The organism is Dyadobacter sp. OTU695, assembly GCF_038440355.1.
Taxonomy (GTDB): Bacteria; Bacteroidota; Bacteroidia; order Cytophagales; family Spirosomataceae; genus Dyadobacter.
Window position 1 is genome coordinate 115,344 of the sequence record NZ_JASATN010000008.1, and the last position, 57,671, is coordinate 173,014.

51 protein-coding genes and 1 tRNA gene (2 of these 52 cut by a window edge) are annotated in these 57,671 nt (G+C 48.9%); 29 read left to right on the plus strand and 23 right to left on the minus strand.

Features of this window, described 5'->3' with window-relative positions; translation table 11 throughout:
• From AAHB90_RS16510 to AAHB90_RS16520, 3 genes are all read right to left on the minus strand, one after another.
• Positions 1-195, minus strand: the start of a protein-coding gene (locus AAHB90_RS16510; RefSeq protein ID WP_342086312.1) for a helix-turn-helix transcriptional regulator. 780 nt of this gene lie to the left of the window's left edge; 195 of the gene's 975 nt are visible here — the first part of the coding sequence; it begins with the start codon at positions 193-195; the stop codon falls past the left edge of the window.
• A gap of 9 nt (positions 196-204) precedes the next feature.
• Complete coding sequence (locus tag AAHB90_RS16515; RefSeq protein WP_342086313.1) at positions 205-1,218, minus strand: LLM class flavin-dependent oxidoreductase; 1,014 nt, start codon at positions 1,216-1,218, stop codon at positions 205-207.
• Between the two features lie 112 nt (positions 1,219-1,330).
• Positions 1,331-1,702: a DUF2147 domain-containing protein gene (locus AAHB90_RS16520; protein ID WP_342086314.1), complete on the minus strand. Its 372-nt coding sequence runs from the start codon at positions 1,700-1,702 to the stop codon at positions 1,331-1,333.
• Between the two features lie 571 nt (positions 1,703-2,273).
• Between AAHB90_RS16520 and AAHB90_RS16525 the strand changes: the two genes are divergently transcribed.
• Complete coding sequence (locus AAHB90_RS16525) at positions 2,274-3,503, plus strand: sensor histidine kinase (RefSeq protein ID WP_342086315.1); 1,230 nt, start codon at positions 2,274-2,276, stop codon at positions 3,501-3,503.
• A 1-nt stretch (position 3,504) separates the two neighbouring features.
• On the opposite strand, the gene AAHB90_RS16530 is transcribed toward AAHB90_RS16525, so the two are convergent.
• A complete protein-coding gene (locus tag AAHB90_RS16530; protein WP_342086316.1) occupies positions 3,505-3,969 on the minus strand; it encodes an SRPBCC family protein in 465 nt (154 codons plus the stop codon).
• Positions 3,970-4,085: 116 nt separating this feature from the next.
• Here AAHB90_RS16530 and AAHB90_RS16535 point away from each other — a divergent pair, with 116 nt between their 5' ends.
• On the plus strand, positions 4,086-5,312 hold the full coding sequence (locus AAHB90_RS16535) for an RsmB/NOP family class I SAM-dependent RNA methyltransferase (protein WP_446717911.1): 1,227 nt from the start codon (positions 4,086-4,088) through the stop codon (positions 5,310-5,312).
• A 2-nt stretch (positions 5,313-5,314) separates the two neighbouring features.
• Here the strand turns inward: AAHB90_RS16535 and AAHB90_RS16540 are convergent, their stop codons facing one another.
• Positions 5,315-5,773: a DoxX family protein gene (locus tag AAHB90_RS16540; protein ID WP_342086318.1), complete on the minus strand. Its 459-nt coding sequence runs from the start codon at positions 5,771-5,773 to the stop codon at positions 5,315-5,317.
• 109 nt (positions 5,774-5,882) lie between these two features.
• Here AAHB90_RS16540 and AAHB90_RS16545 point away from each other — a divergent pair, with 109 nt between their 5' ends.
• Positions 5,883-6,119 carry a hypothetical protein gene (locus tag AAHB90_RS16545; protein ID WP_342086319.1) on the plus strand — a complete coding sequence of 79 codons (237 nt, stop codon included), beginning with the start codon at positions 5,883-5,885 and terminating at the stop codon, positions 6,117-6,119.
• A gap of 56 nt (positions 6,120-6,175) precedes the next feature.
• Here the strand turns inward: AAHB90_RS16545 and AAHB90_RS16550 are convergent, their stop codons facing one another.
• From AAHB90_RS16550 to AAHB90_RS16560, 3 genes are all read right to left on the minus strand, one after another.
• Positions 6,176-6,625: an SRPBCC domain-containing protein gene (locus AAHB90_RS16550; protein WP_342086320.1), complete on the minus strand. Its 450-nt coding sequence runs from the start codon at positions 6,623-6,625 to the stop codon at positions 6,176-6,178.
• Positions 6,626-6,884: 259 nt separating this feature from the next.
• The gene (locus AAHB90_RS16555) at positions 6,885-7,790 is read right to left on the minus strand and encodes a helix-turn-helix transcriptional regulator (protein ID WP_342086321.1); all 906 of its coding nucleotides are present in this window, start codon (positions 7,788-7,790) and stop codon (positions 6,885-6,887) included.
• A 6-nt stretch (positions 7,791-7,796) separates the two neighbouring features.
• Positions 7,797-8,639 (minus strand): ThuA domain-containing protein, encoded by an 843-nt coding sequence (locus AAHB90_RS16560; protein ID WP_342086322.1) that lies wholly within the window; start codon positions 8,637-8,639, stop codon positions 7,797-7,799.
• Between the two features lie 140 nt (positions 8,640-8,779).
• Between AAHB90_RS16560 and AAHB90_RS16565 the strand changes: the two genes are divergently transcribed.
• On the plus strand, positions 8,780-10,897 hold the full coding sequence (locus AAHB90_RS16565) for a Tex family protein (protein WP_342086323.1): 2,118 nt from the start codon (positions 8,780-8,782) through the stop codon (positions 10,895-10,897).
• 53 nt (positions 10,898-10,950) lie between these two features.
• Here AAHB90_RS16565 and AAHB90_RS16570 read toward each other — a convergent pair whose 3' ends face one another.
• Positions 10,951-11,397 carry an SRPBCC domain-containing protein gene (locus tag AAHB90_RS16570; RefSeq protein WP_342086324.1) on the minus strand — a complete coding sequence of 149 codons (447 nt, stop codon included), beginning with the start codon at positions 11,395-11,397 and terminating at the stop codon, positions 10,951-10,953.
• 131 nt (positions 11,398-11,528) lie between these two features.
• Here AAHB90_RS16570 and AAHB90_RS16575 point away from each other — a divergent pair, with 131 nt between their 5' ends.
• The gene (locus tag AAHB90_RS16575; RefSeq protein WP_342086325.1) at positions 11,529-11,984 is read left to right on the plus strand and encodes an SRPBCC family protein; all 456 of its coding nucleotides are present in this window, start codon (positions 11,529-11,531) and stop codon (positions 11,982-11,984) included.
• Here AAHB90_RS16575 and AAHB90_RS16580 read toward each other — a convergent pair.
• The 5 genes from AAHB90_RS16580 to AAHB90_RS16600 all read right to left on the minus strand — a co-directional run bounded on the left by AAHB90_RS16580 (position 11,981) and on the right by AAHB90_RS16600 (position 18,266).
• Positions 11,981-13,186, minus strand: coding sequence for a porin (locus AAHB90_RS16580; protein ID WP_342086326.1), 1,206 nt, complete (start codon positions 13,184-13,186; stop codon positions 11,981-11,983). The two genes, AAHB90_RS16575 and AAHB90_RS16580, sit on opposite strands and share 4 nt — an antisense overlap.
• Before the next feature lie 147 nt (positions 13,187-13,333).
• Entirely contained in the window at positions 13,334-13,987 is a 654-nt protein-coding gene (locus tag AAHB90_RS16585; RefSeq protein ID WP_342086327.1) for an SRPBCC domain-containing protein, read from the minus strand.
• Positions 13,988-14,518: 531 nt separating this feature from the next.
• Complete coding sequence (locus tag AAHB90_RS16590) at positions 14,519-15,172, minus strand: NAD(P)-dependent oxidoreductase (protein ID WP_342086328.1); 654 nt, start codon at positions 15,170-15,172, stop codon at positions 14,519-14,521.
• Between the two features lie 68 nt (positions 15,173-15,240).
• Entirely contained in the window at positions 15,241-15,651 is a 411-nt protein-coding gene (locus AAHB90_RS16595; protein WP_342086329.1) for an Rrf2 family transcriptional regulator, read from the minus strand.
• Positions 15,652-16,058: 407 nt separating this feature from the next.
• Positions 16,059-18,266, minus strand: a complete 2,208-nt coding sequence (locus AAHB90_RS16600) for a T9SS type B sorting domain-containing protein (protein ID WP_342086330.1) — start codon at positions 18,264-18,266, stop codon at positions 16,059-16,061.
• Between the two features lie 64 nt (positions 18,267-18,330).
• On the opposite strand from AAHB90_RS16600, the gene rlmD reads away from it, so the two are divergent.
• Positions 18,331-19,731, plus strand: a complete 1,401-nt coding sequence (rlmD, locus tag AAHB90_RS16605) for a 23S rRNA (uracil(1939)-C(5))-methyltransferase RlmD (RefSeq protein ID WP_342086331.1) — start codon at positions 18,331-18,333, stop codon at positions 19,729-19,731.
• An 83-nt stretch (positions 19,732-19,814) separates the two neighbouring features.
• Here the strand turns inward: rlmD and dnaB are convergent, their stop codons facing one another.
• On the minus strand, positions 19,815-21,434 hold the full coding sequence (gene dnaB, locus AAHB90_RS16610; protein WP_342086332.1) for a replicative DNA helicase: 1,620 nt from the start codon (positions 21,432-21,434) through the stop codon (positions 19,815-19,817).
• Between the two features lie 247 nt (positions 21,435-21,681).
• On the opposite strand from dnaB, the gene AAHB90_RS16615 reads away from it, so the two are divergent.
• From AAHB90_RS16615 to AAHB90_RS16625, 3 genes are read left to right on the plus strand one after another with little or no spacing between them, the layout of a single operon-like run.
• The gene (locus AAHB90_RS16615; RefSeq protein ID WP_342086333.1) at positions 21,682-22,629 is read left to right on the plus strand and encodes a PhoH family protein; all 948 of its coding nucleotides are present in this window, start codon (positions 21,682-21,684) and stop codon (positions 22,627-22,629) included.
• Positions 22,610-23,887, plus strand: a complete 1,278-nt coding sequence (locus AAHB90_RS16620) for a T9SS type A sorting domain-containing protein (RefSeq protein ID WP_342086334.1) — start codon at positions 22,610-22,612, stop codon at positions 23,885-23,887. Before AAHB90_RS16615 ends, AAHB90_RS16620 begins: the two co-directional genes overlap by 20 nt.
• Before the next feature lie 6 nt (positions 23,888-23,893).
• Positions 23,894-25,690, plus strand: coding sequence for a ComEC/Rec2 family competence protein (locus AAHB90_RS16625; protein ID WP_342086335.1), 1,797 nt, complete (start codon positions 23,894-23,896; stop codon positions 25,688-25,690).
• Between the two features lie 39 nt (positions 25,691-25,729).
• Here the strand turns inward: AAHB90_RS16625 and AAHB90_RS16630 are convergent, their stop codons facing one another.
• The gene (locus AAHB90_RS16630; RefSeq protein WP_342086336.1) at positions 25,730-26,815 is read right to left on the minus strand and encodes a DUF922 domain-containing protein; all 1,086 of its coding nucleotides are present in this window, start codon (positions 26,813-26,815) and stop codon (positions 25,730-25,732) included.
• Positions 26,816-26,887: 72 nt separating this feature from the next.
• On the opposite strand from AAHB90_RS16630, the gene AAHB90_RS16635 reads away from it, so the two are divergent.
• Positions 26,888-27,370, plus strand: a complete 483-nt coding sequence (locus AAHB90_RS16635) for a deoxycytidylate deaminase (RefSeq protein ID WP_342086337.1) — start codon at positions 26,888-26,890, stop codon at positions 27,368-27,370.
• A gap of 78 nt (positions 27,371-27,448) precedes the next feature.
• On the opposite strand, the gene AAHB90_RS16640 is transcribed toward AAHB90_RS16635, so the two are convergent.
• Positions 27,449-27,964, minus strand: a complete 516-nt coding sequence (locus AAHB90_RS16640; protein ID WP_342086338.1) for an FKBP-type peptidyl-prolyl cis-trans isomerase — start codon at positions 27,962-27,964, stop codon at positions 27,449-27,451.
• A gap of 97 nt (positions 27,965-28,061) precedes the next feature.
• Here AAHB90_RS16640 and AAHB90_RS16645 point away from each other — a divergent pair, with 97 nt between their 5' ends.
• The 3 genes from AAHB90_RS16645 to AAHB90_RS16655 all read left to right on the plus strand — a co-directional run bounded on the left by AAHB90_RS16645 (position 28,062) and on the right by AAHB90_RS16655 (position 30,756).
• Positions 28,062-28,664: an acyl carrier protein phosphodiesterase gene (locus AAHB90_RS16645; RefSeq protein ID WP_342086339.1), complete on the plus strand. Its 603-nt coding sequence runs from the start codon at positions 28,062-28,064 to the stop codon at positions 28,662-28,664.
• A 60-nt stretch (positions 28,665-28,724) separates the two neighbouring features.
• On the plus strand, positions 28,725-29,744 hold the full coding sequence (gene holA / locus AAHB90_RS16650; RefSeq protein WP_342086340.1) for a DNA polymerase III subunit delta: 1,020 nt from the start codon (positions 28,725-28,727) through the stop codon (positions 29,742-29,744).
• Between the two features lie 103 nt (positions 29,745-29,847).
• Positions 29,848-30,756, plus strand: coding sequence for a DNA-3-methyladenine glycosylase family protein (locus AAHB90_RS16655; protein WP_342086341.1), 909 nt, complete (start codon positions 29,848-29,850; stop codon positions 30,754-30,756).
• On the opposite strand, the gene AAHB90_RS16660 is transcribed toward AAHB90_RS16655, so the two are convergent.
• The 4 genes from AAHB90_RS16660 to AAHB90_RS16675 form a co-directional block, all read right to left on the minus strand.
• A complete protein-coding gene (locus AAHB90_RS16660) occupies positions 30,748-31,005 on the minus strand; it encodes an Ada metal-binding domain-containing protein (RefSeq protein ID WP_342086342.1) in 258 nt (85 codons plus the stop codon). The genes AAHB90_RS16655 and AAHB90_RS16660 overlap by 9 nt on opposite strands.
• 38 nt (positions 31,006-31,043) lie before the next feature.
• Positions 31,044-31,745, minus strand: coding sequence for a 2OG-Fe(II) oxygenase (locus AAHB90_RS16665; protein WP_342086343.1), 702 nt, complete (start codon positions 31,743-31,745; stop codon positions 31,044-31,046).
• A 188-nt stretch (positions 31,746-31,933) separates the two neighbouring features.
• Positions 31,934-33,712 carry an ABC transporter ATP-binding protein gene (locus AAHB90_RS16670; RefSeq protein ID WP_342086344.1) on the minus strand — a complete coding sequence of 593 codons (1,779 nt, stop codon included), beginning with the start codon at positions 33,710-33,712 and terminating at the stop codon, positions 31,934-31,936.
• Positions 33,713-33,840: 128 nt separating this feature from the next.
• Positions 33,841-33,914, minus strand: a tRNA-Met gene (locus AAHB90_RS16675).
• A gap of 199 nt (positions 33,915-34,113) precedes the next feature.
• Here AAHB90_RS16675 and AAHB90_RS16680 point away from each other — a divergent pair.
• The 6 genes from AAHB90_RS16680 to menD all read left to right on the plus strand — a co-directional run bounded on the left by AAHB90_RS16680 (position 34,114) and on the right by menD (position 41,349).
• Positions 34,114-34,506, plus strand: a complete 393-nt coding sequence (locus AAHB90_RS16680; protein WP_188929886.1) for an START-like domain-containing protein — start codon at positions 34,114-34,116, stop codon at positions 34,504-34,506.
• Positions 34,506-36,002: an LptF/LptG family permease gene (locus AAHB90_RS16685; RefSeq protein ID WP_342086345.1), complete on the plus strand. Its 1,497-nt coding sequence runs from the start codon at positions 34,506-34,508 to the stop codon at positions 36,000-36,002. Before AAHB90_RS16680 ends, AAHB90_RS16685 begins: the two co-directional genes overlap by 1 nt.
• Before the next feature lie 101 nt (positions 36,003-36,103).
• Positions 36,104-36,379: a 30S ribosomal protein S15 gene (gene rpsO, locus AAHB90_RS16690; RefSeq protein WP_342086346.1), complete on the plus strand. Its 276-nt coding sequence runs from the start codon at positions 36,104-36,106 to the stop codon at positions 36,377-36,379.
• A gap of 112 nt (positions 36,380-36,491) precedes the next feature.
• Positions 36,492-38,627 carry a polyribonucleotide nucleotidyltransferase gene (pnp, locus tag AAHB90_RS16695; RefSeq protein WP_342086347.1) on the plus strand — a complete coding sequence of 712 codons (2,136 nt, stop codon included), beginning with the start codon at positions 36,492-36,494 and terminating at the stop codon, positions 38,625-38,627.
• Between the two features lie 65 nt (positions 38,628-38,692).
• Positions 38,693-39,556, plus strand: a complete 864-nt coding sequence (locus tag AAHB90_RS16700; protein ID WP_015810559.1) for a sigma-70 family RNA polymerase sigma factor — start codon at positions 38,693-38,695, stop codon at positions 39,554-39,556.
• 83 nt (positions 39,557-39,639) lie between these two features.
• A complete protein-coding gene (gene menD, locus AAHB90_RS16705; RefSeq protein ID WP_342086348.1) occupies positions 39,640-41,349 on the plus strand; it encodes a 2-succinyl-5-enolpyruvyl-6-hydroxy-3-cyclohexene-1-carboxylic-acid synthase in 1,710 nt (569 codons plus the stop codon).
• Between the two features lie 50 nt (positions 41,350-41,399).
• Here menD and AAHB90_RS16710 read toward each other — a convergent pair whose 3' ends face one another.
• Entirely contained in the window at positions 41,400-42,434 is a 1,035-nt protein-coding gene (locus AAHB90_RS16710; protein ID WP_342086349.1) for a tetratricopeptide repeat protein, read from the minus strand.
• A 27-nt stretch (positions 42,435-42,461) separates the two neighbouring features.
• Between AAHB90_RS16710 and AAHB90_RS16715 the strand changes: the two genes are divergently transcribed.
• From AAHB90_RS16715 to trmB, 7 genes are all read left to right on the plus strand, one after another.
• On the plus strand, positions 42,462-42,713 hold the full coding sequence (locus AAHB90_RS16715) for a hypothetical protein (protein ID WP_342086350.1): 252 nt from the start codon (positions 42,462-42,464) through the stop codon (positions 42,711-42,713).
• Between the two features lie 160 nt (positions 42,714-42,873).
• A complete protein-coding gene (locus AAHB90_RS16720; protein ID WP_342086351.1) occupies positions 42,874-45,885 on the plus strand; it encodes a tetratricopeptide repeat protein in 3,012 nt (1,003 codons plus the stop codon).
• 42 nt (positions 45,886-45,927) lie between these two features.
• On the plus strand, positions 45,928-47,598 hold the full coding sequence (locus tag AAHB90_RS16725) for a TonB-dependent receptor (protein WP_342086352.1): 1,671 nt from the start codon (positions 45,928-45,930) through the stop codon (positions 47,596-47,598).
• A gap of 30 nt (positions 47,599-47,628) precedes the next feature.
• Positions 47,629-48,696 carry an HU domain-containing protein gene (locus AAHB90_RS16730; RefSeq protein ID WP_342086353.1) on the plus strand — a complete coding sequence of 356 codons (1,068 nt, stop codon included), beginning with the start codon at positions 47,629-47,631 and terminating at the stop codon, positions 48,694-48,696.
• Between the two features lie 106 nt (positions 48,697-48,802).
• A complete protein-coding gene (locus AAHB90_RS16735; RefSeq protein WP_342086354.1) occupies positions 48,803-49,729 on the plus strand; it encodes a hypothetical protein in 927 nt (308 codons plus the stop codon).
• A gap of 7 nt (positions 49,730-49,736) precedes the next feature.
• A complete protein-coding gene (locus AAHB90_RS16740) occupies positions 49,737-51,038 on the plus strand; it encodes a bifunctional folylpolyglutamate synthase/dihydrofolate synthase (protein ID WP_342086355.1) in 1,302 nt (433 codons plus the stop codon).
• Positions 51,039-51,052: 14 nt separating this feature from the next.
• Positions 51,053-51,712 carry a tRNA (guanosine(46)-N7)-methyltransferase TrmB gene (gene trmB, locus AAHB90_RS16745; RefSeq protein WP_342086356.1) on the plus strand — a complete coding sequence of 220 codons (660 nt, stop codon included), beginning with the start codon at positions 51,053-51,055 and terminating at the stop codon, positions 51,710-51,712.
• A 67-nt stretch (positions 51,713-51,779) separates the two neighbouring features.
• On the opposite strand, the gene gap is transcribed toward trmB, so the two are convergent.
• Entirely contained in the window at positions 51,780-52,793 is a 1,014-nt protein-coding gene (gene gap, locus AAHB90_RS16750; protein ID WP_342086357.1) for a type I glyceraldehyde-3-phosphate dehydrogenase, read from the minus strand.
• Between the two features lie 368 nt (positions 52,794-53,161).
• On the opposite strand from gap, the gene AAHB90_RS16755 reads away from it, so the two are divergent.
• The 3 genes from AAHB90_RS16755 to AAHB90_RS16765 all read left to right on the plus strand — a co-directional run.
• Positions 53,162-53,977 carry a 2,3,4,5-tetrahydropyridine-2,6-dicarboxylate N-succinyltransferase gene (locus AAHB90_RS16755; protein ID WP_342086358.1) on the plus strand — a complete coding sequence of 272 codons (816 nt, stop codon included), beginning with the start codon at positions 53,162-53,164 and terminating at the stop codon, positions 53,975-53,977.
• Positions 53,978-54,215: 238 nt separating this feature from the next.
• Complete coding sequence (locus AAHB90_RS16760; protein WP_342086359.1) at positions 54,216-54,605, plus strand: helix-turn-helix domain-containing protein; 390 nt, start codon at positions 54,216-54,218, stop codon at positions 54,603-54,605.
• 514 nt (positions 54,606-55,119) lie between these two features.
• Positions 55,120-57,671, plus strand: partial view of a SusC/RagA family TonB-linked outer membrane protein gene (locus AAHB90_RS16765; protein ID WP_446717909.1) — the 5' portion only. Its footprint extends 682 nt past the window's final position; 2,552 of the gene's 3,234 nt are visible here — the first part of the coding sequence; its start codon is at positions 55,120-55,122; its stop codon lies off the right edge, out of view.

Below are 57,671 nucleotides of genomic sequence, written 5' to 3' on the forward strand. Positions count from 1 at the left end.
GACGCCTGCCTCGCCTATAATGGGTACGCCCGCTTCCGCAAGCGAATTAATGTCGCGGTACACCGTCCTCAGACTGATTTCGAAGCGCTCGGCCAGGTCCTGGGCTTTGACAATTTTGCGGGATTGAAGCTGGATCAGGATGGCGGTAATGCGGTCGAAACGGTTCATGAGTGTCGGTGAAGAAATGTCCGGCACAAATTAAGGTTAAAGAACCGGTTCTCTCAAGTTAAATGCTTCCGAAATCAATTGAAAGGACCTGATGCGGTTTTCAGCAGTGTCGGCCATGGTCGAAACCATGATTTCGTCTGCCTCAAAGTCGGTAGCCAGTCTGGTGAGCTGTTCCTTCACGGATTCGGCCGTACCCGACACAATCCGGCCGCTGTTATAGCGGATCCGTTCCAGCTCCCCGAAATTGAACTCATATTTGCGCACGGTCTCGGGATCAGGGAACGGCCCGAATTTGCCCCGTTCGAATTCCACTAGCACATAATCCATCATCTTGCGCATGGCTGCCGCCTGTTCCTCGGTTTCGCCGCACAAGGTGAATACGGAAAGGATCACTTTCGGCTTCTCCAACTGATCCGAGGGGCGGAAATTCCGCTTGTATTCCTCCACGACATCCGGCTTTACAAAGCCATTAATGAATTTCGCAACGGCCAGGCCCATGCCAAAACGCGCTGCGATATTGCTGCTACCGCCGCTGGAACTGAGTATCCATTGCTCGGGAATCGTGGCCGATTGCGGCGTGGCGTAGATGAAGCCGCGGTCTGTACCGGCCGTATCTCTGAAAAAATGTTGTAAATGTTCGAGCTGGCGCAGGTAGCTGCTCTCACTGAAATCGTTGGACGGGTTGAGCAGAGAGGAAGTAATGCGGTCGGTACCCGGCGCGCGGCCCATGCCGAGGTCGATCCGTCCGGGGTACAGCGTTTCGAGCATGCGGAAATTCTCCGCTACCTTTAATGCGCTGTGATTGGGCAGCATAATACCGCCTGATCCGACGCGGATATGGCTCGTCACGTCCGCCAGTTTGACCATCAGGACCTCCGGCGCCGAGCCCGCAATAAATGTGGAATTATGGTGTTCAGAAACCCAGAAACGGCTATAACCCAATTCTTCGGCCAATTTTGCCGTCGCGATGGTTTCCTGGATGGCTTCGCTGACGCTGGATCCGTGCCTTACAACGGATTGGTCGAGAATGCCGAGTTTGAAATGCTTCATACAATCGGTTCGTGATTTGGAGCATAACACGGCCTCGACTGTTTATATTCATTTCAGCCGGAAAAACGTCCTTTCTGCTGGGATAGTAACGTTCACGGCGGGGTGGGGGAGTTCAGGGCACACGGTCCCAGTAGGTACTTCTGCCCAGGAGCGGAATGCCTACATAGCTGCGTATCTCCAATTTTTCCTTGCGTAGTTTAATCAGACAATTGTAGGTCTTTCCACTTTTCGGATCGTACATTTTGCCATTGTCCCAAACGTCTTCGCTAAAGACGAAGTTGTTTAGCAGGTTTACATGGAGCAGGTTCCTCCCACGAAGCTTTTCATTGGAGTTGCGAACATCCTTCCGGGAGGTTTTCCCATCGGCCTCAAAGAGATCTTCGGCCCATAGCAGGCGGCCGAAATATTCCTCACCATTTTTGTATATCTCAATCCGGGTATCCTTTTCTTCATTGATCCATTCGCCAACAATCTTGTCTGCCACGATAATCTGTGATCCGGCAGGATAGAAACTCGCGAAAAAAAATATAGTAAAAAGTATTTTATACATTCTTGTAATCTCCGTCGGATTGGTTTCCTGTTGTTAGCGGCTCTTAAAAATATGCAAGTTTAAAATATCGAAAACTTAACTCTGTTAACTGTTGTAAAAGTCAAAAGTTTAAAATTCTGCCTATTTAAACGTATTTTTTCAATGTTAATTTATTTAACAATGATAGATATTGATATTAACACTGTTAAATAGTTCTGATGTCTCTTGTTGACCTGACAAAATCCAATTCTAAATGATAGTTGGCTTGACAATATACGACAGTTCGGTAAATTTCGAAACAGAATTATTCCAAGATCACAAAGTGCGGTACCGGGTGATGAGCTGGCGTCGGCGCATGAGGAGACATCAAACCATTGCAAAAGCTATTCCCTCCATTAATATGTATCCACGTGTGACTTTTTGAGAAGCCAGGTGCGGATGCTAGCTCTCAGGTATTGTTTTTTATGGAATTACTTCTCTTTTTACATTTATTGTTTGTAGAATTGGTTATAAACCACCTTTTATCATGAGTATTTCCAATGCGCCTGTTCCTGCCAATGAAATGGAACGTCTGCTGGGGCTTTCAGAATTGGATATCGACTATTCGGATCACCAGATTACTTTCCAGGACCTGGCAAAACTGGCAGCCAAGGTTACAGGAACCCGGATTTCACTCGTAAATCTCATTGATTCGCTGACGCAATGGACGATTTCAAATTATGGCCTGGATATCGAACAAATGCTTCGCGAGGATTCCGTTTGCCAGTACACGATCATGGAATCAGACCATTTCGAAGTGGGGGATCTCACCGCAGACACCCGTTTTAAAGACAAATTCTATGTGACAGGCGCGCCCAATGTGACATATTATTATGGCGTACCACTTAGAACAAGCGACGGACTGCAAATAGGAGCATTATGCGTTCTGGATCAGGAGCGTAAAACGCTTGACCCGGAGAAAATCGAGCTTCTGAAAATCATTGCCGACGAGATCGTTGCCCGCCTGAAAACCCATAAGGTGCTGGAAAACCTGAAATCCAGGCTTCTGGAAGCCCGGCAAACCCAGAAAAAGGTTGCTCACGACATACGCGGGCCATTGGGCGGGATAGTGGGGCTGGCACAGATCATCCGCGATCAGGGTGAGCAAAACCGGATGGACGAGGTGCTGGAATTCATTAATCTCATCCATAAGAGTGGCAATTCTATTCTCGATCTGGCAGAGGAGATACTTGATTCGCATAAAGAGAAAGACGCGACGACCAACTCGCCGCACGCTTCTAATAGCCAGGGCTTTACGCTCACGATATTTAAGGACAAGCTCGAAAAGCTTTATGGCCCGCAAGCCAAGCATAAAAACATTCGTTTTCAGGTGAATACCAGTCCTTTAACGGAAAATATTCATTTCTCGAAAAACAAGTTACTGCAAATCACAGGCAACCTGATTTCAAATTCCATGAAATTCACGCCACCGCATGGCGAGGTAACGGTCGATTTGCACTTGCTGATCGACCCGGCCAGGCCGACACTGCATATTTCAGTGAAGGATTCCGGAGTGGGTATCACCGAGGAAAACATTCAGGCAATTATCTCGGGTAATGCGTCGTCGACCGATGGGACCGGGGGCGAACAAGGCTTCGGGTTCGGTCTGGCGCTGGTAAAACACCTTGTCGACAGCCTTGGAGGAACGATTTCCATCACCTCTGAGCTTGGCGCCGGTACTTATTTCGAGATTAACCTGCCCCAGAATATTTATTGAATCAGTCGGCGGGACGGGACATCCGTTCCTCCAACTGGTCCAGCACATCCGGCCATGCATCCTCGTGCCTCTTTTGCGCATTTTCGTTTGGGAATCCGGCGTGTGTCAGCCGGACAAGAGTGCCCTCTTCATGCGGCGTGAGCTCCAAGGTGAGCAGCGTTTCCGCCCCCTCAGTGCCCCCTTCGCCGGTAACCCAGGTCAATTCGACGAGTTCGGGCTCTTTCACATGTAAGAAACGGCCGTAATGCGGGTGGCGAATGCCCTGGTGGGTCGTTTCAAAATAGAAAGGGGTGTTAGGTTCGGGTTTGCCGAGTATTGAGCCGGGCGCGGCGAGCCATAGATCGAGCTCGGTAGTCCATGCTCTGAAGAGCTTGCGGGGAAGCAGTTTAATGAGCTTCTGAACGGTAACCCCCAGCGGACGCGATGTGATGTCCGGCGGGCAAATAATAGTGGTTTGCGCTTCCATAGCAGTTGTATTGGTTCACTTAATGGACGTAAAAACTGTGCCCTTGCAAATGCTTTTTGTTTTGTAGCCGATCCATCGCCAATTTTGTCGTCTTGTTTCACCTGGAAATTGAAATTTTGAAACTCTACAAAGGACTTGTTGCAGCCACCGTCGAGGCATTGCAGGATATATTTGTCAAAAACAGACAAGCGGACCGCGTCGTCGAGCAAATGCTGAAATCCAATAAAAAATGGGGAGCCCGCGACCGCGCGTTTATCGCGGGGAATGTATACGAAATCGTGCGCTGGTGGCGACTCGTGAAATACGCTGCGCACGTTGAAAAGGCCGTGGAAAGCGAAGACTTCTGGCGGTTGGCAGGTGTATGGCAGCTGATCAAAGCATTGCACCTCGAAGGGAACGAAGCGTCCGGGAGCTTGCCCGAATGGCCTGAATTTGAAGAGATTGACCGGGAAGTGGTTGTTGGCAGGTATGCGGAAGCGCTGGCTATCCGGAAAATTGCACAATCTATACCCGACTGGATCGACCAACTCGGCGAGACTGAGCTGGGCGAATCTTGGCCGGCCGAGCTGGCAGCACTGAATAGGACAGCGCCTTTGGTTTTGCGCATTAATACGCTGAAAACGGATATCGAAACCGTCCGGGAGCAATTGGGCTCTGAAATAACCGAAACCATCCCGGGCGTTCCAGAGGCGTTGGTATTGAAAATACGTATCAATGTATCAGGACACGAAAGCTTCAAGGGCGGTTTTTTTGAAGTTCAGGACGCGGGTTCGCAGCTGATAGCGCCTTATCTGGATGTGCGCCCGGGCATGTCCGTGATCGACGCATGTGCGGGCGCAGGGGGGAAAAGCCTGCATCTGGCCGCATTGCTCGGCAATACGGGCTCGATCCTTTCCATGGACATCGAACACCACAAATTGCAGGAGCTGGAACGCCGCGCCGCGCGAAACGGTGTTACCAATCTGACGACCATGCTCATCGATTCAAGTAAGACCATCGAAAGCCTTTCGGAAACCACGGACCGGTTGCTGCTCGACGTCCCTTGCTCGGGATTGGGTGTGCTAAGGAGGAACCCGGACAGCAAATGGAAGCTCAAACCGGAGTTTCTGGACAAGATCCGCAAGGTGCAGGCGCAGATCCTCGAAGATTACTCAAAGATGGTTAAGAAGGGCGGGAAAATGGTGTACGCCACATGCAGTATCCTGCCATCGGAATCGGAAGAGCAGGTAAGGGCGTTCGTAAAGCGCCATAAAGCAGACTGGAAATTTGTTTCGGAACACCGCACTTCGCCCGCGCGCGACGGTTTCGACGGTTTTTACATGGCGTTACTCGAACGGAAATAGCATTACGCAGCCGGCTGAACGGAGAAATACCATACCCAGCCGATCAGAAAGATCTGCATTGGGATGCGGAACCACAAATAGGCAGGTCCTTTGCCGTCATAGGTGCCATTCTGGTAGTCGAGGTGATGGTTGGCAGCGTAAATGTTGGCTGGAAGCAATGCAATGAAAAAAAGGATTAGAAAGATACCCGTTGCATAACGTGCGGCCGGGAAAAGCAGCGCGATCCCTGCCGCGATTTCCATCAGGCCGGTGAGCAGTACCATCGTTTTTTTGAAAGGAACAAACGGCGGGATCATCAGTTTCATGCCTTCCGGAAATTTGAAATGGCCCAGCGCCGTGAATTGCAGCATCGCGCACATGGCGATGTTTCCGCTTAAAATATACGCCGGTTCTCCTGAACCTGCCCAGGTAATGCCCAGGCTTGCCAAAAAAGTGACGATCAGAACGACTAGTACTGCCATAGTTGATGAAATGCTTTTCGATTGAAAGTCGGAAATGCCCTCAACTAGTTCCTCAAATGCCGGAAGGCATGGTTTTTTCTATGATTTCGAACAATCAACGAACAAAACCATGGATTTTCAAAACCAATATGCATTTGCGTTTCCCGAGGCAGAAATGCCTGACGACCAGCCACCTGCACCAAGTTATCCGGAAAAACCGGGAGAAACAGGCCCGCTGAACCCGACTCCGGACGTGCCGGGTACCGATGCGCCGGAAGTCAATACCGGATCCAGGATCGATGAAGATGAACCGGCAGAACCGGCGGACGAGGATGAAGTGGGGGAGATTGAATCACAAAATCCCTGAGCAACAAAGGGTTACTGACGCCGGTAACCCTTTATTGTTAGATTCCACTGAGGCTTTTACTGCGCCTCTACCAGTTTTTTAATCTCGACAAGGATGGGGTTCCAGCCTTCGCCATTGTTATAGGAATCCTGATACCTTCGTTCGCCCTCGGCCACAGTGCTGTAATCGCCCTGTGTGACCTTCAAAAGTGTATTTTCTCCCTGCGGAATAAGGTCATAAGTGACTTCCAGGTAGTTTTCCGAGATATCGTCGATGTTGGAATGCGGGTCGATGGTGGTATACCGCAAAAATTTCCCGGGCTCAATGTCGAGGATTTCGCCTTTAACCCAGATAATTTCCTTTCCTTCATGTTCGCCTTTCCAAAGCAGCGGGCTACCGACGTTCCAGTCGGAAAGAGCCTCACAGCCAAACATATACTGTTTTGTTTGTTCAGGATTCACAAGCGCGTCCCACACACGTTGTGCCGGCGCATGAATGGTGATTTCGTTTTGGATGATGAGTGGCATGGTTAATGATTGAGTGATTGAATGAATGATTGAATGATTGAATGATTGAATGATTTAATGATTGAATGATCCGCCTTGGAACGGGAATGAGTTAATGATTTAATGTCAGGAGGTTAGTTGGTCAGGTATTGTTGGGGCCTGATTATATGACTATTCCTGACAATTTCTGACTACGCCTGACTTTACCTGACCATTCCGAACCACACGTGACGATTGACAACGGCAATATTACATCCCGCCGAGCCGTACCGATTGCGTTTTACGGATTATTTCTAACCGAAAAAGGAGTGACGCCGAATTTCTTTTTGAAGGCGTTGTTGAAGTGCTGGGGCGTGGCGTAGCCCAGTTGCGTCGATATTTCTGCTGCTGTCTGTTGGGTATCAACCAGATATTGTTTGGCGAGTTGCAGGCGCTGGTCGGTCAGGTAGCCGAAAATGGTGTTATTGAATGTTTCTTTGAAACCTTTTTTCAGCTTGTATTCATTCAAACCTACATGGTGCGCGATTTCAGAAAGGTTGGGTGGGCAATGCACGCGCTCGTTGATCAGGTCGCGTACGGCGATGATCTTCTCTTTGTCGGTTTTAGTTTTGATAAATGTCTCCGTTTTACGTTCCGAAGTCTCGCAGGCGTCCGCGCATAGCACGAGGAGTTCGATGCTTTTAGAGAGGAGAAATAGCTTTTTAAGGCTTTCAGAATATTTACAATGAATAATTTGCTGTATTACCTGCTGAATCGGAGAGTCGATTGTTCCCCAGTTTTCGGTTAAGATGGCGCTTTTGCCCAAAATGATAGCTTCGGAAAAACGTTTCAGCGTATCGCTGGCATTTTGAGTAAACTGAATAAAAACGTCTTTGGGAAACTGAATGCCGAATGTCTCGATTTCAAGGGTCTTGGCCTGAACGGTCATTTCAAACTCCCTCGAATACATGATGTTGTGATGCCCGCCGACCAGATCGAACGTCTTGCCCAGTTGATTATAGGTGAACATATAATCGCCTTTCAGCCCGAAATGCATACGCACCACATCCATATTGGCACTTTTCGAATGGAAGCCCGACAGTTCGGTAAAACGGGAGACCGCGTGCCCGAGCAGAATGCCGTCGCACTGCCAGGTAATGCCTGTCATTTTGCCTTTTTCGAAGCTGCGGGTCTGTTTTGTTTCCATAACCGGTTATTTTTTGCGGTTTGCGAGCCAAAGGATCGAGTTGACCAGAAACTGGTTCTGTGCGTCATTATCAAAGGTAAACGATAATTCCTTGTTGGTCTTATTCTCGTAATCGATGTCGTTGTGCCCCATATTCATATAAAGCATTTTGTACTTTTTGTTGGTCCAGGCAACAGGGTAATAGCCGCTGTGCCAGATCTCGTGCTGCTTCGGGCCGGTACCGAGCGGAAAACTTGCCGGGTCGATTGATAGCAGGATTTGAATATCGGGGTTCTGCGTCAGGTCCTTTTCCCAGCGGTACCATTCGTTTGGGGAGGCTTTAAATGTCGCTCCCAGGCCTTTTACAGCAGGGTTTTTAAGGTCTTCCACCTTCAAAATCGCGGAAGTCGGGCGCCAGGTGTTGCTCTTGTACTGCCCGGAGCCTAGGAATTGGTCGTGGTACCAGTCCCAGTTTTGGGGATAAGCCGACGGGCTTAATGCAAATGCCGCGAAATGAAAGCCGATCCAACCACCCCCATTTTCCATGTATTTCTGAAATGCGGCACGTTGCTCGGGCTTTTCCGGGCGCGTGTCCAGGAACAGGACCACCTGGTATTGCGCCAGGAACTCCGCATTGAGGTTATTCCAATTCGAAGTCGAATCATACGAGAAACCATTTCTCCTGCCTAGTTCGGGCATGCGGCGGTTTGCTTCGTGCACAAAACTAATGTGGGCACGGTCGTTTTCGCCGGTAAAAAATGCGATGACTTTGATCTCTGGCTTTTGCTGGGCATACACGGCGTCGATCCGGCCAATGATGCCCAGAATTACGGCAAGGATAGCCAGTAGCTTTCCGAACTGGTACTTCATTTTGTTGAAGGTTTAGGTATGAGGATTAAATCACACATCAAATATAAACGGTAAAACGCGGACGTGACTCCGCCGCTAATTTTAGTTTTGAAAACGATGAATATCCGCTTTATTTGCCATATCCAATTTCATTAGTAAACATGAACTACACCCTTATTGCACAACAGGCCGGCGTCAGCGACAAGCAGGCGAGAAATACCATCGCACTGTTCGAGGAAGGCGCTACGGTGCCGTTTATCGCACGTTACCGTAAGGAGGCAACGGGCGGGCTGGATGAAGTCCAGATCGGTAACGTCAAGGAGGCATGGCAGAAACAGCAGGAAGTCGAGAAGCGGCGCGAGGCGATTTTGAAAAGTATCGAGGAGCAGGGCAAGCTTACGCCCGAGTTGAGAAAGAAGATCGAAAGTGTTTTTTCGATGACCGAATTGGAAGACCTCTACCTTCCCTATAAACAAAAAAGGAAAACGCGTGCGACGATCGCCATCGAAAAAGGTCTGGAACCCCTTGCCAAACTGATTTTCGAAGGCAAGGAACGGGACCCTGAAGGCAAGGCGGCCGCTTTCCTGAACGACCAGGTGGCGAATGCAGGCGAGGCCTTGCAGGGGGCCAGGGACATTGTCGCCGAATGGATCAACGAAAACCAGGAAGCGCGTGCGAAGGTGAGGTTTACATTCCAGCGCGGGGCGATCATCACCTCGAAAGTCAAGAAAAAGAAAGAGGAAGAGGGGGCCAAATACCGCGATTATTTCGAGTTTTCAGAGCCTTTGGCAAAGATTCCCTCGCACAGGCTACTGGCATTGCGCCGGGGCGAAGAAGAGGGGATTCTAAGCGTGGACATTTCGCCCGACGAGGATGCTGCGCTCGAAGCATTGGACAAATTGTTCATGTTTGGGACGGAAGCCTGTAAAGACCAGTTGGAAATCGCGATCGCCGACAGCTACAAGCGCTTGTTGAAGCCATCCATTGAAACGGAATTTGCGAATCTATCCAAAGAAAAGGCCGATGTGGCGGCAATCCAGGTCTTTACTGAAAATCTCCGGCAGCTTCTGCTGGCATCGCCGCTGGGCCAGAAGACCGTACTTGCGATCGATCCCGGTTACCGTACTGGCTGCAAGGTGGTGGTACTCGATAGCCAGGGGAATCTCATTGCCGATCATGTCATCTATCCCTTCGACAAGCCAGCCGACGCAGGTGCGCGATTGAGCGAGTTGATCCGCAAGTTTAAAGTCGAGGCGATCGCCGTGGGGAATGGTACTGCGGGACGTGAGACGGAGGATTTTGTGAAGAAGCTGCTCAATGCTTCCGGACAGTCGACGGAGATCGGATTGTTTATGGTAAGCGAGCAGGGCGCGTCTATTTACTCGGCTTCGGAAGTAGCCAGGGAAGAGTTTCCGGATAAGGATGTGACGGTCCGTGGCTCGGTATCGATTGGCCGCAGGCTGATGGATCCGTTGGCCGAGCTCGTGAAAATTGATCCCAAATCAATCGGCGTGGGCCAATACCAGCACGATGTAGACCAGAATTCATTGCGAAATGCTTTGGACGTAGTCGTGGAAAGCTGTGTAAATTCCGTAGGCGTAAATCTCAACACGTCGAGCAAGCATTTGCTGCGCTATGTTTCGGGACTTGGACCCGCTTTGGCGCAAAATATCGTGGATTTTCGGGCTAAAAACGGAAATTTCAAATCGAGGCAGCAATTATTGAAAGTTCCGCGCCTGGGAGCGAAAGCATTTGAGCAGGCGGCAGGCTTCTTGCGTATCGAAAATGGGGCTAATCCATTGGATAACAGTGCAGTACATCCGGAGCGCTATGAACTTGTTGAGCAAATGGCGAAAGATGCGGGTGCCACAGTGAAGGATTTAATGCAAAAAGCTGAACTGCGACGCCAGGTCCGGATCGAAAAATATGTTTCCACCTCCGTAGGGTTGCCGACTTTAAAGGACATTCTCGCCGAGCTCGAAAAACCCTCGCGTGATCCGCGCGCGGAGATGAAGAAGTTCGAGTTCGATAGTTCAGTCAGGAAGCCGGAAGATTTGAAGGTCGGTATGATCCTTCCGGGAATCGTGACGAACATCACCGCGTTCGGTGCGTTCGTCGACGTGGGCGTGAAGCAGGACGGGTTGGTCCACGTCTCGCAAATGGCCGATAAGTTTATCAAGGATCCGAACGAAGTTGTGAAATTGCAGCAGCATGTAACGGTGAAAGTAACGGAAGTCGACCTTTCCCGAAAGCGGATCGCACTTTCAATGAAACTTTGAAAAATACAAAACCCGCCGAAGACGAATCCGGCGGGTTTTATTTTAATAAGTTATCAAAGTACGTGCAGCCGCTCTTCTTCCACAACCCTTTTCAGATCGTGCAGCACGTTCAACCAGTTGCCTTCCGCTTTCACGACGGCCTCGTCATCTTCCAGGTTATCCTGGGTAACAACCAGTGTCGTATGATCGTGGTAGTCCGACAGGTGAAAGGTCACATGCGTATAATTGTCCTCAAAATCCTCGGTGCCCGATAGCGGACTCCAGAAAGAATAGCTGAGTTCACGCTCGGGAGCGATCCTGAGGATCTCACCCTTATCGACGTAATGCTGGCCCTGCCACTCACCTTCGAATGTAATAGGGCTTCCGATTTCAAAATCCGAACGCATTTCAGTGCCATGAAAATACTTTTTGACGAGTTCGGGTTCTACCAATGCCTTCCAAACCGCAGAGGGGCTTGCATGGATAGAAATGGTTGTGGTTGCAAGCTGTTTTCTGTTCATGTTATTCGGAGTTAGTACTGTGATTAAATACTGAGAAAACTATGCCAGGGCTGCGCGGGCCGGAATGCCTCAGGCCCGGATTTTTGATCGCAGACCGCATATTTAACGTATATTAGGTCAAATGAGTTGACATGCGCGAGCTATATTTCAAACAATGGATGCCGATCAGCCTCGATGAAGCCTGGGCATTCTTTTCCGACCCATCCAATTTGAAAGAAATCACACCGGCACATATGGGTTTTGTAGTGACATCGTCGTACCACGGCGATAAGATGTACCCCGGACAAATCATCCGTTACATCGTCAGACCGCTATTCGGGATACCACTGAGATGGTGTACCGAAATTACACATGTGGCCGACAGGCAATATTTTGTAGATGAACAGCGCTTTGGACCGTACGCATTCTGGCACCACCAGCACCGGTTTACCGAGCAAAACGGCGGCGTACTGATGGAGGACATTCTGCATTATAAGGTACCCTTTGGTATTCTGGGAAGTCTTGTGGACCGGCTGATCGTGAACCGGGAGGTAAATACGATTTTTGCGTACCGCCGGAAAATCCTGGCTGAACGTTTCGGGACTTAGAAGTTGTACTGAACACGGGCAGTGAAAACATCGTCCGAAATGTCGCTTTCATAACCAGCCAGCGCGGACTTTTCATTGCGTACGAATTCATAGTAAAACACGAATTTCAGCGACTCGTTGGCCATATACACGTAGCCCATGCCCAGCGTGTTGTAACGAAGATCGGCTTTGCCGAAACCATTGTCCGCCGAGATTTGCTTACCGGAAACCTTCTTGTTGGGGTCATACCAATCGTATTTCATTACGAACTGGTGATCGAGGCTGCCCAGGTGTTGCAGGAAATAGAAGTATGCGCCATCGAAGTTGCGGGTGTACAGCGGATCCTTGATGCCGTTAGTAACCGGGTAAGTACCGGGTGTTTCGCTGGTACCGAAAGTTGCGGTTTGCCGGCCTTTGATATATTCGGCACGAAACTCCGTCTCACCCTTACGATTTGGAAACGATAGCTGGAAATCTGCCCCCGCGTAATTGCGTGGCCTTGTTTTGTGCAGGTTTGAGGCCGAAGAGTCGCGTACGGCTTGATATTCACCGCCACGACGCTCAGTTTTGTAAAGGACATTGTCCTGGCTCACGATACCACCCGCGTAACCCGACATGGCCGCAGATAGGGTAGCGTTACCCAACGCCCGGATTTTCGTGGGTTTCAGGCTGAGGCGGCTGATCACATCTTTGTGGCTGTCATAATCCATCGGTCCCGACATCCCCTGGCCGTTGAACACCCCGACGTCAAATTTCAGTTTCTGGTGCCATTCCTGGGTTTTACGGCTGGAAACCGTCAGCATTACACCAATGTCGCGTTCGGTTTTCATCAGAATCTGCGACATGCGCCCGCGTTCGGGTGTTTCGCGGTTGGCAGAGGAAAGGTTAACCTCATGCCCGAAAGGGCGCGCGAACATCCCGGTGGTCAGCGCGAAAATCTTGAACTTGTTCTCGTAGAATCTGCCCCAAAAATCGCGGATGGCGACTCCACGCTCGGTACCGTCGAACTGGAATACGAAATAGGACGTCGGGTCATCGTTTTTGTTGAGGTGCGCGTAGTCTACACGCAGGCGCCCGCGCCGGAGCATGAAGCGGTTGTTGGCCAGGCCGGAGAAATTCCCGCCGGCGTAGGTCTCAGCGCCCTCTTTGGAGATCACCTGGAACTGTGGCTGAATATAGCCGCTGATTCTCACCCGGTTATATCGCTCATAAATAGAGAGCATACCTTTTCCCATCTGATTTGTGGTATCCACAAGGTCCATAAGGAACCGCTGGGCAAAAAGGTTAGAATGGCTTAAAAGTATAAAAAGTAATAATAGGCCGGCAACACGGAACTTCATTTTTATATAATTGGTGGCTGTAAAATCGGGCTACAAAGAACCTGATTTTCCCTTAATTATTTCAGCCAGATCCGATAGTTTTTCTTCCCAGTGCTTTTTCATTGCCTCACGGTCGGCGGACCTGGGGAGCTTTTCATGATGAAAACTGATTACGCTTTTGCCGGCGTGTTTGCTTTTGCTGCCCGTCACGCGTACCTGAAGGGTCGAGTCGTGACGCCAGTTGTCCGGCTTCCATGCCAACCGGAAATGTGAGCCCGGTTCGAGCACGGTAATGGTCCCGCTGATGCCTTCTTTTGTTTTAAATGATTTGGCTGGACCAATGCTGCCATCTTCGAGATCGCCAAGCCAGGCGGACAAGCCTTGCTCGGATGCCATTAGTTCCCAGGCTTTGTTTCCGGGGATTGGAAAGGTTCTCGAAACGCCGATCTCGTAGCCGGACGAAAGCTCCCCTGGTAGTTTCTGCCCGGTTGCCTCGCGGTATCCCAGCGCGATTTTCTGGCGGTACCAGATGCTCTCGACATGTTCGGAGAGCAATGTAACGATCTGCCGGTGGGTTTTTCCGGCGGAGTTCATACTGTCCAGCCATTCAATCCATTCGTCCCAGTCGCGGCCGGTTTTTTCTTTTACTGCTTTTGAAGACAGCTTGACAAGCTGGTTTGCTGATGTGGTATCACTTCTGGCCATGATTTTGAAAGGTTTTATGACCGTAAAATTAGTCAAAAATCGGTGCCGAATCCGGCGCTCCGGGCCAGGCGCGCTGTGCAGTTGGAAAAATGAGTGGGAGTAGAAGCAATGACTTTAACCGGCTGGAATGAATTATCTGTCGGTTTAACGATCTGTTAATCAGCGTCATTTCCTTCATTACATTTTATACTTACAATACTTTTAATATTTTAACAATGTATTTAAAGTATCAAATGAATAATATATTTCTATACTGAAAAAGTATAGAAAGTATCTAACGTGAGGTACTTTTTGTTTGATTTAATAAGTACTGAAAGTGGTGGTCAGTAACTGCTTTTGAGATATATAATAATTATAAAAAGGTTAATACATTTCATAATAAGTAAAATGTATTAACCTTTTTATAAAAATTGTTCTTCTTGAAATATTAAAAGAATTGAACTTTCAAGACATAAGATATGGATAGTTAGGAAAGTTCTTTCTTTATATTAAATACAAACCATATGTTGTGACCATATGATATGTACTATCCTAATAAGCTGCTGTAAATCTCTTCTTGATGAAGTTTCCCTGCTCGATTTCATCGACGATAGCGACGGCCGTATCTCCGACAGATAATCTGCTGTGGTGATGCTCATCGAACACCGGCGTGTCTAGGGCGGTACGGTATTTACCTGTACGCTCGCCTGGATGTGCAGGGGACATTTCGATCGCAGGACTTAGAAAAGTCCAATCCAATTCCGTTTCAGTTTTCAGGATATTGAGGTAGTCGCGGGCTGCTGTGGCGCCGGGTTTGTAGGCCTCAGGGAAGTTGGGAGTATCGACCAGTTGCACGCCCGGTTGGATTTCCAGACTACCTGCGCCGCCGACAGTCAGGAAGCGTTTCACACCAGCCTGCTTTACACCAGCCTGGATAGCCTTTGCACCAGCGATGAAATCGTTGTAGATATTTGGGTTGGTCCAGCCCGCGTTGAAGGTGCTGATCACCGCGTCATGTCCGGCTACGGCCGCAGCAACCGCATTGGAATCTGTAACATCCGCGGCTTTGGCAGTTACGAGTTCGCTGCTCGCCTCGATTTTATCGGTACTACGAGCAATAGCAGTGACCTGGTGGCCACGTGAAACGAGCTCTTTTAAAACATGGGCGCCTACAAATCCGGTAGCGCCGATCAATGCAATTTTCATGAGTATTTGATTTAAAGATGGATATTCTTTTCTGAAATAATAAATGTTACAGTTTTAGACAAAAAAGATTAGTCAAATTTGCGACAGAATTCCGCCAGCGACATCTTGCCCAGGCTTGCCAACAATGTTTGTTCCGCGTCGTCGTACAGGCTGTCGAGGTGGTCGTTGATCTTCCGGCCTACGGGACAGTCGGGGTTGGGGGAGTTGATGCCCTTTCCAAGCAGGTCTTTTTGTTTCACTGCTTGATACACTTCCGACATGAATATTTTATCCGCCGGCTTTGCCAGACGGCTCCCGCCGGATTTCCCTTCCTTACTCAGCACCAGGCCACGTTCACGAAGGTTGCTGAGCTCTTTTCGTACCAGTACCGGGTTAATGTTAATACTACCCGCCAGATACTCGGACGGCGTCCATTCTTCCTCCGAGAAGGTCAGCAACGTAAGAATATGCACCGAAATAGCAAAGCGACCGCTGTTCATACTGTAACTTTTATTATTACAGTACAAAGGTGGGGAACGTTTGGGAGAAATGCAAGCGTTTTTTTGATTTTGAGAGGAGAGAGGGGAAAGGAGGAATGGGAGGAATGGGAGGAATGGGGAATTTCCATCTTCCCTTATCTCGGGAATCTAGTACCCGGTCGATTTGGCTGTTATCAGATCAGGATTTAGTATAGAAAGTATGCAGAGATTGGTACATATTATATTTTTTAAAAGAATTAAAAGTATTAACTATAATATGATACTTTAAGTATTTATAATATGTATTAAAAGTAAAATACATATAGTTTAAACTATATTTATTAAATGTTACATTAATATAATTCATTTAATACAAATATACCGGAACATTAATATTAAATGCTGCGGTATATTCCATTGATTAATAGCTATTTAAGAACGGTAAGTCCACCTTTGTAGGAGCGCTTGGTATACTGTACGAGGAAGTAGTAGTAGCCTCCGGAGATCTTGTCGGGGCACCAATCGTTGGGTCTTACTTTGGAATAATACACTTGTTTACCCCATCGGTTGAAAACGGTGATGTCTTTGAAATAGTCGTCACAGTTGTCGGCCGGAAGCCCTTCGAACACCAGGCAGTCGTTTTTACCGTCCCCGTTCGGAGTGATGACGTTCGGAAATTCGGGGAAAGGCGCTGAACCATTGTCTTTGATTGTAACCCTCACCGTGGTGGTGTCCGTAGCGGCCGCGCAGCTTTTGTCCTGGGTTACAAAATCGACCATAAAGGTCTGTTCCGGCTGGCCGTTGAGCACGGCGCATTCGGGATTCCAGGCGTATGGAGAGGTGACGTTTTTTACGCCCGTTTTAGCTTCGAAAATCATTCCCGCGTCCTTCATATCAAATCCGCGGCCTGCGGCTGTGAGAACGATCATATTCGTATCGGGATCACTTGCCAGCACATCAAAGGTAATGCCCGACGAGCTGCCGATCTGATAGGTGATTTCCTGCACGGGGAGAGACGTCTTTACGGAGGGAGGACGGTTCGGAGACTCGTCGACGATAAAATATACCGGTTTCGAGACGGGCATCGGGTTGCCCTCGCAGCGCATATCCTCCACTTTGAAATCCACGGCAAGCGTATCGCCCTTTTTGGCATTGCATGGAGGTACCCACGTGAATTTCTGCTGCACGTTGGCCTGCCCGCTAACGGGTTTGAAATCCATCCCCAGGTCGTTCATGTTGAAATCCTGGCCACGACCCGATAGCGCAAGATTGTCCTTGTCAGGGTCTTTGCCGTAGACATCGAAGGTCACGGGTACACCTGCGCTCACGTGTACGTAGTCGCCCGGGAGCGAGGTCGATACGGTTGGGGCATTGTTGCCGCTGTTTTCACGGCGTATATAGATGTTGAGCGTGTCGGTGAGGGGGAAAGGGCAGCTGCCGTCTTGCGCAATCAGCTGGATCTTTATCGGGCGGTTATCGTAGGTTACAAAGCATTCTTCGAGGCAGACCTGGAATTTGAGGGTGTCGTTCGGTACCCTGGTGGTGAATTGCGCCGGAAGTACGGTGAAATAGTTTTTCGAATTGTTCACGGCCTTGCCATCGACAGCCACAATCTGATTAACGGTCGGGTCAGTTACCATCACTTCGAAGCAGTTCGGATCGCCTTTTTTGACCGTTATAATTTCATTTTCGGTATAATAGGTATTCTTCCCCTTTGGCTTGAACAATAGCTTGGGAGGGTCCATTTTGGGGCAGTCGACCACTTTGAGCTGAAAATCACGCGTAAGCGACCCGATTTTCACGCCCTTTCGATATTCGTCCACCTGCACGGCGAACACATACAGCCCCACCGAGCCGGCCGTGACGGAAAGCATGCCGGTCGATTTGTTGACCTTCAACGGATCGGGGCCGGGGATCATATTGCTGACGGAAATACCGTCGATCCACGTCAGGCGGGGATAGGCGGACGACCCGCGGGCCGGTGCGCTCGGGTTAGCCTTGTCGGCATAGCCCTGCATAGGTGTTATCAGCGAATACACGAGACTGTCGCCGTCGGCATCGGTACCTCCAAAATCGAACAGAAACGGTGAATTGACGCAGGCATAATCGCCCTTGATCTCGGGAAAAACCGGCGAAGAGTTCTTGAAATTGGCATTGTTTTTAAAAAGCGGGGGAAATTCAAGGTAAAAAAGGCTACCCGCATCACCCGGCGCCTGAATGTTGGTGATTGTCCCGTTTCGGCAGCACCTGTCCCACACCATATAGTAGCCCTCAGCGTCGGCAAAATCCGTTGGAAGGAGGCGCACTGCGGAGCCGTAAGTGATCTGCCAGGTCTGCAGTGTTGAGATTCCACAGAGCGGGTTTGCGTAGTTGACCGATTTTCGTTCTATTTTTGGGGCTTCAAGGGAGCCTATGAGTACATTGTCGCGCTTTCTGAATACATAAATCGTGACAAACGGATCTTCTGCGCCAGGATTGCCATTGAGGGCATCGAAGTACATCGTAAGACCCATGTTATAGTTGTAGTAACTGTCCTGGTTTTGCGTGATGAAGAGCTGCCCGCCGACAATATGCGTCGCATTCGCTTCGCAAATGGCAAACAGCATCAGAACAAATAAGATGAACCGTTTTTTCATGGAATAATGCGGCAGTAGAATTGATCCGATAGGATATTGGGATTAGTAATTAAAACAAGAAATAATGTCTAAGAGTAACAAGTACGAGTACGTTGAAATTACCGATTTTGCGGCAGAAGGCAAATGTATATTTAAATCGGAAGACGGCGTAATCTTTGTAGAAGGTAATGTGGCTCCCGGTGACATTGTCGATCTTCAGGTCGTCCGTACCAAGAAGAAATTGAAGGAGGCAGTAGTTACCAAAATCCACTCGCAATCGGCTTTACGTACAGAACCCTATTGCGAGCATTTCACCGTTTGTGGCGGCTGCAAGTGGCAGCACATTGGCTACGAGCATCAGCTTCGGTTCAAAAGGCAGCAGGTCGTGGATCATTTTGAAAGGATAGGAAAGATCAGGAATGTTGAGATAAACGAAATCATCGCAGCCCCTAAGACCGAATATTACCGCAATAAGTTGGAATTTACTTTTTCAAACTGGCGCTGGCTGACCAGGGAGCAGCTCGATTCGGGACAGCCTTTCACAAAAACCGCATTAGGCTTCCACGTGCCGAAGCGGTTCGATAAAATATTCACGGTAGACCATTGCCACCTCCAACCGGATCCGTCGAATGCGATCCGCAACGCATTGCACCGTTTTTCGGAGGAAAAAGGATACCCTTACTATGACGTACGTTTCAATGTAGGGGTCATGCGTAACGTGATCATCCGTACGGCCAATTCTGGCGACGTGATGGTGATCGTGCAATTCGGGGCGCAAAACGACGAGATTATTGCGGAAGTGATGGAATTTCTGCACCGAAATCACCCGGAGATCACTTCGCTAAACTATATCGTGAACTTGAAGGGAAACGATTCGTACCAGGACCAGGAAGTGATCCATTACGCCGGCGAAAAGGTCATCCGCGAAACGATGGAAGATCTTACCTTCCTCGTTGGGCCAAAATCATTTTATCAGACCAATTCCGAGCAAGCCTACAAACTGTTCAGCGTAGCACGCGACTATGCCCAGCTTACGGGCATAGAATCGGTTTACGACCTATATACCGGCACGGGCACCATTGCCAATTTCGTGGCACGAAGCGCGAAGAAGGTGGTAGGCGTGGAGTATGTGGAAGCAGCCGTCCAGGACGCCCGCATTAACTCGCAGCTGAACGGCATTACCAACACCTCGTTCTTCGCGGGCGACATGCGTGCGATCATGAACGAAAGCTTCCTGCACACGCACGGGCGCCCGGACGTGATCATTACCGACCCTCCGCGCGCCGGAATGGACGTCCCCGTAATCGAAACGATTTTGAAAGCCGCACCCGACCGCGTCGTGTACGTAAGCTGCAATACAGCCACGCAGGCGCGCGACCTGGCATTAATGTCGGAAGATTACGAAGTAACGCGCGTACAGCCTGTAGACATGTTCCCGAACACGCACCATGTGGAGAATGTGGCGTTGTTGGTGAAAAGGCGATAGGCAATAGGCTGTAAGCTATAAGCTGGTGTAAATCAAGCCAGCCTATTGCTTACAGCTTACAGCATACGGCTCATAGCTCCAACTTAAAACGGCGGTTCGGAATCGGGGCCTTTGTAGTCGAAATTGCTTAGGTCGTTGGCGCGGCTGCGGAGCGTTCCGCCCATTGGTGGTGCCGTTGGTTTGGCCTGACTTTCGAACGAAGAAATCGGGTTGGAAGTCTGGATCGGGCGGTCGATCGAGAATGGGGCCGGGGTAAAGCCGGAATCGAGATCGGCGAATTTGGTGTATTTACCAATAAAACGAAGTTGAATGGTATCCAGCGAACCTGCACGGTTTTTAGCCAGAATTACTTCACCCACACCGGCCACCGAATTACCTGCCTCGTCTTCCGTAATGCCGTAGTATTCAGGTCGATACAGGAATATTACCATATCGGCATCCTGCTCAATTGACCCGGATTCCCTCAAATCGGAGAGCTGCGGACGTTTTTCACCGCCACGCGTTTCCACGGCACGGCTCAGCTGAGAAAGGGCGATTACCGGCACGTCAAGTTCCTTCGCAAGGTTCTTCAACGACCGCGAGATCATCGCAATTTCCTGTTCACGGTTACCTGGGCTTTTACCGCCTGTGTCTCCGGTCATCAGCTGCAAGTAGTCGATTACGATCATCTGAATATCGTGCTGCGCTTTCAGACGGCGGCATTTGGCACGCAGTTCGAGCACCGAAAGGGCAGGGGTGTCGTCGATGTAGATCGGGGCATTGGTGAGCCGGTGAATGCGGTGGTGCAGCTGCTCCCATTCATGCGGTGCCAGGCTTCCTTTACGGATTTTCTCACTATCAATCTCAGCCTCGGCGGAAATCAAACGATTAACCAGCTGTACCGAGGACATCTCCAGAGAGAATATGGCCACCGGAATATTGAAATCTACCGCCGCATTTCGCAGGGAGGAAACGACAAACGCCGTTTTCCCCATACCGGGACGGGCCGCGAGGATCATCAATTCCGTTTTCTGCCAGCCGGAAGTCAGCCTGTCGAGCGCGCTGAAACCGGATGGCACGCCGGTAAGACCGTCCTTGTTATTCTTTTTCTGGTCGAGTTCGGCCAGCGCCTGGCGCATGAGTGCGCCCATGTCGGCGTAGTTTTTCTTGATATTGGATTCGGAAATGGCGAAAAGCGACTGTTCCGTTTTGTCGAGAAGCCGGAATACATCGGTTGTATCTTCATAAGCTTCCCGCTGGATCTCCGAGGATACTTTGATCAGCTCCCGTTTGATGTAGGCCTGCGAGATAATGCGGGCGTGGTATTCGATGTTGGCAGCGGAGTTGACCTTGCTGGTCAGCTCCATAATGTACGATGCCCCGCCGACCAGTTCAAGTTCTCCCGTGCTGCGCAGCTTGGCGGTGACGGTGAGCATGTCGATCGGTTCCGAGTCGGCGAACAGGGTTACGATCGCGCTGTAAATGCGGATGTGCGACTCCTTGTAAAAACTATCCGGACGGAGGATATCCGCCACCGCCGTGAGGGCATCCTTTTCGATCATCAGGGCGCCCAAAACCGCCTCTTCCAGGTCGATGGCCTGTGGGGGTAATTTGCTGAAATTCTGATCGTTGGATGGCGTTCTCGGAGCGAATGCCCGCTTGGTACCGTTGCCGGTTTTGGAGCCGCTCCTGGGGTAGTTGTTTGGTGCCTTTTCGTTTTCCATGTTAAGACAAAGTTAATCATTGAAGGCCTTCGAGGAAAGCGGCGGCAGGGAGTTTAACGCAATAATTTTTTTTCTGCCACACTACTTTTTTGTGCCTGTCTGATAATGAAAGACTTGGTCGGGAAAGACTTATTTTTTGATTTGGGATTTGGCAAATTAAATGTTTTTTCGACGATTATGTTTTACAAATGTTGGTTATTATTACTAAATTTTACAACGAATAGACAAACATTAAACACTGATTCATTTGCTGGAAAAAATCATCACACTCGAAGACGTATCCATGGTCGATTTTCTCGGGATCCACAACTCGAATATCAAGGAAGTCGCCGCAGCTTTCCCCGAAAGTAAAATTATTTCACGCGGAAACGAGATCCGCATCCAGGGGACTGCCCCCGAAATTATCCGAATCACTGATGTAATCGACTCGCTTCTGGCTCATTATCAGAAGTATGGCAAAATAACGAACGACAACGTCAAGGGTTACCTGAACGGCATCACAAAAATGCCTGTGGCCACAGGGGAGGACGACGATGACGTGATCCTCTATGGAAATAAGGGCCTTGTTGTGAAAGCCAAAACAACGAACCAAAAGCTCCTCGTGGAGCAGGCCGGCAAATACGACCTCGTGTTCGCGATCGGTCCGGCCGGTACGGGAAAGACCTACACGGCCGTGGCCATTGCCGTGAGGGCATTGAAAAACAAGGAAGTACGGAAAATCATCATCACACGTCCCGCCGTAGAGGCAGGCGAGAACCTGGGCTTTCTGCCGGGTGACCTTAAAGAAAAGATCGATCCTTACCTGCGCCCTATTTACGATGCGCTGGACGATATGATCGCGCCGGAAAAACTGAAATTGTACCTGGAAAGCCGGGTAATTGAAATAGCGCCGCTTGCATATATGCGGGGGCGAACGCTGAACAACGCATTCATCCTGCTCGACGAGGCGCAAAATACGACGCCGATGCAAATGAAGATGTTCCTGACCCGGATGGGCCCGAGCTCCAAAGCGATCATTACCGGCGATAAATCGCAGATCGACCTTCCCAAAAACCTGAAATCAGGTCTGATCGACTCGCTGACGGTTTTGAAGGGCATTAAGGGTATCAGTTTCGTGGAACTGGATGGTTCGGACGTTGTAAGGCACCGTTTGGTGAAGGACATTCTTGCTGCCTATGAAAAATCGGAGAAGTAGCCTGCTGCTGGCCGGCCTATTGCTGGTTTCTGTGCTCGGAAGGGCGCAGGATTCACTCGTGACACGCTGTGCCAGCACAGAACGCGACTCTGTGCGGCTTTTGAAAAATCCATCCCTCCGAAATCTTCGAATGCGATCGGAGCAGGCCATCCAGGACTACGTGCGTAGCAGCGCGGCTGCGCGTACGAGCGCAAGCGAGGTCATTACGATCCCGGTGGTGGTGCATGTGGTCCATAACCGGGCCGATCAGGTGATCGGCGGCGCAGGCAACGGTAACATTTCCGATACGCAGATTCAGAGCCAGATCGATGTGCTGAATGAGGATTACGGCAATACCTCCGGCTACAAGGGGTTCTATACCGACTCACTGGGCGTCGATACGGGTATCCGCTTCAAGCTCGTTTCAGTGGTCCGAACCTATAACACGACTTCGCAGTTCAGCCCGATTACCGATGCCGACGAGCTGGCAGCCATTTCGCCTGCCTGGTTTACTAACCGTTACCTGAATATCTGGGTAACGCGGCTGAACGACCGGTATCTCGGGACTTCGCAATTTCCCGTGGTAACCGAGCTCAACGATCGCACCGCGGGTCTTGCCACCTCGGAAAATGGGGAAACTGATGCATTGACCGACGGCGTAATCATCGACTTCCGCTATTTCGGCCGAAACTCCGATGCAATTACGAGCCGGATCTATAATCTTGGCCGCACCACAACACATGAGGTGGGTCATTGGCTCGGACTGATACACATATGGGGCGACACCACCTGCGGCACTGATTATTGCGACGACACGCCGACGGCCAACACCAAGAACGAAACGACCGACGTCTCGTGCTCGCCGGTGTATTCGCAATGTCGCGGGACCGTGGTGACGCGCAATATGATTGAAAACTACATGGATTACTCACCCGACGTTTGCATGAGTATTTTTACGAACGATCAGAAGGAACGTATGCATGCCGTACTGGCACTGAGCCCGAGGCGTGCGAAAATGGTGGAGTATTCTAAGTTTTCCACGACCGATCTTTTAGTCGAAATCTATCCCAATCCGGTTCGTGAGACTTTGACAGCCAATGTCTTTACGCCCGACTTCGAAAATTATACTGTATCTGTTTTTAATCAGAAAGGACAAAAGGTGACGGAGGATACCGTCAATCGTAGCTATCTCAACGTTAAAAATTTTCCGAGCGGTTTGTACTATTACAAAGTGACGACCGCTAATAAGACGATCACAAAACGTTTTGTCGTACGATAAACACACATGCTACCACGCGCTCCTTTTGTAAGCGTAGTATTATTTCTTGCAACCGGCATATTGGCGGGCGACGCATTGCGTACGATCGGCGATACGCCGGTTGCTTTTTTGGCGGCTGCCTTGGTTTTAGTGACTTTGGGATGTGTTTTGCTATACCGGTTCAGCCGTCAAACAGGATTTGCGATCACATGTGCGGTTTGGCTATTTCTGCTCGGGGCCGGTGTTAAATGGTGGGTTGAAGCAAAAAAGGACGATCAGCTTGCGTCGCTTCAAGCATTGGAATACCGGTCGTACACCGCGGAGGTGACGACGATTCCCGAAAAACGGAATAACTCCATTCGTTTTGAGGTTCTTACCAAACAATTTCTTGCCGGAAACCAATGGGTTAGCCATGCTGTGCGGGCGTTGATTTACCTGCCGGATAGCCTTTCTGCCATTACCAAACCGGGTGACCGGCTTGTTATCAGCGGCCGTTTGGAACAGCCCGCTCCGCCGCAAAACCCAGAGCAATTTGATTATCGACGCTACTTGCGCAACAAGGGCATTCTCTTCACCGCCTTTGTAAATGAGCATTCCTATCGGTTAATTTCCACCAAATCGGAGACGACTCCAGCCTATTGGCCTGAAACCGTTTCCCAATGGGCGGAGGATCGTTTCGATAAGCATATCGACGGATCGACAGCCGGTGATAGCGCGGCATTTGGGCTCGTGAAGGCGATGTTGCTGGGCCGTCGTGACGACTTGCGCGACCAGCAGGTAGGCGATTATGTGATTTCAGGTGCCGTGCATATTCTGTCCGTTTCCGGTATGCACGTAGCGATTATCTTTCTGGTTATCAGTGCGGCTTTCGGTTGGTTGAAGCGTTGGCAGGTTGGAAAATGGGTTTACTTTTTCCTGATAACTGCATTGCTGGGCTTTTACGCATTGGTTACCGGTTTACCGCCTTCGGTGCAACGTGCAGCATTAATGTGCCTGGTGTTGGTAGCGGCAGACGTGGCTGGAAGAAAGCATTACCCGATGAACACGCTGGCATTTTCTGCGCTTATCATCCTCCTGCTCGATCCCTGTGCGCTATACGATGTCGGTTTTCAGCTGTCGTACCTTGCTATGGCGGGAATTTTCCTGCTTTACGAGCCGATTTTCGAGGCTTTAAAGCCCTCGAACCGTTTGCTGAGATTTGTGTGGCAGGTGAGTGCGCTCGCCCTTGCAGCCCAGATCGCTACATTTCCGTTGAGCCTTTTCTACTTTCATCAATTCCCCACTTATTTCTGGCTGGTAAATCCGCTCGTGGTCGTATTTACCAATATCCTGCTGCCTGCCGCATTGGCACTGCTGCTGATGAGTCTCTCGGGGATTCCGTGGCTGGTCTCGGCGGTCGCACAGATTGTGACATTTTCGGCACGGCTCACGGATTGGTCGGCGTCGATCCCGCGTTCGCTTCCAGGCCATTTATTGGAAAACCTGCATTTGAATGTACTGGAAGTGATCTTGCTGTATTGCATGATTTTCCTCATTTGGTACACATTATATCTCCGCTCGGTGAATTGTCTGAAATTGACTATGGTAACGGCAGTTTTATTCGCAACTATTTCAATAACAGGAAGCTTGAATGCGTATTTAAATGCCGGTCCGGTTTGCTTTCGCATTCCTAAACATCGGGTAGTAGGCTTTAAATCGGGCGAAGTACTCTACGTTGTGAGCAATAAAGCATTTGCAGCGGATTCGCGCGCATTTGATTTTAATGTAAAAAACTACGCGATAAGCGCCGAAATTCAAGATATTATTCGCATTACCGCTCCGTAGGCGGTGTGCGGTAATTCATTTTGGTTCTGGTAAAAGAAGTCACTGCACTGAATAGAGCGCTTCGATCTGTTGTGCGATCTTTTTGTCCCAGGCCGCCTGGGCGCCTGGATTCAGGCCATGGCCGGTTTCCCCGTCGTATTGTTCCTGGTCGCGGTTCATTTCACGGAAGGCTTCGAGAAACTGATATTGAATTTCACTATCGTAGTCTTCGAATGTTAATTCAGCCTTTCTGAGCCGTTCCTTGAACTTCTCGACTACCAGCCTCGTAATGTCGAAATGGATCTGCTCATGGCGCAGGGTGCCTGCATTACGCGACTCCGGCCGGCCCCACGACATGCTTTTCACCATAAATGTTTTTAAACCGATTTCGATCACCAGATCGTCGTCTTTCGAATAGGAGCGGCCCTCGTACCCGAAGCTGGTAAATACGGCCGCGGCATACCTGCTGCCCGGCTTCGCGCTCCTGCCTTTAAAATCGTCCCAGATCAGTGGCCGTTTCGGCGAGTAGAAGACTGTGTCCTCCGAAGCGGTGTTGTTAATTTCCTTGAATGTCAGCATCAGATTGCGGGCCAGCGCTGGTGTTTTGCCTGCATTGGACGTCATCCACTTTTGAAAGTGGCTCAGCGCCTGATCCACAAGCTGTTTGATTAACTTTTCATGGGTGAACGTAGTTTCCGGGCGGGTATAGTTAGCAGCCGTTTGATAGCCAGTAAGCTCCACCGGCTGCATGTCGCGGTACCATCGAAACCGTACGCTGAGCCTGACTTCACCTGTAACCTTATTCGGCCCGATACGTTTTTCGCTGACAGACAGTTCCTTAATCGTGATGTAAAGCGGCAAATGGCCCTGCTCTTTCTTTGGGGCGAGATAAGACCAATAACCAAACAGCTCACTTTCGGCTTTTCCCGGGAGTACGGCTGGTATTTCCTTCCCCAGGGCGATTACCTTGCCCAGCGCCGCTCCCGGCTGCGAGCGTTGGTCTTCGACGTTTTGAATGAAGAATTTGTAGGACTTGAAAAGGCCTGCGGGATCTCTGGTAAGTGTAACAACCGACCGATCCTGCTGCGCGAAAAGCGGGTTAAGGAACGTTGTCAGGAAGAAAACAAGCGAAATGCTTTTGGTCATACTTTTCAAACTGTGTTGAATCCAGCCGTCATTTCCCTAAGTTTGTACCCTGAATTTTGGATTGAACTGAGAATGACAATACCTACAACGAATTTGCGGCCGGAATTTGATGACATTTATATGGACCTGGCAAAAAATCTTGCCAAGCGTTCGCATTGTATTAAAGCACAGGTGGGTGCGGTGCTAACGAAGGACACGCGGATTATTTCAATCGGCTATAATGGCCCCCCTGCGGGCACGCACAACTGTGACGAAGAATTTCCGGGAGTAGGTTGTCCGCGCGATGCGAAAGGAAGCTGTTCACTGGCATTGCACGCCGAGCAAAATGCAATTCTGTTCGCCGTAAAAAATGGTTCGAATATCGAAGGATCAACGCTTTTCGTCACGCTGGCGCCCTGCATTGCCTGCGCGAGGGTGATCTATACGATGAAGATCAAAAAAGTAATTTTCCTGCATTCCTACGCCGCATATAAGGGCATCGCTATCGAAGAGGGCGTGGAGTTTCTGAGGCGTTTCGGCGTGGAGGTGGAGCAGTATAAGCCAATGATTGAATGATTGAATGATTGAATAGGCGACAACGCAAGATATTCAATCATTCAATCATTCGATCATCGCCCGGCGACCCGGTCAAAATTAATGATGATGCACTCCTCCCGTCCCGTGCACATGCCCGTGATCGAGCTCCTCGCGTGTGGCTGCGCGTACGCTTAGTACTTTGCCTGAAAAATGCATTTGCTTGCCTGCGAGCGGGTGATTGAAATTCATGATCACGACGTCGTCATGGATTTCGACGATCTGACCGTGTAGTCTTTCGCCTTCTTCGTTGGTCATCGGGATAATGTTGCCTACCTGAAGCAGTTCTTCCTGATCCACCTCGCTATTCTGGAAAACCGATTTGGGAAGGTCTACTACTGCTTCTTCATCATATTCTCCGTAGCCTTCCTCAGGAGCGACGGTAAAATCAAAACTGTCGCCGGCCGAGAGACCTTCTATCTGGCTTTCGAAGCCTTCCGGTAGTCCGCTGATGCCATGGATGAAGTACATCGGGTCATTTTCGGAAACTACTTCCACCACATCGGTTTCGCCTTCCGAGTCCGGAATGCTGAGGCTATATGTTAACGCTACGACGTTATTTTTTTCGATTTTCATTTGCTAGTTTGATTAAAATAATGGTTGTTGTAAAAGAATTGTTCCCGGAAAGACTACCGGAACAAACGTACGGCAATTTTGTCAAAATGTCATTTGGATGAACTTTTTAGCGCATATTTTGCTGTCTGGCGAGAACGAGGGGGTGATGATGGGCAATTATGTCGGTGACTTCATTAAAGGGCGTTTGAGCGACGAAAAGACTGCCAACTGGAACCCCGATTATGTGCTCGGGCTGAAACTGCACCGTTTTATCGATTCGTTTACCGATAAGCACCCCGAAGTGCTCGAAGCCAAAGATGTGGCGGCGGTCACGCAGGGAAAGCTGGCAGGGATCGTCATGGACATCTATTTCGATTATTTCCTCGCCAAAAATTTCGAGCATTACCACCACGAGCCGCTTTTTGTGTACGCGCACCGCATGTATTCGGTGATCGACAGAAATGCGCACCTGGTGCCCGAGACGATGGTACCGATGGTAAGGGCGATGATCCGGCAGGACTGGCTCAACACCTATGAGACGCTCGAAGGGATCAATACGACGTTTCACCGCCTGTCGCGCAGGGCGGAGTTTTTGGCGCCTATCTCGGATGCAGTCAGCGACTTGCAGGCCAACGAGGAGTTTTATTATACCAAATTCCTTTCCTTTTTTCCGGAATTGCGCCGGCAGGCGGGGCAATTTATCGTCGAAAACGCGGCATAAATCGTTGCGGAGCGGTAAATTTGATGTCCGGGCCGTACTCAGGTCCCAATTTGCGAACTCATGGCACAAACACCCGATATTATCCTTAAAGAGCTCAAAAGCAAGAAGTTCCGGCCGCTGTATTTCCTGCACGGCGACGAACCCTATTACATCGATTCCATTGCGGAAGAGCTTGAAAACAAAGTCGTTCCGGAATCGGAGCGGGGTTTTAACCAGTTTGTGCTCTACGGGAAAGATACCGACGTAGCCGGTGTGCTGAGCTATGCGCGCAGGTTCCCTTTCATGGCTGAGCGGCAGCTGGTATTGGTAAAAGAAGCACACCGGTTGAATGGCATCGAGCAGAAAGAACAACAGCAGCGACTGGAAGATTATGCATTGAACCCCGTGCCGAGCACGGTGCTGGTGTTTTGTTACCATGCCAATGCAGACGAGCGGAAGTCTTACCTGAAAGCTTGTAATGCAAATGGGGTGGTGGTGCAATCCAAAAAGATGTACGACAACAAGCTGCCTGACTGGGTAGCTTCGTTTTGCCAGCACGAAGGCGTGAAAATAAGCCCGAAAGCGGTGCAAATGCTGGTCGACAATATTGGTAACGACCTGAAACGGCTGTCGAACGAAATCCGCAAGATTATGGTGAACCTGCGAGTGGACGAAGGTATTGATGCGGGCGCGGTCGAAAAGTTTGTGGGAATCAGCAAAGAGTATAATGTTTTTGAATTTCAAAAGGCATTAATGCACCGTGATGTGCTGAAAGCGAATCAGATAGCTGCTTTTTTTGCTTCCAATTCCAAAGACAATCCACTGGCTCCGGTGCTGATCATCCTGTTCGGGTTTTTCTCGAAACTGCTCCTTACCCACGCGGCACGCGACAAATCGGAAAAGGGATTGGCCGTGGAGCTGGGCGTTAACCCGTATTTTGTGAAGGACTATCTGCTGGCTGCCCGTAATTATCCCATGGCAAAAGTCGTAAACATTGTCCATTACCTGCGCGAATGTGACGGGCGGTTGAAAGGGCTCGACGGTACGAGTATCCCCGAGGGCGAGCTGCTGAGGGAACTGGTTTTCAAGATCGTACATTAATTGAATGAGTGACCGGGGCGCCGGTGCGATGATTGAATGATTGAACTACTAAATACTGTCTATTCAGTCATTCACTCATTCAGTCATTCAAAATTAATTTCCGATGCATCAACAAACTATTCTACTTGCCACGCCGCCGTTTTTCAGCTTCCAGGAATGTCTTTGGTTTTTGAACCGTAATTACGATGATTGCCTGCATGTAGTGGGCGAAAATTCGGTTTTGAAAGCGATTGCAACACCTTTTGGCGATGTGCTTTTTCGGGTAAGCGAGCAAGGCGGTTCCCTGAGGATAGACTTGCTGGAAGGCGCTGCTAGTCCTGAATGTCGCGACTTTCTCACAGCCTATATCAATGAATGGTTCGATATAGACCGCGATCTTGCGCCGTTTTATACGCAATTGAAACGCGATAGTCGGCTCGCATATATGGTGGAAGACTTCGCCGGCTTGCGGCTGATGGGCATCCCGGACATGTTCGAGGCGCTTTGCTGGTCGGTGATCGGCCAGCAGATTAACCTCACATTTGCCTATAAGATGAAACGGCGGATGGTAGAGCGCTTCGGGCGACATATTGAATGGGATAATCGCGTTTTCCATATTTTCCCTGAACCGGAGGTCCTTGCGGCGGCAGAGATCGGTGAGCTGCGGGCTATGCAGTTTTCGGAAAAAAAGGCGGAATACGTTATAGGTGTCGCCCGTGCATTTGTGGAAGGTACACTAAGCAGAGAGAAAATTGAGGCATTGCCGGACTTTGAAGCGAGGCAGAAGGCATTGACAGCACATAAGGGAGTCGGCGTTTGGACGGCCAATTATGTGCTTATGAAGTCATTTCGCGCGCCGGAAGGTATCCCGCATGGCGACGTCGGTTTGCTTAATGCGCTCGCAGGGCATGGCATCATCGCCGAGCGCAGCGAAAAGGATAAAATCGAAGCCTTTTTTCGCGATTATGCGGGTTGGGAAACTTACGTGACCTTCTATTTGTGGAGAAGCCTAGCTGTAAAGCCATTAGCCTGATTTCCATTTCAGATATTGCTCGCGCATGCAATGCCCGCACGGGCGGTACCCGTGTATAAGCGCATCGTGCTCGTCTGCGAAAAATACCCGGTTGGTGCGCTTCATTCGCTTCCCCGAACCGCAGGATAACAGCCCATAGATTTTCAGGTTCCGGTTGCCGGCCAGTGTTATCTGCCTGCTGTCGATCATTTCTTTCAACCTGCGGCTTGCCGGGAACCCCTCAGGTCCTAGTTCGCTGTGTTTCAGCATAGGTAATATTGCTTCTGCGTGTGATAATATGTTGCATTTCAGCTTATCGCGTCGTGGAATATGATGCCTAGGGTATATCGCTCCCCGTCATGCACTTCGCTGACGCCGTGTTTCATATTGACCCGGTAATAGCCCTTAGTACCTTTCACGGGCCTGAAATTGGTGGTGAAAAGTAATGCATCGCCCTTTTTGGGCCTTAAAACAATGGCCTTCGATTGCGCACGGGGTATCTGCTCGGTTACCACGAACTCGCCTCCGGTGTAGTCTTCGCCAGGCTCGCTGAGAAACAGCACCATTTGAATCGGGAAGAACAGCGCTCCGTAAAGGTCCTGATGCAGTGTGTTGTGGCCCCCCTTACCATATTTGAGGATAAGTACGGTAGGGTTTGTTTGCCCCTGATTTTGGCAAATAGCCTGAAAATCTTCAAACTGAGAAGGGTAGGGCTGTTCCTTTGTTAAAACCTGCATCCATTGATTGGCTACCGGGGCCAGCTTGGGATAAATGCGCTCACGCAGCCGCTGGATAATTGGTGGCAATGGATAAGAGAAGTATTTATACTCGCCTAATCCGAAACGGTACCGTTCCATTACGATGGTTTTGCGGTAATGCTTTGGATTGCCATATTCTGCGATCAGATCGTCGCATTCTTTTGTATTCAGGACCTGGTTAAGCTGCGTATAGCCGCGCTTGTGGAGATTTTCTTGGATGGAGGTCCAGTCAAGGTCTTCAATATTGATCATTTGGGTATTTTGATTTGTTAAAACCAAAATTACCCGCTCAAAACGCGGATCGAAACCCGATTCTTGCGTAGTTATGCTCAATGGCGGGAAGGTCAGCCTTCGTGACTTGCTATTCGCAGGCCTCCGGCCGGTCAGTACTGAGAATTGCGGTAAAAACCGGCCGGAGGCCTGCGAATAGCTGGTGCAAATCAGGAGATTTGCACCAGTTCGTCTTTACGTTCACCAATTTGCTGGCGCCACATCGCGTAGTAGAGGCCTTTTTCATCGAGCAACGCCTGGTGATTGCCGGTTTCGACGATCCGGCCCTTTTCGAGCACATAAATGCGGTCGGCGTACATGATAGTGGATAGCCGGTGCGCGATCATGACGGTAATGTGCTGGCGCTGGTCGGTGATGTCGCGAATCGTATTCGAAATTTCTTCCTCGGTGAGCGAATCGAGTGCGGAAGTGGCTTCGTCGAAAATGATCAGGTGCGGGTTACGCAGGAGCGCGCGGGCGATCGAGAGACGCTGGCGTTCGCCGCCTGATAATTTCAATCCACCTTCGCCGATCACCGTGTCGATACCATTCTCGGCGCGAGCCAGCAGGTTATAGCAGGCGGCTTTCATCAACACGCTGTTGATCATTTCGTCGGTCGCCTCTGGATTTACAAACAGCAGGTTTTCCTTGATCGTACCTGAAAAAAGCTGCGTATCCTGCGTTACAAATCCAATTTTATGCCTGATTTCGTCAAAATCGATTTCCTTTCCACTCACGCCGTTATAAAATACCGCGCCTTCGATTGGCTGATAAAGACCGACGAGCAGCTTTACGAGCGTCGTCTTGCCTGAACCCGAAGGGCCTACGAATGCTATGGTCTCCCCACGCTTCACCGCGAACGAAATATCTTCCAGAGCCGGGCGTTTGGCGGTTTGATGCTGAAATTTCACATGATCGAACTGTAACTCCCTGACGTCGGTAATGGTCTCCGGATTAGCAGGTTTGTGTTCCACAGGGCGGGCAAGCAGCGTCTGTAAGTTATTCAGGGACGCTTCGGCTTCGCGATAGGACAGGATCACATTGCCCAATTCCTGCAACGGCCCGAATATGAAGAAGGAATAGAATTGCATCATCATCATTTGCCCCACGGTAATCTTGTCGCGGAACACGAAAAAGAGCAATGCGAACATCACGCATTGTTGTAGAAAATTGACGAACGTTCCCTGAATGAAACTTACCGAACGGATGCTTTTGACCTTTTTCAGTTCCAGTTTGAGGATTTTATAAGTGGTGGTGTTCAGGCGGCCAATTTCCTGCTGCGTCAATCCAAGGCTTTTCACCAGTTCGATATTGCGGAGCGACTCCGTCGTAGAACCTGCCAGCGCAGTCGTTTCCTTCACAATATTCTTCTGGATGATTTTGATTTTTCTGCTTAGGACACTTGTCAGAATTGCCAGTATCACCGCTCCCACGAGGTAAATCAGCGGCAACCAGGGGCTGAGCCTGAATGCCACGACGACCACGAAAACGATACCGACTGAGGTGAAAAACAGCACGTTAACGAAGTTCAGAATGAACTTTTCACAATCTGCACGGACTTTCAAAAGCACTGAAAGCGTCTCGCCCGAGCGTTGGTCTTCGAAATCCTGGAATGGGAGCCGCAATGCGTGCCGCAGGCCGTCGGTATAGAGGGCAGCGCCGAATTTCTGGATTACGACATTCACCAGGTAATCCTGGAAAGCTTTCGCAATGCGCGAAACCATTGCCACGCCGATGATCATCAGCAAGCCCATCAGGATACCCTTCATGAATTCGTTATCGAGGCCTTTCGCGCGGAATTCCGCAGCCTTGTTAGCGTACGGGTCGATTAGGAAGTTACCAAGGATGTAGGGGTTGAGCAGGGAGAAAATCTGGTTGATAGCGGCCATAACCAGGGCCAGGAATATAAGCGCCTTGTACCTGCTCAGGTATTGGATTAATAATTTCATACAGTTGTGAGGTGATTCGGTGGTGTTACCAATTACTGTAAACCCAAACGCGCTGAATTTAATTCTCGAAGAATGCGCAAAATGTGCGGAAATAAAAAAGACATCCGGGAGGGATGTCTTCAACAATGTAGCGGGGAGCAGGATCGAACTGCCGACCTTAGGGTTATGAATCCTACGCTCTAACCATCTGAGCTACCCCGCCGTCGTAATTGTGGTGCAAAAGTATGTTAAAGAATATTACGATGCAACCCATTTGCCCATTTTTAGCGCAAATTTCGCATATTTTTAAAACAACAAATTTAAATTTACACGCTTTTATTGTCGATTTATATTATATTACAACTTTTAAATCAGCACATAAGGCAAGGCTAACGAGGCCCGCTCCTTTAATTTCAGCACATATGGAAAAATATAAATTTGTTACCGAATTTGAATTGCGTTCCTCACCAAAAGTTCTCTTTCCATATATTTCCACGCCCTCGGGACTGCAACAGTGGTTCGCCGAGAAGGTAACTGTGCTGCCGGATCACCGTTTCGATTTTCAATGGGACGGCGACAGCCATATTGCTCGACAGACCGGTTTGCGGATCAATAAGGCGGTGCGTTTCGACTTTGAGGACACGAGTGACGACAACCTTGATAATAACCATCTGGAACTAAAATTAGAAGTTAGCGAGTTAACCCAGACAACCTTTTTACGTGTGATTGATTACTCGTCGAATCGTGACAAAGACGAGCTGCATTCGTTGTGGGAGGGATTTATTGATAATTTAAGAGAAATAGTAGGTAGTTGATGAAAAAGCTGGACAAGCTTATTTTAACGTCCTTTTGGGGACCTTTTGTGATTACAATGTCGGTCGTGGTGTTCGTTTTTCTGATGCGGATCATGATCTTTTACATAGATGACTTCGTGTCGAAGGACCTGAATGTCATGGACTATGCACAACTATTCTTCTTTTTCAGCCTCATTACCGTGCCCACTGCATTGCCGCTCGCAATGCTGCTTTCCTCCCTGATGGCCTTCGGTAACCTTGGCGAATTCTTTGAGCTTACGGCCATTAAAAGTGCAGGTATTTCTGTTGTTCGTGCGATGGCGCCGATGTTTGTCGTGGCCGTCGGAATCAGTATTTTCTCCTTTTATTTTAACGACCGCGTTTCTCCCTGGGCTAACCTGAAAGGATATAGCCTGCTGTATGATATTAAAACGACCAAGGCCACTTTAAAGATCAAAGAAGGTATTTTTTACAATGATTTGCCGGGATATAGTATCAAAGTCGACAAAAAGCTGGAAAACGGCAAAATGACCGGCATGGTGATTTACAAACACAACAGCCGTTCGTATGAGTTAGGGAATACCGAAATAATCCTGGCAGATTCGGGCAGGATGTTTTCCATTAATGAGAACCGTTACCTGGTGATCGAGCTATACAACGGTACTCGCTACACGGACGAGCAGGGTTCGGCAAGCTCCCGGCCGGTCTATATTTCTACCCCTGCCGGTTCACAGACCCCTTATACCAATTTTAACCGACAGTCGTTCAGGCACTACCGCCTTACGGAGAGCCTCGCGTCGTTCGGTATGAAGCGCACTGATGAGGGGCAGTTCAAATACCATGAGTTCATGAAAAACATCAACGATCTGACGGCGACGGCGGATTCGTTGCGTACTGCTTACCAGGAGACCAAGAAAAACCTCGTTTCGGGTAGCCAGCAATACTATTCCTATAATTACCGGGAAGGCACCGATAAAACCCTCAAAAGCGGCAAATGGATCGATTCGGTGCTGGCCAAACCGGTGTCCGATAGCTTGAAAAAGGATATTCTGATGAATACCAAGGCGGCTTCGAACAGTATGCTGAGCTATATCAAGTCGCAGCAAGACTATCTGCAGATGAAATTGAAGGACGCAAGTAAGTATGAGCTGGAGCGGCACCACAAATTTACCCAGGCGCTTTCCTGCCTGATCATGTTCCTGATCGGTGCGCCGTTAGGGGCCATTATCAAGAAAGGCGGCTTCGGGGTGCCCGTGCTTGTTTCGATCCTTTTCTTTATCCTGTTGTATGTATTGACGAACCAGGGGGATAAATGGGTGAAGGAGGGGTTGGTAGCAGTTCCAATAGGTGCCTGGATGGCGAATACCATTCTTTTTGTCACCGGTCTGTATTTCATCGATCGTGCGCGAAGCGATTCACGGCTGTTCGATAAGGACGTTTACCAGATGTTCTACAAAAGAATTAAGTCGAAATGGGCAAGTAGATTTGGGAAAAGGGAGCTTATCACTCATAATTAATTTAAATTATTTTAAAAACCGGTTTAAAAAGCCTACTTTTGCAACTTTATTTGCGGCAAGGTGCCGTAATGCTACATATCATTTAATCTGTTGTTACAATCATGTATTTAACCGCGGAAAAGAAGACCGAGATCTTCGAATCGAAAGGTTTTAAAAAGGAGGGCGCCGACACGGGCTCTGCTGAATCACAAATTGCTTTATTTACGTACCGTATCAATTATCTGAACGAGCACCTTAAAACGCACAAGAAAGATAATGATACACGTCTGGGCCTCCTCAAAATGGTAGGAAAGCGCAGAAGATTGTTGGATTATCTTTACAAAAAAGACATCAATCGCTACCGTGCGATCATCGCCGAATTGAACATACGTAAGTAATTTGAAATCAGGGAACTTGACATATGTGAAAGTTCCCTGATTTTTTGCGGAAAAAACAAGAACTTATCGGGGCGTCAGGACGGCGTCTCACAGCTACAAAAAACAATATTCTATGCTCTTTAATATAGTTACCAAGACTATAACCTTACCGGACGGCAGGGAAATCACAATTGAAACAGGAAAATTAGCGAAGCAAGCCGACGGATCGGTGGTAGTTAGGATGGGTAACACCATGTTGCTGGCTACGGTTGTTGCTAACAAGGATATTAAGGAAGGTCTCGACTTCCTGCCATTGTCGGTTGACTATCAGGAAAAATTCGCATCTGCGGGACGTATCCCGGGAAGCTTCCAACGTCGCGAAGGCAAGTTGTCTGACCATGAAGTATTAACAAGCCGTTTGGTGGACCGCGTATTGCGCCCTCTTTTCCCGGACGACTACCACGCAGAAGTACAAGTAAACATTCTTTTGATCTCTGCTGATGCGGAAGCATTACCGGATGCACTGGCTGCACTGGCTGCATCGGCTGCATTGGCTGCATCGGATATTCCTTTCGGCGGACCGGTTTCAGAAGTTCGCGTTGCCAAGATCGACGGCAAATATGTAATCAATCCAGGAACTACGGAATTACAAAACGCTACGCTTGATCTGATGGTAGGCGCGACGTATAACGATATCGCGATGGTGGAGGGTGAAATGAGCGAAGTATCGGAAGAAGAGGTAATCGAGGCGCTGAAAATCGCACACGCAGTAATTAAGGACCAATGTGCTGCGTTGAAAGAGTTCGAAGCGGCTGTTGGCAAAACAGAAAAAAGAGAATACGTAGGCGATCCGTCTGACGAGGCACTGGAAGCACGTCTGCGCGAGTTTGCCTATGGCAAAATATATGCGGTAACGCAGTTGGGTTCTACCAACAAAACAGTAAGAAAAGATGGTTTCAAAGCTGTTTGGGAAGAATTTAAAACGACTATTACCGAAGAAGAAGAATTCAACGAAGCGCTGGCAAAACGTTATTTCAATGACCTGGTTTGGGAAGCATCCCGCCGCCTGGTTCTTGACGAGCGGAAGCGCCTTGACGGCCGTCGCCTGGACGAAGTGAGGCAGATCGCTTCGGAAGTTGATTTCCTTCCTAACGCACATGGATCTGCGCTCTTCACGCGCGGGGAAACACAATCTCTGACCACCGTAACGCTTGGTACCAAGCAGGACGAGCAGATCATTGATACCCCATTGAAATACGGATACAGCAAATTCCTTTTGCACTATAACTTCCCCGGTTTCTCAACAGGTGAAGTGAAGCCTAACCGCGGTCCGGGCCGTCGTGAGGTGGGCCACGGTAACCTCGCATTGCGTGCACTTAAGAAAGTGTTGCCGCCGGTTGAGGATAACCCGTATACCATCCGTATCGTGTCCGATATCCTCGAATCGAATGGATCGTCGTCTATGGCGACCGTTTGTGCAGGATCACTGGCGTTGATGGACTCAGGTCTGAAAATTAAAGCTCCGGTATCGGGTATTGCAATGGGTCTTATCTCGGACGAAGCAACCGGTAAATACGCGGTTCTTTCCGATATCCTGGGCGATGAGGATCACCTGGGGGATATGGACTTCAAAGTAACCGGAACGGCAGAAGGTATTACTGCCTGCCAGATGGATATGAAGGTGAACGGCCTTTCATTTGAAGTATTGACCGAGGCATTGATGCAAGCGAAAGCGGGCCGTCTGCATATCCTTGGTGAAATGAATAAAACCATCACCGAAAGCCGTCCTGACCTCAAACCACATACACCACGTGCTATCGTGATCAAAATCGATCGCGAGATGATCGGTGCTGTGATCGGGCCAGGCGGAAAAGTAGTTCAGGATATCCAGAAAGAGTCGGGCGCAACGATCTCTATCGAAGAGAAAGACGGTGCGGGCTTCGTAAGTATATTCTCGGCTGATAAGACTTCCATGGATAAGGCGGTTGCACGGGTTAAGGGCATCATTCTGGTACCTGAAATCGGCGAAATCTATTCCGGTAAAGTGAAATCGATCATGCCATTCGGAGCGTTCGTTGAGTTCCTTCCAGGCAAGGATGGTTTGTTGCACATTTCCGAGATCAAATGGGAGCGCCTCGAAAAAATGGACGGTGTTCTGGAAGTAGGGGAAGAGGTGCAGGTCAAGCTGGTCGAAATCGATAAGAAAACAGGAAAATACCGCCTTTCACGCAAAGTATTGTTACCAAAGCCTGAGAACAAAAAAGATTAATTCAGTGTTCTTCTAGGCAGGAACGGTAAAAACGTCGTTATATAACATACTTAATAAAGACATAGATGAGACAGCTAAAGATCAGTAAGCAAATTACCAACCGTGAAAGTCAGTCATTAGATAAATATTTGCAGGAGATCGGTAAGGTGGATTTGCTAACGCCGGATGAGGAGGTGACGTTAGCTCAGAAAATCAGGGATGGAGACCAGCTTGCTTTGGAGCGTCTGACCAAAGCGAACCTGCGCTTCGTGGTGTCGGTTGCAAAGCAATATCAAAATCAAGGCTTATCGTTGGGTGACCTGATCAACGAGGGTAACCTCGGTCTGATCAAGGCAGCACAGCGTTTTGATGAAACAAGGGGTTTTAAATTTATTTCATACGCCGTTTGGTGGATCCGTCAATCGATCCTGCAAGCATTGGCAGAGCAGTCACGTATCGTGCGTTTACCCCTTAACCGTGTAGGTTCTCTGAATAAAATTTCAAAGACCTTCTCGGAATTGGAACAGCGCTTCGAACGTGAGCCGTCACCCGAAGAATTGGCGGAAGTACTGGAAATCTCTTCTTCAGAGGTAGTTGATACCATGAAGATCTCCGGTCGCCACGTATCCATGGACGCTCCATTCGTACAAGGCGAAGAAAACAGCCTTTTGGACGTACTTGAAAACGATCTGGAAGACAAGCCGGATTCAGGATTGGTGAATGAATCGCTCCGCAAAGAGGTACAACGCGCACTATGCACGCTCACACAACGTGAAGCGGACGTAATTGCCCTGTATTTCGGCCTGAATGGCGAGCATGCGATGACTTTGGAGGAGATCGGGGAGAAGTTCAACCTTACCCGTGAACGCGTGCGCCAGATCAAGGAAAAAGCCATCCGCAGATTGCGTCACGTTTCCAGAAGCAAAGCTTTGAAAACCTATTTGGGTTAATGCATCTTGAAATGCAAACCTTCTAATTACTTTAATAGCCTCTTTCGGGAGGCTATTTTCATTTTCAGACAAGGAAGTTTTCCATGGCTATTTTACAACCTTTGATCGACATGGCCGAGATCTGCTACCAGCAGGGCATTCGGCATGTGGTGATTTCTCCGGGCTCCCGCAGCGCGGCATTAACGCTTGCGTTTGTGCGCCACGGCGGCTTTCAGGCGCACGTATGTATAGATGAACGCTCGGCAGGCTTCATTGCCCTCGGAATGGCCCAGCAAATTGATTCTCCCGTGGTTTTGATCTGCACTTCGGGCAGTGCGGCATACAACTTCGCTCCGGCCGTTTCTGAGGCATTTTTTCAGCAGGTTCCACTACTCATACTCACGGCCGACCGGCCTAAGGAGTGGCAGCATCAGTACGACGGGCAAACGATCTATCAAACAGGCATTTTCGACCCGCATGTAAAGCGCTCGTTCGAAGTTTCACCTGATTACCAGCATCCGGACGTGCAATGGGCGATTAACCGGATCGCTAACGAGGCGATTAATCTGGCATCAATAGCCCCAAATGGCCCTGTACATATTAACGTGCCCATCCGTGAACCATTCTACCCGGGTTTGGAAGAGGATTTCAAGGCGTCTGATGAGGTCAGGATTATTAAAAGATCGGAAAAGGAGACAGTGTGGCCACAATCCATGTGGGAAGAACTGCTGGATGAATGGGAGAATGCTCCTAAGATATTGATCGCAGGCGGTCAGCAAAAGCCGGACGCCGCTTTAAACGCCATATTGCGGCGCATTACCGATGAATGGCAGATCCCCGTGCTGGGCGACTGTATTGCCAACTTATCGGGCGACGAATTTATACGTCATCACGACCTGTTTTTAGGCGCGAAAGATGCCGGCGATCTCCGTCCCGACTTGCTGATCACCTTCGGGATGTCTTTTATTTCGAAGGAGTTCAAACAATTTATTCGCAAAAACCCACCGAAATGGCATTGGCATATTGGTGAAGATGCGTTTTTGGCCGATCCGTTTCAGTCTGTGACACGGGATATCCCTGGAATTGCCGCCTCGTTGTTGGAGAAACTATTCGAGAGGCTTGATTATCAGTCTTTTGTTGAGAATTCAGATCTCAGTCAGGATACTTCATTTCATGACCTATGGCTTAGAAGTGAACGAAATGCACGGCAAAAGAAGCATGAATCACTGAAAAATCTATCACTGTTAAATGACCTATCTTTGTTAGATATCATAATTAAATATACAGATAATAGGTACCAGTTACATATTGCCAACAGTATGTCGGTGCGGTATGCCAATATACTCGCAACGGAAAACGAATGGCAAGGGGTGTTCGCAAACAGGGGAACGAGCGGGATCGACGGTTGTGTGAGTACCGCAATAGGCGCGGCGAAAGTGTCCGGTCAACCGACCCTGCTGATCGTAGGGGACGTTGCTTTTCTTTATGACCGGAATGGCCTGCTGATCAACAACCTGCCGCAGAACCTGAAAATCGTCGTGCTGAACAATGCGGGAGGAAATATATTCCGGATGATTGATGGCCCGGGAAATTTGCCGGAGCTCGAGACTTTTTTTGAGACTAGGCATTCATTCTCAGCCCAGCGTACGTGCGAGGATTCCGGAATTGCATATTTCCGTGTTTCCGGTAAAGAAGGTTCGGAAAGTATCGTAAAGGACTTTTTGAATTCCGACGGGATCGCCTTACTTGAAGGTTTCACCGACCCGGTCGAAAATACGAGGGCCTGGAAGGAACTTAAACGCGTGCTGCAATAGCTATTGCGTACGTGACCCGGTCTGCGCGACTCGATCTGCGCGACCCGATCCTAGCGGCAGTATTTGGCTGCCTCGGCCGTTGCCAGGGAGTCTTTCAGCAAGACTCCCTGCTTCCATATCTTGCAAGCTTCTGCCGTGTTTTTTTGCGCGAAATAAGCCTGCCCCGCCAAACCGTAGAGCAATTCCACAGGCTCGGCAATTTCGATGGCCTTCTTGAATGCATTTAGCGCTTCGGAAACATCTCCCTTCTGCTGATGATAAATCCCCAGGTTACGCAAGGCATAACCGTTTCTGGGCAGCTTATCCAGGGATTTTTCAATCAGATTCCGAGCTTCTTCTGCCTTTCCGGTTTGTAGCAGGGCATATGCCTTGTTGTTGAGCGAATAAGGCTCGGCGGGGTCCCTGCCCAGTACCTGGTCGAAGTAATCAATGGCTTGTGGCCACTGTTTGTTTTTCGAAGCGATGAGGCCGAGATTATTTAATGCCTGCGGTTGCGCAGGGTCAAGAGCGACGGCGGTTTCAAAATCCAACCGGGCCTCGGTGTAGGAGCCCATCCTGTAATAGACCGCACCACGGTTCACATAGGCTTCTACGTTCGTTTTGCTCAGTCGGATGGCCGCGTCATATTCGGGAATGGCGAGTGATGGGTTACCTTCGGCGTCGAGCAGGTTGCCTTTGACCAAATGATAGCGGGTCGAGTCCTGATATTGCTTCTCTATCTGAGCTAAATCCTCCCGGGCCTCTCTAATCCGGCCCAAATCGAGCGCGGCTTCCGACCGCACGAGATTTGCCTGTGCCAGTGTAGGGTCGATGCGGATCGCTTCTGTCAAAATCTCGTAAGCATCTTCCAGGCGCCCCAATTTCAACAAAGTTATCCCCTTGTTGAGATAGGCGTCCGAAAAATCTGCATTTTTGGCAATCGCTTCGTCATACAGCCTCAATGCCTCGGCATAGTTCTTTTGATTAAGTGCCTGGTTGCCTTTCAGAAAAAAATCGGCAGCATCCTTTTTGCTCTGGCTCGTGCAGTTTAGTAATGTTAGTACTAATAAAAGTAGCTGAAATAACGAATTGAATTTGAATAACATATAATTAGTAAAGTAAGAACACCAGTTATGAGGTACATCAAGGACATCCCTAACCCTCGCTACAAAATCGGTCTATACCAATGGAACAGCAAGTACATTATCAAAATCGAATCGGGAATGTACGAGCAAACTTACAAAATCGATGATTACGAAGTAGCTTCGGCAGAAGAGCTGGAAGCTTGTATGGATGAAGCGTTCACGCAAGCCATTGCCGATCGTTTCGATGCGATGCACGCCGATTTTAACGGCACGCTTATGCGCCATAATGTGCTTTTTTAGCCCAGACAGCGTATTCCTGACACGCGTACGTATACGGTTTTAATGCACTTTTCGTTAGATAGCAAACAATTTTAAGCGGTAAGTGAGAACCAAAATATTCTTTTGTCAGGATATGGCAGACCACAAAAACTTAATTCAAAACTCCACCAACTCAGTATCTATGGTTTTTAAACGCAGCGCCTCCACCATCGGCATGTTTGTATGTGTAGGCGCGTCTTCCGTAGTAGCCCAGAATACGCTTAGTATTACGGAGCCGGAAGCACACTTTCGCAACGGCCTCGAATATTATGCAAAGTCTAATTACGTGGCTGCAAGGCAGGAATTCGGCGAATTTCTGAATACGCAGGATAAGTTGCTCAGTACGAGCGATTACAATAAGGTTACGGCCGAGTATTATGTGGCGGTAACTGGGCTGTATCTCAATTATCCCGAGGCTGAAGTGCAGGTTGACAGGTTTGTCAAGAACCACGCCGAACACCCCAAAGCACAGCTTATTTATAGTGATCTGGGTAAATACTATTATGAAAGCGGCAATTACGAAAAAGCCATTACCTACCTCGAAAAGGCCGTAGACTTGCCTGGGGCAGGAGCGGGGAGGCTGGAAAGCACCTACCGGTTGGCAATGGCGTACTATAATACCAAGCAGCCGGACCTTGCGCTTCCGTTGTTTAATCAGGTGAAAAATGAAGCGGCTTTTGAGAATGCGGGCGACGCTTCCTTCTATGCGGGGGTAATCAATTACCAGAAAAACAACTTCGAAGAGGCCTACCAGGATTTCAAGCGAATCGAGGAGCATCCTTATTATAAAAACGAAGCGCCTAACTGGATCATTTCTTCTCTCTACCAGCTTAAAAAGTTTGACGAGCTCCTGGCATATGGCGAACGTATTCTTGGCGCACAGCGTGGCAATACCAAGCTCGATGACGTCGCTTTGTATGTTGCAGAGGTCTATTATGAAAAAGGCGACTATGCTAATGCTGTGAAGGCCTATGAACGCTATAAGCGTATGCGGCCAGGAGCGGTACCTCCGACAGTGGCCCTGCATTACGGTCATGCACAGTTCCGCAACAACAATTTTGAAGGCGCGATCACCTCCTTAAAGCCTATTGGAAATGGCAAGGATTCTGTTTCGCAGTACGCTTCTTATATACTTGGAATCAGTAACTTAAAGACAACCAATTTAAGCAATGCTTTAACGTCATTCGGTAATGCAGCAGCATTGGACTTTAACCCGGTTGTAAAGGAAGAGGCCATGTATAACCATGCAAAAGTGCAGTTGGAACTCGGTAATAACACAGATGCCGTGAAAGAGCTGAATAATTACATGGCGAAGTACCCTGAAAGCAAGCATACCGAGGAAGCAACGGAATTAGTGGCCGAGGGATATGCCAGCGCAAGCAATAGTTCCGCTGCGATAAAGTACATTGAGGCCCTGAAAACGCGCAATGCTAAAATAAATAGTACCTATCAGAGGCTGACTTATAATCAGGGCGTGACGGATTTCAATGCCGCACGTTATGAACCGGCAATCGAGATGTTCGAAAAGTCGCTGAAATTCCCGATCGATCCTGAGCTTTATAATTCGGCCATGTTCTATAAAGCCGAATCGGTGTATGGTTTGAAACGGGTGGATGAAGCGGCGACATTGTATAACCAGATTGCCAAGAATCCCAAAGCGGGCATTTACGCTAAAAAGAGCCTCTACGCTTTGGGATACATTTACTATAACCAGAAAAAATACAGCCAGGCGCTGCCGTACTTCCGTGATTTTACCAACAACATTGAAGGAATGGAGGCGGACATGATCGAGGACGCGCATGCGAGGCTGGCCGACTGTTATCTGGCAGCTAAAAATTACAGTGAGGCAATCCGTACTTACGAGCAGGTGGCCGCCAAAGGTAAGGTCGATAAGGATTATGCGATCTTTCAAAAGGCACGCGCGTACGTGTACATGAACCGCGAGGCGGAAGCGAAAAGGCAGTTTGAATTGCTGATCAGCCAGTACCCACAGTCGAAACACCTGGATAATGCCTATTTTCAGCTCGCTGACATCGATTTCCAGAATCAGAGCTATTCTGCGGCCGTGAAGGGATTTACACGCCTGATTAACGAAAAACCCAAGAGCACGCTTATCCCGGCCGCATTGCTCCGTCGTGCGCAGTCGTACTATAACCTGCAGGTTTATGAGCAGGCGATCGTCGACTTCCGCAAAATTCTCACCGAGTATTCCGACTCGCCATCCGCAGAAAGCGCATTGGAAGGTATCCAGGAAAGCTATTCGGCTGTGGGACGTCCGGAGGAGTTCAACCAGGTGTTAGGTGCTGTGCGCAAAAACAACCCGGGTAACGAGAAACTGGAAGGTGTGGAGTTCGATAACGTGCGAAATCTGTATTATGCCGAGAAATACGAGAATGCGATTTCTGCATTGCAGGAGTTTTTGAAAAGCTATCCTGCAAGCAAACACCAATACGATGCTACTTACTTCATCGCGTCGTCTTATGATAAGACCAACCGGGTGAATGAAGCGCTTCAATATTACAGTAAAGTGGTTCAACAAAACCGGTCGCAGTTTGTAGGTGCGTCGGCGCAGCGTTCGGCGGAACTGGAAATCGGTCGCGGTAACTTTAACAACGCGGTAACGAGCTTTCGGGTACTTTCGCGCAATGCGGAAAACAAGAAGGATCAGGCAACTGCCTGGACGGGCCTGATGGACACCTATTTCACCTTGAAGAGCTATGACTCGACGCTGTACTATGCGAAAGAGATCATTAATATGGGCAACGTCGTGCCGGCCAGTCTGGGTAAGGCGCAGCTTTACCTCGGAAAGGTGCCATACGAGAAAGGCGATTTGAAAAAGGCCGGTGAAGAGTTTAAGAAGCTTTCGACTTCGTCCAAAGACGAATTTGGCGCGGAAGCCGCGTACTGGTCGGCCATGGTTCTTTACAAAGAGAAGAAATACAAGGAAGCGGAAACGGCCATCATCGAAATGGGAAAAAACTTCGAGGGATACGACTTCTGGCGCGCGCGCTCGTTCATCCTGCTCGCGGACGTATACCTGGGCATGAACGAGAAGGTTCAGGCGAAGGCCACGCTGAATTCCATCATCGAGAATTCCGATGACAAGGAAGCGGTGGAACTGGCCAAGGAGAAGTTGAACAAAATTGAAAAATAACCCGTGAATTACGGTTTCATTAAACAGAAAAACTCGTTATCCATGACGCATTCCAAGATATTACGCTCATCCCTGTTTTTGCTCGCGCTGGGTTTCTCTTCCCAGTTCGCGATCGCGCAACGAGGAGAGATTGAAAGTCAGACCTACGAAATCTTAAAGGACAAAAGCATTGAATTCGCCCCGGCCGACCGGGTTTTCGATAAAGTACAGCCTGTGAAGGGCGAGACAGGTAAAAAGAAGGTGTCCTACCAGATCGTCGATCCGGAGATCAATATCGCTTCCCCGAAGCTGACGCCGGCAGTAGCTGCGTCGTCGGACGAACAAAGCCGCAAGGACGAACCCGATGTGCTGAACAATTATGTAAAAGCCGGCGGCGGCAACTATGGCCGGTTCTTGGGCGAGTTATTCGTAGGCGGACGGCCGAAGGAAGATCTCGCATTCACTGCACAGCTGAAACACCTTTCGGCGGCCAATGGCCCCGTGGATGACAAGAATTCGGCCAATGCAACTACTGGTTTTAAAATTGGGGGAAAATACATCCGTTCGAAGTACAAAGTCGATGCAGGCTTCAATTTTGACCGCAAAAACTATTATTTCTACGGCTACAAGCCGCAGCCCGAGGGCGTTGTGGTAAACCGCGACACAATCCGGCAGACAATCAATCAATTCGGGTTTAACCTGGGCTTCGAAAACACCGATGCTTCGGTGCTGGTAGATTACTCGGTAAAAACAGGGCTGAATACGTTGAAGGACCGCTACAATGCGTCTGAGATCGACTGGGGAACAAACCTGACGGCATCGGTACCTATTTCCGAAACGTTCTTTGCATTGCTGGAAGCAGACGCTTACGTATCACAGCGCGTCGACTACTTTACCTACAACCGTAATTTGTTCCGTGTTAAACCAACGTTCAAGTACGTGAACGACGTATTCTCGGTTTCGGCGGGTATCAATGCGGTTAACGAGACGGATAGTCAGCTGGACATCAACCGCACCAAAGCATTTCCTGCCGTAAACCTGGACGTGACACCCATTTCGGGCATTCACATTTTTGCGGGCTGGAATGGCGATATCGTGCGAAATACATTGCGAAGCATGCTGAGCGAAAACCAGTGGCTCGGTCCGAATGTACTGGTCATGAATACTGAAAAGACGTCGGACATCAGCGCGGGTGTTAAAGGAGAAACCGGTACAGGCATCAATTACGAAGGTAAAGTAGCCTATACTTCTTACAGGAATTTTTATTCCTACAATAACTCGCTTTCGGATACTTCGCGTTTCTCTGCCATTTTCGATCCGGGCAAGACCAAGGTGCTGACGATTTCCGCACAGGCCGGATACAATTTCAATGAATTGTTCAAAACCTCGCTCAAAGCCAATTTCTTTGATTACGCCGTGGATAAGGTAGAGGAAGCCTGGCATCGTCCCGACCTTACTTTGAACTGGTTCAATGCCCTTACCATCAGCAAAAAGCTCTTTGTTACGGCGGATTTTTATATGTTGAGAGGCTTGAAAGCGAAAAATTTTCAGACTGGCGCTGTCACCAAATTACCTGTGATTGCGGATCTGAATCTTAAAATCGACTACCTGTTAACCAGGAACTTCTCTGCGTTTGTGAACCTGAACAATGTACTGGGCAAGAACTACCAGCGCTACCAATATTACCCGCAGCAGGGTTTGAACTTTATTGCTGGATTGTCTTTTTCTTTTTAACTTCGCTGAGTTAACACCAAACTTTGCTTCATGATAGCAGTCGAAACAGTCATTCGGAAACTCATCGGAGAATACGAATTCGTGATCATTCCCGGCTTCGGTGCCTTGCTTTCGCATCAGGTACCAGCGGTTTATGATGGTAATTCGGGCATTTTCGCGCCGCCTGTTAAAAGGCTGGCATTTAATGAGTATTTGAAACTGGACGACGGGCTGCTGGCGAACTACATTTCGCGCCATGAGAAGGTAACGCACGCGGATGCGGTCGAATATATCAAAGGCTATACCGATCGCCTGAGATCCGGCCTCGATTTGAACGGGGAAGCCAGCATTATCGGCATTGGTGAGTTCAAACAGAATGTAGAAGGCAAGCTGGTGTTTGAACCTAACACTGGTAAGTACTTTAAAGACGAATGGTACGGCTTTGAAAAGGTTAAAGCCACAGAGGTACAATCCCGCCCGGTAGCTGCATTAAACGCTGCGCATTACGTCAACGACGATGTTGAAGTGGTTGAACTGGAAACCGAAACAAGGCCACGTCGCTGGACAGGCTGGGCTGCTGCTGCCGTAATAGCCGGTTTGCTTTGCGGATTGAGCTTTTTCCTTGTGAATACGGAGAACGAATATATCAAAAGCACGTTGAACCCGTTTGCTGAAATGTTCAGCCGGAAAGAAGCTGCCGAGACGATCGTTGTAGCAACAGAAGAAGTGGAGGCTCCCAAGCCGGCACCCGTTACTGATGAGGTAGTGTTGAAAACAGATTCGCTGCCGGTTGATTCAGCAGCTGTAAATACTCCTGCAACGGTAGCGAACACTCCCGCAGCGGTTCCCGCCGTTACCGAGGCAAAGCCTGCGGATATCGCTTCGGCGAAGTTTTATGTGATTGCCGGCGCTTTTAAAGGCACGAAACAGGCAAAAGTTTTACTTGCCCAACTTACGGAGAAAGGCTTCACCAATGCATTGATCATCCCGGGCAACGAGCGCAGCAAAAAAGTGAAGGTGGCTGTGGATGGATTTGACAATGAAACGGATGCATACCGGGCTTCCGCAAAACTCAAAGCGGTAATCGGGGAAGCAGGTTGGGTTTACAAGAAAAACTAGCGTTTTAAACCTGAAAATAGATAAAGGAGGTCTTTGGCCTCCTTTTTTTGTTGCATACGTTTTTTACTACTTTTACGTTTTCCGAAAGAAAAACCCAGATTGATAAATGATCACATTACAGGCAGAAGACCGGCAGCGAATCGCAATATCATGGGCGTGGTCCTTTGGGATCACTGCTGCCATGCTAGGCTTATTCTTCTTCATCCGGCTTAGCTCCTCACTTCCCAAGGTAGAACCTATGGAGTTGTTTGTGGAAGTGAATTACGGTACCAGCAAAGTGGGGAAAGGGGACATTCAGACCTACAATAAGCCCAACGACAGCAAGGTACGGGAGAACATGAAAGCGGATGCCGATGAGGTCAAGAAGGTGAAATCGGTAGCTACGCCGAAGCCGACACCTCCCACGCCACCTAAAATAGAGTCGCCAAAGCCCACAAAAACGATCGCTGAGAAGCCTGCGATCACTTCGAAGGTAGAGAGCCCGGTGGAGGCCCCGGAGAAGACTGACGTTAAAAAATCGACCGGAAGCGAAAATGCTTCGGCACCGGTTGCGAAGCCGGCGCCCGAAAAGGCTGTCAACAAGGATGCGTTATTCAGCAAGTCGTCCGGCAGTAAATCGGGAAGCAACGGCACCAATGGCACCAAAACCGGCGTCGGCGGTAACAACAATGGCGACGACGCGGAGGGTGTAGGTGACAAAGGATCGAAAACCGGTAGCCTTTTTGCGAAAACCTATAAAGGTGAAGGAGGCGGAGGAGGTACAAATGTTGGCCTCAACCTCTCGGGATGGAGCTGGTCCAGGAGACCGGTTGTGGATGATAATTCGGATGCTACCGGCGACATTACCTTTAAAATCACGGTCGATAAGAATGGCCGTGTAAAAAGTGTGATTACCCAGGCGACAACAGTAACGGATTATGCGGTTGTTAATAAATATAAAAGCGCTGTCAGGGACCTTACATTCGTGCCCAAATCAGCCAATGTGCCTGACGAATCGATCGGTACCATCACTTTTAAAATACGTTCACGTTAATACTTAAATGACATATCAGGAAACGATCGGATATCTGTACGAGAGATTGCCGGTTTTTCAGAATATTGGGGCCCGTGCTTTTAAGCCGGGCCTTCATACTACAAGGGAGTTATGTAAGTCCCTGGGAGATCCGCAGGACAAATATCCCACTATCCACATTGCAGGCACCAATGGCAAGGGAAGCACGTCGCATATGTTGGCAGCGATCCTGCAAGAGTCAGGGTATCGGGTCGGGCTTTATACATCGCCTCATTTAAAGGATTTTCGCGAGCGAATACGTGTAAATGGTACGTGTATACCTGAGGAATTCATTATTAAGTTTGTCGATGGTCAGAAATCTAACATTGATAACCTATCTCCATCCTTCTTTGAGGTCACAGTTGCCATGGCATTTGCCTATTTTGAGAAGGCTCATGTGGACATTGCCGTGATAGAGGTTGGGATGGGCGGACGACTGGATTCGACCAATATCATTACGCCGGAGCTGTCGGTTATTACCAATATCAGCTTCGATCATATGCAGTTTTTGGGTGATACGTTGGGCAAAATCGCTGGTGAAAAGGCAGGAATTATTAAAAAGGGTATTCCGGTAGTGGTTAGCGAGCATCAGAATGAAGAGATTGGCGACGTAATTACCGCTGCGGCCGAAGCGGCGAATGCTCCTTTAACGTTTGCGTCCGATATATTTGACGTCAGTTTCGTCGGATCGTCCGGCGGCAAAATGCTCGTGGATGTGGAGGATAAGGCTTCCGAGACCATCGTTGCGAAAGACCTGGCTTCGGATCTGACAGGTGCCTACCAGCTAAAAAACATCATCGGCGTGTGGGCCGCCAAGGATGTTCTTATCTCAAAAGGCTGGAAAATAAGCGAGGATTCGGTAAAACGGGCATTAGGGTCGGTGCGCTCGATTACGGGGCTTAAAGGGCGCTGGCAGCAACTACGACAAAGCCCTGACGTTTATTGTGATACGGCACACAATACGGCTGGCCTGACGCTAACCCTGGCGCAATTCGATGCTGTTTGTAAAGGGAAGAAGCGATTTGTCGTGGGTTTTGTCGGCGATAAGGACATTTCGACGATGTTATCGCTCTTTCCGAAGGACGCAGCGTATTATTTCTGTGAACCTTCTAATATGAGGGCTTTGAAGGCCCAGGAATTGCAATTGAGGGCATCGGAACATGGTTTGGTAGGGAAAACCTTCGGCAATGTGAACGAAGCCCTTGAGGAAGCGATTAGGGAATCGGCGCCATCCGACGCAATTTACGTGGGCGGTAGTACCTTTGTAGTCGCAGATATTGAAAGTTTATAGAGCATACAAGTATAATGGCAAGGAGAAAGTTACATCATTACAAATTTAGTGAGCAGGCAGAAAACGTAGTGCAGGCGGGCAAATCGCTTTATTCCGAAGTGAAAGGCAATTGGAACAAGCTGTACTTTAATAACGAAAGCCCGATTGTTGCAGAATTGGCATGCGGGAAAGGCGAATACACCGTTGGTTTAGGCCAGAAATTCCCTGAAAAGAACTTTATCGGTGTCGATATCAAAGGTGATCGGATCGCGCGGGGCAGTGCATTAGCTTCCGAGTATAACCTGTCGAATGTAGCATTTCTGCGGGCGGGCATTCAGTATTCGGAAGAATTTTTTGGAGAAGGTGAGTTGAGCGAGATCTGGCTTGTCCATCCGGATCCGCAGGTGCGTGATCGCAATGAGAAATACCGGCTTACCAATCCCGTTTTTCTGGCCAAATATGCTTCGTTTTTGAAGAAAGGGGGCATGTTTTTTCTTAAAACAGACAGTACATTCCTTTACGAATACACTTTGCAGACGATCGGGGAAGCGTCGGACTTCCAAATCGTCGAGCATACCGACGATTTGTATCAGTCGCATTTGCTGGACGAGCACCACGGCGTCCGCACGCATTATGAGGGGATTTTCACGGCCAAAGGCTATACCATTAAATACATTAAAGCGCAGCTGGTCTAGCGCACTGCACATAAAAAAGCCCGTTCCGGCAGATCGCCGGAACGGGCTTTTTATTTTGAATTTACTATTACTTCTGGATCAGACCAGCGAAGTAGTAAACAGTTCTTACAAGCTGAGAGACGTATGACATTTCGTTGTCGTACCATGAAACAGTTCTAACAAGCTGAACGTCACCTACTTTCTGAACGCGTGTTTGAGTCGCGTCGAACAGTGAACCGTAGCTGATACCGATGATATCGCTGCTTACGATTTCGTCCTCTGTGTAGCCGTAGCTTTCGTTAGCAGCCTCTTTCATTGCGGCATTGATCTCTTCTACGGTAGTTTCGCGGCCAAGAACAACTGTCAATTCCGTCAACGAACCTGTCAGAGTTGGAACGCGTTGAGCAGAACCGTCCAATTTACCTTTCAATGAAGGCAATACAAGGCCGATCGCTTTTGCAGCACCAGTGCTGTTAGGAACGATGTTCTGAGCAGCAGCTCTTGCTCTTCTCAAATCGCCTTTCGGATGTGGAGCATCCTGGGTGTTCTGATCGTTGGTGTAAGCGTGAATGGTAGTCATCAAACCGTTCACGATACCAAATTTGTTTTCCAACACCTGCGCCATTGGGGCAAGGCAGTTGGTCGTACAGGAAGCACCGCTGATGATGGTCTCAGAACCGTCGAGAATGTCGTGGTTGACATTGAAGACGATCGTTTTCAGGTCGCCGGTAGCAGGAGCGGAGATAACCACTTTTTTTGCACCTGCTTTAATGTGCGCACCTGCTGATTCTGCACTGGTGAAGAAACCTGTACATTCCAGAACCACATCAACATCGTGCTGGGCCCAGGGAATTTGTGCAGGGTCACGTTGTGCGTAGATTACGATGTTTTCGCCGTTTACAACGATTGAGTTGTCGGTAGGCTTTACATCTGCATCGAAACGTCCTTGTGCGGTATCGTATTTAAGAAGATGTGCTAATACTTTTGGACTAGTCAAATCATTGATGGCTACGATATCGATGCCCTCCATGTTATAGATTTGACGGTAAACAAGGCGGCCGATGCGGCCAAATCCATTGATTGCGACTTTTACTTTTGACATATCGAGGTAGATTGGTTATTTCAGCCGCAATATTAATAAAAATGTCCGCGGATGAAAAGCATTACAGGAAATATAAAGTATAAACAACCTAAACGCAACATAACCATTAAAATTAGCAAAATCCAGTCGAGATACCATCTTAATTAGTATTTTCGGGTTTTTAATTACTAATTTAGTTGGTAATCCACTAATTGGTGAATTTTGATTCTATTAAAATAACCTATATACTTGTATCTGAGTTCCTGCACTTTGCTTGTGCGTGCTTGCTCTTTTGCCTTAATTGAAACACGATGGTTATATTTTACTGAACAATATAACTAGCTGTAAATAAACGAATTAAATACTTTTTATTAACTTCATACTTTAACATGGATTTTACTGAGCAGATCGAAAGTTACTGGACTAACCGGGAATTATTGAAAGAAGAATCAGCAAAGAACTTTATTCGCGATATCATTGAAGAAGTTGACAAAGGCAGGATGCGGGTGGCCGAACCCGATGCTAATGGGGGCTGGATAGTAAACGAAGCACTAAAAAAAGCGATCATTCTTTACTTCCCAATCCAGCAAATGCACGTTAGCGAAGTTGGGATTTTCGAATACCATGATAAAATGAGACTAAAATCGGGGTATGAGCAACTAGGGGTAAGGGTAGTGCCTCCGGCAGTGGCCAGATACGGTGCTTACATTTCCAAAGGTGTCGTCCTTATGCCATCGTACGTAAACATTGGCGCTTATATAGATGAAGGCACAATGGTCGATACCTGGGCGACTGTCGGAAGTTGCGCACAGATCGGCAAGAATGTCCACCTTAGCGGCGGCGTAGGGATAGGAGGGGTGCTCGAACCTGTACAAGCGGCTCCTGTAATTATCGAAGATGGTGCGTTCATTGGCTCGCGCTGTATCGTTGTAGAAGGTGCACGGATCGGAAAAAGGGCCGTTTTGGGTGCAGGAGTAACGATTACAGGAAGCTCGAAAATCATCGACGTTACCGGTAGTGAGCCCGTGGAATATAAAGGATATGTACCTGAGGATTGCGTCGTAATCCCCGGAACATTGCCCAAAGAGTTTGCAGCAGGGACCTATCACGTGCCATGTGCGCTCATCATCGGCAAGCGCAAACCAAGCACAGATCTCAAAACTTCCCTGAACGAAGCACTCCGCGACAATAGCGTAGCGGTGTAGGTCTGCCGACAATCTCCCGTATAACGCAACCTAAGTGCGACATGAAATCTTCGTGCCGCACTTATTTTTTGCACCGGTCCATAGTTTATATTTGTTACAATTACTTAATCACATATGTAACATGTATAAATTCATATGATTTACAATATTAACTTTCAATGGGTCAATATAATTTACATTACTATTGTTCCATGATTCTTAAAACTTTACATTTGTGGTAACAATTCGAAATCACAGCATGGACCTTACAGATAAGATTAAACAAATACTAATTGACAAAAATATCAGCCCATCGCTTTTCGCCGATGAAATAGGCATACAGCGGTCGAGCATGTCGCACATACTCGCCGGCCGGAACAAGCCGAGTCTGGACATGGTGCAGAAAATTATAAAGCGTTTTCCTGATTTGGGTATCAGCTGGATTCTTGATGATGAACCATTGCCAGTAATAGCTCCCGAAGCAGCCCGGGAACCGATCGTAGAATCGCGTAAAAAAATTGTTCTCGCTCCACAGCCCGCACAGCCTGTTGTAGTAAAAGAGAACTCGCCCGTATTGCCTGAGAAAAAGATCGAAAAAGTGCTTATTTTCTACTCAGACGGCACTTTTCAGGAGTTTAAACAGGGCTGACAAAATGTGACGGCAAAGTTCAAAATTAAAAACGTATCATTAGTACCGTCACTATTCGGGGTGACGGACAATGGAACGTGCATCCTCTTACCGATCGGGCCATCTTCGATTATATCTTCTTTCCTCACGCCCGCCAAATTCCCTCTTCTACATCACAGTGCGCCGGCATATTAGCTGACGATTAAATTTTGCTCCCGGTAGCCAACGAAAATTTAATTGTGTCCACCGTACAATTTCCAGCCGATACCGGACAGCACAGGATAGTAAGGAATTCAAATACCGATACTATTGTAAAATAATATAATTCAAATCATTAATTGTACATATCAAACATTGAAAACGATATGTACCTGATGACCAGTTGCTTTTCCCTCCGGCAACATATTTGAATTCAATTATTCTTTCCGGCCATACCGGCCACGCTTTTCACCGAAAAACTGCTTGCCTATGACAAAAAACAGCGCATGAGACCCATTTTACAAATCAAATCACTAACTATTCCAATCCTAAACGTATGAATCAACCTCGACAATTAAGATTCAACACCGGGTTGCATCCGCATTACAAGCTGATGCTCGGCCCGGTGTTGCTCGGTGTCGCACTCGCTGGCTTCCAGCAAGCCCCGGCAGCAGCAGCCGCGATAAAGGACCCGATCATGGTGACCGCCGACAGGTCGCTGGCCGGAAAGGTTACCGATGAAAATGGCGCCGGTCTTCCGGGAGTCAGTATCGTTGTTAAAGGGTCCAGTACCGGAACCGTGACCGATACGGAGGGACGTTACAACATTAATGTGCCCGAATCGGGCAGCTCGATTTTGGTTTTCTCCTTCGTCGGGTACGTACCAAAAGAGATTTCAGTGGGAAATCAGACTACTTTGGACGTTCAATTAGCCGTGGATAACAAAGCATTGGAAGAAGTAGTAGTCGTGGGTTATGGTACCCAGCGCAAGCGCGACATTACTTCCGCCGTGTCCAACATCAACATGGAGGATATTGGTGAAGTCCCTAAGTCAAACGTCACCCGGATGATCCAGGGCCAGGCCCCCGGGGTGATCATCAAACAGAAAAGTGGTACCCCTGGCCAGCAGTTCGAAGTCAAGGTCCGGGGGATCAGCTCGCTCGGGGCCGGTAGTGATCCATTGTATGTAATCGACGGGTTCCCCGTGGGTATTTCTGTCGGTCAAAACCTCAACCCGAACGATATCGAAACGATTACAGTCTTAAAGGATGCGGCTTCTACCGCCATTTACGGTGCCCGTGGTTCAAATGGCGTAGTGCTGATCACCACGAAGTCGGCCAAAGAAGGCAAGACAAGCCTGAACGTTTCTGTCGACTATGGTATTCAGAATGTCCCTGATTCAAGAAAAACCAAGGTGCTGAATGGCCAGGATTTTGCGCAATTCAAGAAGGAAGTTTTTATCGGACGTTTTGTGCTCGACAAAAAAAGGCAGCCTACGAATGAAGAGATACCGATTGACTTTCGTAACCCTGCCGACACCAAGTATTCTACCAACTGGTTTGATCTGATCCTGAACAACAATGCAGCCTATACGGATGTAAATGTATCGATGTCGTCTGGGAAAGGCCCTATTAAATCAATGGTTTCCATTGGTTATTATAAAGAAGAGGGCGCGCTGAAATACACCGACTATGACCGCGCCTCCGTTCGTACGAACCTCGCGGGCGACATTAACAAATACATTTCCATGGGGGTAAACATAGCGGGAAGCTACTCGCGGTCGAGCCTGGCGGCTACCGACGGCCGCAGTGCGTTGGTGGGCCTGACGCTCATCAGCGACCCACGGTACCCTGCCTACGATCAGAAAGGGGACCTGATTCCGTATTATAATGGAGTCGGCGACATTTTCGGTTTCCCCAACCCGCTTTATCTGCTCAAAGCCATCGACCGTAACAGGAACATCGCCGATGTCCTGGCCAACGGGTACATTGACATCAACATCGCCAAGGGATTGAAATTCAGGACCTCGGTAAATGCGAAGATCAACTATAACAAGTACAAGGAATATGTACCTTCCACAATCGGTCTGGCGATTGCGACAGGCTCTAATGGCGCGCCTCCGCGTCTTGCAACCGAGCGGGATGACGCCGAAGAACTGCGCAACTATACAGCCGACCAGTTGCTGACGTACAATGTGAAATTTGGAGAAAATCACCACCTGGATGCAATGCTTGGCTACACTGCCCAGCAAGAGATTGTGAAGGGTTTGTATGGATCAGGTAATACCTTTCCGGACGACCTGGCGCCCTACCTGGGCAATGCGACAATCCGTTCTTCCAATTCCATGGAGCGGAAATGGACGATGCTTGCCTACCTGGCGCGTTTGAACTATTCATTTAAAGACCGTTACCTGCTCTCCGCGTCTTTCCGTCGCGAAGGAAGCTCCCGTTTCAGTGAAGGACATCAATTTGGCAACTTCCCGGCGGTGTCAGTGGGTTGGAGGATTTCGGAAGAACCGTTCATTCCTAAAGCGGCGTGGCTTACCGACCTGAAAGTCCGTGGTAGTTGGGGGATGACGGGTAACAATACCTACCAGGTTAGTGCCAACAACAACTTTGGTACAGGTCAGAATGCGGGTGATGATGGCAACTACGCCAGCCTTGCCTTCCTGACGCTGAACAACTATGTTTTCAACAACGCATTGTCGATCGGCAAGACAGTAAACCGTTTTGCTAACCCGGAGCTGACATGGGAAAAATCCAACCAGCTCAACATCGGACTTGACCTCTCAACCTTCAATAACCGGCTCGTCTTTACCGCCGAGTATTACAGGAAGATCACGGATGACATGCTGCTTGGGTACAACATACCGGCAGTTTCAGGCTTTACCTCGACTTTGAAAAATCTGGGTAAAGTTCAGAACCAGGGGGTAGAGCTCGCAGCCAGCTATCGGATGAAGATCGGGCAGGTGAATTTCAGGACTAATGCAAACATCACGTTCAACCGCAGCAAAATCCTGGCCATCCGCGGACAAAACGACTTTATCCTGCAAGGAAGCCAGTACGGAGGTTATAACATCCAGCAGGTAGGGCGGCCGATCGGCATGAT

Coding starts and splice junctions, on each gene's coding strand:
- AAHB90_RS16515 (WP_342086313.1), bottom strand. CDS start 1,218: ATGAAGCATTTCAAACTCGGCATTCTCGACCAATCCGTTGTAAGGCAC.
- AAHB90_RS16525 (WP_342086315.1), top strand. CDS start 2,274: ATGAGTATTTCCAATGCGCCTGTTCCTGCCAATGAAATGGAACGTCTG.
- AAHB90_RS16530 (WP_342086316.1), bottom strand. CDS start 3,969: ATGGAAGCGCAAACCACTATTATTTGCCCGCCGGACATCACATCGCGT.
- AAHB90_RS16540 (WP_342086318.1), bottom strand. CDS start 5,773: ATGGCAGTACTAGTCGTTCTGATCGTCACTTTTTTGGCAAGCCTGGGC.
- AAHB90_RS16545 (WP_342086319.1), top strand. CDS start 5,883: ATGGATTTTCAAAACCAATATGCATTTGCGTTTCCCGAGGCAGAAATG.
- AAHB90_RS16550 (WP_342086320.1), bottom strand. CDS start 6,625: ATGCCACTCATCATCCAAAACGAAATCACCATTCATGCGCCGGCACAA.
- AAHB90_RS16555 (WP_342086321.1), bottom strand. CDS start 7,790: ATGGAAACAAAACAGACCCGCAGCTTCGAAAAAGGCAAAATGACAGGC.
- AAHB90_RS16560 (WP_342086322.1), bottom strand. CDS start 8,639: ATGAAGTACCAGTTCGGAAAGCTACTGGCTATCCTTGCCGTAATTCTG.
- AAHB90_RS16565 (WP_342086323.1), top strand. CDS start 8,780: ATGAACTACACCCTTATTGCACAACAGGCCGGCGTCAGCGACAAGCAG.
- AAHB90_RS16570 (WP_342086324.1), bottom strand. CDS start 11,397: ATGAACAGAAAACAGCTTGCAACCACAACCATTTCTATCCATGCAAGC.
- AAHB90_RS16575 (WP_342086325.1), top strand. CDS start 11,529: ATGCGCGAGCTATATTTCAAACAATGGATGCCGATCAGCCTCGATGAA.
- AAHB90_RS16580 (WP_342086326.1), bottom strand. CDS start 13,186: ATGCTCTCTATTTATGAGCGATATAACCGGGTGAGAATCAGCGGCTAT.
- AAHB90_RS16585 (WP_342086327.1), bottom strand. CDS start 13,987: ATGGCCAGAAGTGATACCACATCAGCAAACCAGCTTGTCAAGCTGTCT.
- AAHB90_RS16590 (WP_342086328.1), bottom strand. CDS start 15,172: ATGAAAATTGCATTGATCGGCGCTACCGGATTTGTAGGCGCCCATGTT.
- AAHB90_RS16595 (WP_342086329.1), bottom strand. CDS start 15,651: ATGAACAGCGGTCGCTTTGCTATTTCGGTGCATATTCTTACGTTGCTG.
- AAHB90_RS16600 (WP_342086330.1), bottom strand. CDS start 18,266: ATGAAAAAACGGTTCATCTTATTTGTTCTGATGCTGTTTGCCATTTGC.
- rlmD (WP_342086331.1), top strand. CDS start 18,331: ATGTCTAAGAGTAACAAGTACGAGTACGTTGAAATTACCGATTTTGCG.
- dnaB (WP_342086332.1), bottom strand. CDS start 21,434: ATGGAAAACGAAAAGGCACCAAACAACTACCCCAGGAGCGGCTCCAAA.
- AAHB90_RS16620 (WP_342086334.1), top strand. CDS start 22,610: ATGAAAAATCGGAGAAGTAGCCTGCTGCTGGCCGGCCTATTGCTGGTT.
- AAHB90_RS16625 (WP_342086335.1), top strand. CDS start 23,894: ATGCTACCACGCGCTCCTTTTGTAAGCGTAGTATTATTTCTTGCAACC.
- AAHB90_RS16630 (WP_342086336.1), bottom strand. CDS start 26,815: ATGACCAAAAGCATTTCGCTTGTTTTCTTCCTGACAACGTTCCTTAAC.
- AAHB90_RS16635 (WP_342086337.1), top strand. CDS start 26,888: ATGACAATACCTACAACGAATTTGCGGCCGGAATTTGATGACATTTAT.
- AAHB90_RS16640 (WP_342086338.1), bottom strand. CDS start 27,964: ATGAAAATCGAAAAAAATAACGTCGTAGCGTTAACATATAGCCTCAGC.
- AAHB90_RS16645 (WP_342086339.1), top strand. CDS start 28,062: ATGAACTTTTTAGCGCATATTTTGCTGTCTGGCGAGAACGAGGGGGTG.
- holA (WP_342086340.1), top strand. CDS start 28,725: ATGGCACAAACACCCGATATTATCCTTAAAGAGCTCAAAAGCAAGAAG.
- AAHB90_RS16655 (WP_342086341.1), top strand. CDS start 29,848: ATGCATCAACAAACTATTCTACTTGCCACGCCGCCGTTTTTCAGCTTC.
- AAHB90_RS16660 (WP_342086342.1), bottom strand. CDS start 31,005: ATGCTGAAACACAGCGAACTAGGACCTGAGGGGTTCCCGGCAAGCCGC.
- AAHB90_RS16665 (WP_342086343.1), bottom strand. CDS start 31,745: ATGATCAATATTGAAGACCTTGACTGGACCTCCATCCAAGAAAATCTC.
- AAHB90_RS16670 (WP_342086344.1), bottom strand. CDS start 33,712: ATGAAATTATTAATCCAATACCTGAGCAGGTACAAGGCGCTTATATTC.
- AAHB90_RS16680 (WP_188929886.1), top strand. CDS start 34,114: ATGGAAAAATATAAATTTGTTACCGAATTTGAATTGCGTTCCTCACCA.
- AAHB90_RS16685 (WP_342086345.1), top strand. CDS start 34,506: ATGAAAAAGCTGGACAAGCTTATTTTAACGTCCTTTTGGGGACCTTTT.
- rpsO (WP_342086346.1), top strand. CDS start 36,104: ATGTATTTAACCGCGGAAAAGAAGACCGAGATCTTCGAATCGAAAGGT.
- pnp (WP_342086347.1), top strand. CDS start 36,492: ATGCTCTTTAATATAGTTACCAAGACTATAACCTTACCGGACGGCAGG.
- AAHB90_RS16700 (WP_015810559.1), top strand. CDS start 38,693: ATGAGACAGCTAAAGATCAGTAAGCAAATTACCAACCGTGAAAGTCAG.
- menD (WP_342086348.1), top strand. CDS start 39,640: ATGGCTATTTTACAACCTTTGATCGACATGGCCGAGATCTGCTACCAG.
- AAHB90_RS16710 (WP_342086349.1), bottom strand. CDS start 42,434: ATGTTATTCAAATTCAATTCGTTATTTCAGCTACTTTTATTAGTACTA.
- AAHB90_RS16715 (WP_342086350.1), top strand. CDS start 42,462: ATGAGGTACATCAAGGACATCCCTAACCCTCGCTACAAAATCGGTCTA.
- AAHB90_RS16720 (WP_342086351.1), top strand. CDS start 42,874: ATGGTTTTTAAACGCAGCGCCTCCACCATCGGCATGTTTGTATGTGTA.
- AAHB90_RS16725 (WP_342086352.1), top strand. CDS start 45,928: ATGACGCATTCCAAGATATTACGCTCATCCCTGTTTTTGCTCGCGCTG.
- AAHB90_RS16730 (WP_342086353.1), top strand. CDS start 47,629: ATGATAGCAGTCGAAACAGTCATTCGGAAACTCATCGGAGAATACGAA.
- AAHB90_RS16735 (WP_342086354.1), top strand. CDS start 48,803: ATGATCACATTACAGGCAGAAGACCGGCAGCGAATCGCAATATCATGG.
- AAHB90_RS16740 (WP_342086355.1), top strand. CDS start 49,737: ATGACATATCAGGAAACGATCGGATATCTGTACGAGAGATTGCCGGTT.
- trmB (WP_342086356.1), top strand. CDS start 51,053: ATGGCAAGGAGAAAGTTACATCATTACAAATTTAGTGAGCAGGCAGAA.
- gap (WP_342086357.1), bottom strand. CDS start 52,793: ATGTCAAAAGTAAAAGTCGCAATCAATGGATTTGGCCGCATCGGCCGC.
- AAHB90_RS16755 (WP_342086358.1), top strand. CDS start 53,162: ATGGATTTTACTGAGCAGATCGAAAGTTACTGGACTAACCGGGAATTA.
- AAHB90_RS16760 (WP_342086359.1), top strand. CDS start 54,216: ATGGACCTTACAGATAAGATTAAACAAATACTAATTGACAAAAATATC.